The organism is Pseudacidovorax sp. (genome assembly GCF_017991995.1).
GTDB lineage: Bacteria > Pseudomonadota > Gammaproteobacteria > Burkholderiales > Burkholderiaceae_C > Xenophilus.
The window spans coordinates 1-55,300 of sequence record NZ_JAGOPN010000001.1 but is presented as its reverse complement, the minus strand read 5'-3'; the positions used below and the strand labels follow the sequence as shown (position 1 = coordinate 55,300).

Genomic DNA, 55,300 nt, shown 5'->3' with positions numbered 1-55,300 from the left:
CGGCTGCTGCCGGTCAAGGCCACCCCCTGGCTCGAGCCCGTTCGGCAGGAACGCGCCACCACGGCCGAGGCACTCCGGCGGCAGCTCGACGCCACGGTGCGGGCTGGCGGCGAAGGACTGATGCTGCATCGGGGCAGTTCGCTCTATGGCGCAGGCCGCAGCGCGGACCTGCTCAAGGTCAAGCCCTACGATGATGCCGAGGCGGTGGTGCTCGCGCACCTGCCGGGCCAGGGCCGGCATGCGGGCCGGATGGGCGCGCTGCAGGTGCGAACGCCCGAAGGCCTGGTCTTCAAGCTGGGCGGTGGCTTCACCGATGCACAGCGCGACGATCCGCCGCCGGTGGGCAGCACGGTGACCTACCGCTACAACGGGCTCACGGCACAGGGCGTTCCACGCTTCGCGCGATTCATGCGCGTGCGCACGGACCGCTGAAGCCCGTGGAGCCCAATCCGCCGCCCTCGCCGCCACGGCAGTACGAGGCGCCGCGCCATCTGCGTGGCCCGGCGCGCTGGCTGATGATGGCGCTGGCCGTGGTGGCGTTGGCCCTGGCCGTGGCCGGTGTCGTCCTGCCGGGCCTGCCGACCACGCCCTTCGTGCTGCTGGCCGCCTGGGCGGCCGCCCGCAGTTCGCCGCGGCTCGCGGGCTGGCTCGAAAGGCATCCGCTGTTTGGGCCGCTGATCTTGAACTGGCGCGCCGGCGGCCGCGTCAGCCGACGGGCCAAGCGCAGCGCGGCGGCGGCCATGGTCGTGTGCGCCGTCGTGCTGATCTGGCTGTCGCCCTCCCGCTGGGGGGCCGCCGCAGGGATCGGCGCCATGGCCTGCGTGCTGATCTGGCTCTGGCGGCGGCCGGAGCCTTGAGACTCGGATCGTGTCAGCGGCCGGGGGCATCGACGTGGATGGCCGCCTCGGCGGCACGCCAGGCTCGCGTCGCGCGCCGACAGGGGTTCAGGCCGACGGCCGTTCGCCGCGCGCCATCCGCGCGTCGATGTCGTCCAGCAGCGGCATCAGTTCCGCCACGCTGTCGATCACGTAGTGCGCCCCGGCGCTCTTCAGCTCCGCCGTCGCACGGGTGCGCACTGCTGTCTGGCCTGCGGCATCGAGCGCCTGCCACTCGGCCAGCGTCAGGCCCGCCGCATTGCCGCTGATCGCCAGCCCCACTGCCCAGGCGCCGGCATTCAGGCCCTCCTGCACGCCCACGCCGGTGTCGTCGACCTTCACCACCGTATGGGCCGGCCACACGCCGAGGTCGGCGAAGCAGCGGTACATCATCAAGGGCGAAGGCCGGCCGGCCGCCAGGTCGCCCGCGCACACGAGGTTGTCCGGCACATAGCCGGCTTTCGCGGCGATGGGCGTCACCACCTCCATGATCGGCCGGTTGTAGCCGGTGGTGGAGCCGATGCGCAGGCCACGCGCACGCACGGCGGCCACGGTGTCGAGCGCGCCCGGGATGAAGTCGCAGAAGTCGGGCACCACGGCCGCGTTCATGGGCGTGAACACCTCGTAGAGCTCGTCGATGTCGGCCCGCGTGAAGCCGCGGCCGAAGCGCGCCTCCCACTGGGCCGCCACGCTTGGCAGTTGGCTGAGCGCATGAATGTGGTCCCACTTGGCCACGCCCATGGGGCCGCGCGCCTCGGCGATGCTGAGGTCGATGCCGTAGCGCTCGAACAAGCGCACGAAGGCGCCCATGGGCGCGCAGGAGCCGAAGTCGATGATGGTGCCGGCCCAGTCGAAGACGACGGCCTGGAGTTTTTGCTGGTCAGTCATGGGATATGCGGAGGTCCGGCCTACCAAGCGGCGAAGACTTCTTCGGCGATGCCGAAGGCCGTGCTGGCGCCGGTGCCGCTGGTGACGATCACCAGCCGGGTGGCGTCGTCCGGCGCGTCGATCAGGCAGTCAGTGTCGGGCGACGAGGGATAGGTGCCCACCCAGCGTTGGGTGACGGTGTAGTCGGGCAGGTGCAGCGCCTCCTGCATGTGACGCAGCATCAACGCGTCTACCTGCGTGTCGGCGAAGGGTTCAAGCACCGGGCCGTAGTGGTGGGAGTCCCCCACCACCAGCGAGCCGTCGGCGCTCTGCACCACGATCAGGTGGATGCCATGAGCCAGCGACCCGCCCTCCTCCGCCTCCAGCTGGGCCCGCAGCGCCTGCGCCGCCGGCAGCTTGCTGTAGCCGTGGTAGCGCACCAGGCTCAGGTCGGCCATGACCGAGCCGGGCAGCTTGAACCCCTTGGGTGGCTGAACACGCAGCATGTGCAACTGACACAGCTGCAGGCGATGCGGCGCCAGCCGCTCGGCAAACAGGCCGTTCAGTTCGATGTTGGTGCAGACGACCACGCGCTCCGCATGCAGCGTGGCGCGGGCGGTGCGCACGCGCGGCGTCGCCACCTCCAGCACCTGTTCGCTGAAGCGGAAGACCACGCCATGCGCCTCGGCCAGCCAGGCCGCCAGCAGGCCGATGGCGGTGCGCGACTCCACACGCGCCTCGTGCGGGCTGTAGAGGACCGCACGGGCCGGGCCTTCGGGCCCGTCCAACCGCAACGTCGGTGCGCGCTGCGCGGCCTCGGCCACGTCCAGCAGTTCGCAGCCTTCGGCCATCTCGGTGTCCATGAACTGCTCCAGCACCGCCAGCGCCTTGTCGCGGAAGGCCGTGAGGTACAGGCCCTGGTGGACCACCTCGACGCCAGCCTGCGGCGCCACCTCGCCCCACACCTCGCGTGCGCGTCGGGCGCGGCGCCAGGTGTCGCCGGCGCCCTGTCCGGTCACGGTCACGAAGCCGAAGTTGCGGATGGACGCACCGACGCAGGCGGCGTCCTTCTCGATCACGCAGACATTGAGGCCGCGCCGCGCGGCGGTGTACGCATGGGCCAGGCCGACGATGCCGGCACCGACCACGATCAGGTCGAAATGGGTGTTGCTCATTCGTGGGAATCCCTTTGGCTCATCGCAGCCGCCAGCGCTGGGTGCGGCGGTCCACCCAACGGCCGAGCAGCAGGTACAGCACGTTCACGATCGCCGAGGTCCCGGCGATCAATACCGCCATGGCGGCGGCAGCGCCGATCTCGCCCGCCTCGTCGAGGTTGAGGATGGCGACCGAGGCCAGGCGCGTCTCGGGCGAGTACAGGAAGACGACCGCCGAGATGGTGGTCATCGCGTTGATGAAGAAGTAGCGCGACACGTCCAGCAGCACGGGCAGGCAGATCGGCAGCGTGACGCGGCGCACGGTGGTGAACACCGGCACCTTGAGTGAGGCGGCGACGGCCTCGAACTCGCCGTCGATGGCCTTCAGGGCCGTCACCATGGTCAGGTGACCCGTCGTGTAGAAGTGCACCACCGTGCACAACACCAGCAGGCCCATGGTCTGGTACAGGCCATTGAGCGGGTTCCACGGCGCGTTGAAGAAGAATATGTAGCCCAGGCCGAGGACCAATCCCGGCACCGCCATGGGCAGCATGGCCATCAGCCGGATCAGGGGACGCAGCACATCCAGGCCGCGCGTCTTCTCCAGCAGGTAGGCGCCGCAGAACACCACGGCTGTGCCGACCACGGACGTACAGGCTGCCAGCAGCAGGCTGTTGAGCACCGCGCCGCCCAGTTCGGCATCGACGATGCCGGCGACGTAATGGTCGAGGCTGGGCGTGAGGTTGTAGGGCCACAGCTTGGCAAAGGAAGCGAACACCGCCATGCCGAACATCGCCACCATCAGTGCGCACACGAGCAGGCAATAGGCAGTCATGGCAGCATCGAAGCCCTTTGCAGGCCGGGGCGCCAGCGCCACGGCGCGCGCCGTGAGCATGGCCGTCTGCTTGCGCTGCACCAGGTGATCGACCGCGAAGGTCAGCAGCGCGGGCGCCAGCAGCAGCAGGGCGACGACGGCGCCACGCTGGAAGTCCTGCTGGCCGATCACCAGCTTGAACACGTCGGTCGCCAGCACGTTGAAGTTGCCGCCGACCACCTTGGGGATGCCGAAGTCGGTGATGACCAGCGTGAACACCACCAAGGCGGCGGAGATCAGCCCGTACTTCGCGCCCGGGAGCGTGATGGTGAAGAAACGCCGCAGGGTGCGCGTGCCCATCGCGTCGGCGGCTTCATAGAGCCGTGCGTCGGCCAGCGACAGCGCCGTCACCAGAATCATCAGCGCATGCGGAAAGGTGGCGAAGCATTCCGCCAGCACGATGCCCGGCGCGCCATAGATGCTCTCGAAGCCCAGCGCCTGCCACAGCCCCTTGGCCGCGCCCTGGTTGCCGAACCAGTAGATCAGCGAGATGGCCGACAGCAGCGAAGGCGCAAGCAGGGGCAGCAGCGTGATGCTGCGCAGCAGGCCCTTGGCGGGCATGCAGCTGCGCGTGAGCGCATAGGCGAAGCCGAAGGCCAGCGGGATGACGAGCGCCGTCACCAGCGCGGACACCCACAGGCTGTTCCAGAGGCTGCCCAGCAAGGCGGGCGATGCGAGGTAGGCACGGAAGTGGCCCCAGCCCGAGCGCTCCTCGGTCTGCTGCAATGCCTGCGACAGGATGGCGCCCAAGGGCAACAGCAGGCCGATGACCAGCAACAGCGCCACGGCCACCAGCAGCAAGTGCGCCACACGGTCGCTCCAGTGCACATACAGCCGGACGGCCGGCAGGCGGATCGCGGTCTGCATGCTCAGGCCTCCGCCGCGGGGAAGGCCCGCAGCCGGTCCAGCCGCAGCGCGAAGCGCAACCGACGGCCCTGCTGCACGCCGAACTCGTCCATCTGGTTGAGCGAGAACTGCAGCTGCAGCGGCCCCGGCAGCCCCTCCACCACCAGCTCGGCCAGGCAATTGCCGCCGAGGAACTCGATGTGCGCCACCGTGCCGATGCACAGGCCCGGATGGTCCGCGTCGAAGCCGGTCATCGCCCGGTCTTCCGGACGCAGGTAGAGCATCACTTCCCGGCCCGGTCGGTAGTCGGCGCCGTGGCCAGCCTCGACCTGCCAGCGCCGGTCGCCGCACCGGAACCAGCGCCCGCCCTCGGCCACGGCGGGCAGCCGGTTGACCTTGCCGACGAACTCGGCCACGAAGGGCGTCGCGGGCTCGCGATAGACCTGCAACGGCGTGCCCACCTGCTCGATCACGCCATGGTTCATCACCACGATGCGGTCGGCGATGGACAGGGCCTCTTCCTGGTCGTGCGTCACCATGATGGTGGTGACGCCCAGCCGGCGCTGCAGCGCACGGATCTCGTTGCGCAGGTGCACCCGCACGATGGCGTCGAGCGCCGAAAGGGGCTCGTCCAGCAGCAGCAGGCCTGGCGAGGCGGCCAGTGCGCGCGCCAGCGCTACCCGCTGCTGCTGGCCGCCGGACATCTGCGCCGGGTACTTGCCGCCGCTGCCGGGCAGGCCCACGAGCTGCAGCAGTTCGTCGACACGCGCGGCGATGTCCTTGCGCGGGCGCCGCTGGTTGACCAGCCCATACGCCACGTTGTCCGCAATGCTCAGGTTGGGAAAGAGCGCATAGGACTGGAAGACGATGCCGTAGTCGCGCTGTGCAGGCGGCAGGCGCGAGATGTCGGTACCGCCCTGCCAGAGCTGGCCGCCCGTCTGCACTTCCAGCCCCGCGATGATGCGCAGCAAGGTGGTCTTGCCACAGCCCGAGGGGCCGAGGAAACACACCAGCTCGCCCTGCGGAATGGTCAAGTCGATGGACTCCAGCGCCGTGAAGGCGCCGAAGCGCTTGTGCACGCCCTGCAGCCGCAGGTAGTCGGCCTGGGGCACGCTTTCAACCAGGGACAGCGGCGCCGGCGCAGCACCCATGCTGCGGTCGGCCGCATGGACATGCGCCGGCGCGTTCATCACTTCTTCGCCTCGCTCTTGGCGTCGTAGCGGCGCGTCCACTCGGCCAGGGTGCGCTCGCGGTTGGTGGCGGACTTCTCGAAGTCCATCTTGATCAGGCGGGCCTCGTAGTCGCCGGGGATGCCCGCCAGCTTGGGGGCCACGCCCGGCTGGGCAGTCACGGCGAAGTTCTTGCCGTAGAGCAGCATGGCGTCCTTCGACGTCGCCCAGTTCGCCAGCTTCTTCGCGGCGTCCAGCTTCTTGGTGCCTTTGTAGATGCCGACGGCCTCCAGGTCCCAGCCCAGGCCCTCCTTGGGGAACACCAGCTCGATGGGCGCGCCCTTGGCCTTGTTGGTGTAGCCGCGGTACTCGAAGGAGATGCCCGCCACGTATTCGCCGGAGGCCGCCATGTTGCAGGGCTTGGAGCCGGAGTGCGTGTACTGCGCGATGTTCTCGTGCAGCGCATCCATGTACTTCCAGCCGCCGCCCTTGCCGGCGTCGTCGCCCCACAGTTGCAGCCAGGCCGCGACGTCGAAGTAGCCGGTGCCCGACGAGGCGGGGTTGGGCATCACCACCTGGCCCTTGTACTCGGGTTTGGTGAGGTCCTTCCAGGTGGTGGGGACGGGGATGTTCTTCTTCTTGGCTTCGACCGTGTTGAAGCACACGACGGCACCGAACACGTCCATGCCGACCCAGGCGGGCGGGTTCTTCTTGTCGCGGTACTGCGGCATCACCGCGTCCAGGTTCAGTGGCGCATAGGGCTCGAGCATGCCCTGCTTGTCGAACAGCGCCATGCTGGAGGCGGCCACACCCCACACCACATCGGCCTGCGGATTGGCCTTCTCGGCCAGCAGCTTGGCAGTGATCACACCGGTGGAGTCGCGCACCCACTTGATCTCGATGTCGGGCTCGACCTTGTTGAAGGCACTCTGGTAGGCCTTGAGCTGGTCGGTCTCCAGCGCGGTGTAGACCGTCAGCTGGGTCTTCTGCGCGAAGGCCGCGCCGGTAGCGGCCAGGCCGATGAGGGCGGTCGCGATGGTCTTGACGGAAAAGTGCATGGGCAGGCTCCTCGATGAAATGACCGGGCGAATGTGCCGCCGCGAAACGACATCTTCGTGACACGGTCGCCAAGCAAAATCGGGGCCTGCTCCACCTCTTTGTCTATTGTTCTTTGTAGATCGTAGACAATCTACGCTCTCGAACCTACCATCGCGCCATGCCTGCCGCCCCTGCCAAGAAGGTCTCTTCCCATCCCGTCATCGCACAGCTTCAGTGCCATTCGCTGGCGAATGTGGTGCAGGCAGAAATCGAACGCATGATCCTGGACGGCGAGCTCGGCCCCGGCGCCAAGCTCACCGAGGCCACGCTGGCCGACCAGTTGGGCGTCTCGCGCGGGCCGGTGCGCGAGGCCTTCCGCATGCTGGAGGAAGGCGGCCTGGTACGCACCGAAAAGAACCGCGGCGTCTTCGTGCGCGATGTGCCCATCGAGGAAGCGCTGGAGATCTTCGAGGTGCGTGCCGTGATGGACCTGTATGTGGGCCGCAAGCTGGCCGAGACAGCCGCCCCGGCCCAGGTGCGCGAACTGCGGCAGCTGGTCGAGGCCATGGACCAGGCGGTGAAAGCGGGCGACGCCAAGGACTACCACCGCTTCAACCTCGCCTTCCATGACCGCCTGCTGGAGCTGGCCGGCAACGCCAAGCTGGTCGCCACCTATCGCAAGCTGGTGAACGAGCTGTCGCTGTTCCGCCGGCAAAACCTCACCGACGAATCGATGGCCGTCTACTCGCGCGAGCATCGCGCCATCCTCAAGGCCATCGCCTCCGGTGACCCGGATGCCGCGGGCCAGGCCATGTACCAACATGTGATGAACAGCCGCGAGCGCACGCGCCTCAACTGGGAGAAACAGCGCGGCTCGACCACGGGCAGCGGCGGTGCCTCGCTCGCCGCGTCCTGAGGCCCGCCATGTTGACCCTTCACGACATCGAGAACCTCTTCGCGCGCCGCGGCGCCGAGCAGTACAGCGGCGAACCCGTGACCCAGTTGGAACATGCGCTGCAGAGTGCCTACCTGGCCGAGCAGGAAGATGCCGACGACGCGCTCGTCACGGCCGCCCTGCTTCACGACATCGGCCACCTGCTCAACGACCAGGGCGAGACGCCCACGCTGCGCGGCATCGACGACCGGCACCAGTTCCATGCCCTGCCCTTCCTCCGCGGGCTCTTTCCGGATCGGGTCCTCGACGCCATTGCCTGGCACGTCGACGCCAAGCGCTACCTGTGCGCGACCCGTCCGGACTACTGGGCCGCCCTCTCGGACGACTCCAAGCGCAGCCTGGTTCTACAGGGCGGCGTATTCAGCGACGAAGAAGCCATGCGCTTCATGCAGCGCCCGCATGCGCAGGAGGCGGTCCGCCTGCGGCTGTGGGACGACACGGCCAAGCAGGCCGACCTCGCCACCCCCGACCTGCCGCACTACCTGGCGCGCGCGCGTCGCTGCATGCTGGCCCCAGGCGCATGACGCTGACGGGCCCTGTCGCGCTGGCCGTGCTGTTCGGCGCGGTGCTCCATGCCAGCTGGAATGCACTCATCAAGTCGGCGTCGGACAAGTCGCTGGACACGGCACTGATCCACAGCCTCGGACTGTTCATCGCGCTACCCATCCTGGCCTTCACCGGCCTGCCGGCCACCGCTTCGTGGCCTTATCTGGCCGCCTCGGTCGTGATCCATGTGGGCTACTACGTGGCCCTGGCCGGCGCGTACAAGCACGGTGACCTGGGGCTGGCCTACCCGGTGATGCGCGGCAGCGCGCCACTGCTGGTGGCCCTTAGCAGCCTCACGGTGATGGGCGAGCGCCTCTCGGGGCTCGCATGGTTCGGTGTGGCCGGCATCTGTGCTGGCGTACTCACGCTCGGTCTTTCACCCGGTCATCTGCACACGTCAGGGCACCGCGGCAAGGCCCTGGGCTTCGCGCTGGCCAACGCCTGCATCATCGCGCTCTATACGGTCGTGGACGGCCTCGGCGTGCGGGCCAGCGGCAACGCCGCCGCATACGTCGCCCTGCTCTTCGTCTTCGACGGCCTGCCATTCATGCTGCTGGTGCTGTGGCGGCGCGGTCCGCAGGGGCGGCGTGATGCTCTCGCCTACATGCGTGGCCGCCTGGGTGTGGCGTGGCTGGGCACGGCGGCCTCGCTGGCCAGCTATGGCATCGCGCTCTGGGCCATGACGCGGGCGCCCGTGGCGGTGGTGGCGGCACTGCGCGAGACCTCGGTGCTTTTCGCCGCGCTCATCGGCACGCTGTGCCTGCGGGAGCGCTTCGGGCTGCAGCGCGCCCTCGGTACCGCCGTGGTGGTCGGCGGCGTGATGGCACTGCGGTTCGGATGACACGGGCGCGCAGCGCACAAAAGGCGGCGCCCCGTCGAGCACAGGGTCAGCGCTTGACGCAATCCGCGTAGTAGCGCTTCTTGCCCTTCTCGTCCACGCGGGCCACCAGGCCGTGGATGTCGGTCTCGAACCCCGGGCACTCCAGGTTGAACTGGCGCGCGAACTTCAGGTAGTCCACGATCTTCTTGTTGAAGACCTCGCCCGGGATCAGCAGCGGAATGCCGGGCGGATACGGCGTGATCAGGCTGGTGGTGATGCGGCCTTCGAGGTGGTCGATCTCCACGCGCTCGGTCTTGCGGTGCGCGATGTGGGCGAAGGCCTCGCTGGGCTTCATAGCCGGCTCCAGGTCCGACAGGTACATCTCGGTGGTCAGCCGGGCGATGCCGTACTTGGCATACAGCTCGTGCACGCGCTGGCACAGGTCGCGCAGGCCCATGCGCTCGTAGATGGGATGCTGCTGGCAGAACTCCGGCAGGATGCGCCACATGGGCTGGTTGCGGGCATAGTCGTCCTTGAACTGCTGCAGCGCCGTCAGCAGCGTGTTCCAGCGGCCCTTGGTGATGCCGATGGTGAACATGATGAAGAAGCTGTACAGGCCCGTCTTCTCCACGATCACACCATGCTCGGCCAGGAACTTGGTGACGATGCTCGCCGGGATGCCGGTGGGCGCGAACTTGCCGTCGAGGTCCAGGCCGGGCGTCACGATGGTCGACTTGATCGGGTCGAGCATGTTGAAGCCGTCGGCCAACTTGCCGAAGCCGTGCCAGTTGCGCGCGCCGTTCTTCTTGCCGCCGTTGCCGGCGCGGGTCTCGCCCTTGATGATCCAGTCGTCGGCGCGACCGATGCCTTCCTCGACCAGGTGCTCCGGGCCCCAGACCTTGAACCACCATTCGTCCTTGCCGAACTCCTCCTCCACCTTGCGCATGGCGCGACGGAAGTCCAGGGCCTCGAGGATGCTCTCTTCCACCAGCGCGGTGCCGCCGGGCGGCTCCATCATGGCGGCCGCCACGTCGCAACTGGCGATGATGGCGTACTGCGGGCTGGTGGACGAATGCATCAGGTAGGCCTCGTTGAAGAGGTCCCGGTCCAGCTGGCGGTTCTGCGAGTCCTGCACCAGCACATGGCTGGCCTGGCTGATGCCGGCCAGCAGCTTGTGCGTGGACTGGGTGGCGAACACCAGCGATTCCTTGGGCCGCGCACGGCGCTTGCCCATGGCGTGGTACGGCCCGTAGAAGGGATGGAAGGCCGCATGCGGCAGCCAGGCCTCGTCGAAGTGCAGCGTGTCGACGTAGCCGTCGAGCATCGTCTTGATGGTCTCGGTGTTGTAGATCACGCCGTCGTAGGTGGACTGCGTGAGCGTCAGCACGCGCGGCTTGACGGTGTCGGCGTCGACGTCCTTGAGCAGCGGGTTGGCGCGGATCTTGGCCTTGATGGCCTCGGGCTCGAACTCGCTCTTGGGGATCGGGCCGATGATGCCGTAGTGGTTGCGCGTGGGCTTCATGAACACCGGGATGGCGCCGGTCATGATGATCGCGTGCAGGATCGACTTGTGGCAGTTGCGGTCCACCACCACCACATCGCCGGGCGCCACCGTGTGGTGCCACACCATCTTGTTGGACGTGGACGTGCCGTTGGTGACGAAGAAGCAATGGTCGGCGTTGAAGATGCGTGCCGCATTGCGCTCGCTGGCGGCCACCGGACCGGTGTGGTCCAGCAGCTGGCCCAGTTCCTCCACCGCATTGCAGACGTCCGCACGCAGCATGTTCTCGCCGAAGAACTGATGGAACATCTGGCCGACGGGGCTCTTGAGGAAGGCCACGCCACCAGAGTGGCCCGGGCAGTGCCACGAATAGGAGCCATCTTCCGCGTAGTCGATCAGTGCCTTGAAGAACGGCGGCTGCACCGTCTCGAGGTAGCTCTTGGCCTCGCGGATGATGTGCTTGGCCACGAACTCCGGCGTGTCCTCGAACATGTGGATGAAGCCATGCAGTTCGCGCAGGATGTCGTTGGGCAGGTGCCGGCTGGTCTTGGTCTCGCCGTAGATGTAGATCGGCACGTCGGTGTTCTTGCGTCGCACCTCGCCGATGAAGGTGCGAAGGTTCAGCACGGCCGGGTCGAGGTCTGGGCCGATGGTGAATTCCTCGTCGTCGATCGACAGGATGAAGGCGCTCGCCCGGCTCTGCTGCTGCGCGAACTGCGACAGGTCTCCGTAGCTGGTCACGCCCAGCACCTCGAAGCCCTCGCTTTCGATGGCCTGGGCCAGGGCGCGGATGCCCAGTCCGGAGGTGTTCTCGGAGCGGAAGTCCTCGTCGATGATGACGATGGGAAAGCGGAATTTCATGGGCTGTCGGGCTCCGGCTTTTGGGGGGTGCGCAAAGAAGGCGCGAAGTGTAAGGAATCCAGATGACGGCCGCGTCATGCGACGTGCCCCAGAATGTGGGGCTTCCCGCCACCTCTTTGCTGTAGGAACTCGTCCATGGCTCAATCGACGCTCTGGTGGCTGCTGGCCGGTGCAGCCGTCGCGCTGGAACTGGTCTCCGGCACCATCTACCTTCTGCTGACGGCCGTAGCCTTCGCGGCCGCGGCCGTCGCAGCGCATCTGGGTGCCGCGCTGCCCGTCCAACTGGTCGTGGCCGCCGTGGTCGGCGTGGGCACGGTGGGCGCCTGGTATCTCAAGCAGCGCGCGCGCCCCGCTGGACCGCCGCCGCAGGCCAGCCCCGACATGAACCTCGACATCGGCGAACGCGTGCACGTCGACGCCTGGCTCGCGGATGGCACGGCGCTCGTGCGTCACCGGGGTGCGCAATGGACGGCCGTGCTCCGCGCTAGCGGCCGCGGCCAGCCGGGAGCGCACCGCGTCGTCGAGTTGCAGGGCAACCGTCTTGTGCTGGAGCCTCTCTGATCATTCGGGACTGCGCCGAGCTCGCGGAACCTTTCAATCTCACTTCATCGAACTGCCATGGAAATCGCCCTCGTCATCCTGGTCATCGCCGTCATCTTCATCTGGCAGTCCATCAAGTTCGTGCCCCAGCAGAACGCCTGGGTCCGTGAACGGCTGGGCAAGTACCACAGCACGATGACGCCGGGGCCCAACTTCCTCATCCCCTTCATCGACCGCGTGGCCTACAAGCACAGCCTGAAGGAGATCCCGCTCGATGTGCCCAGCCAGATCTGCATCACGCGTGACAACACGCAGCTGCAGGTGGACGGCATCCTCTACTTCCAGGTGACCGATCCGATGCGGGCGAGCTACGGCTCCTCCAACTACATCGTGGCCGTCACCCAGCTGGCGCAGACCTCGCTGCGCAGCGTGATCGGCAAGCTGGAACTGGACAAGACCTTCGAGGAGCGCGACATCATCAACGCCCAGGTCGTGGCCGCCATCGACGAGGCCGCGCTCAACTGGGGCGTGAAGGTGCTGCGCTATGAGATCAAGGACCTGACGCCGCCCGCCGAGATCCTGCGCGCCATGCAGGCGCAGATCACGGCAGAGCGCGAGAAGCGGGCGCTGATTGCCGCCTCCGAGGGCCGGCGCCAGGAGCAGATCAACATCGCCACTGGCGAACGCGAGGCCTACATCGCCCGCTCCGAGGGCGAGAAGCAGGCGGCCATCAACAACGCACAGGGCGAGGCCGCCTCCATCACCGCAGTGGCCGAGGCCACGGCGCTCGCGATCGAGCGCATCGCGGCCGCCATCCGGCAGCCAGGGGGCGATCAAGCCGTGCAGCTGAAGGTCGCCGAGCGCGCCGTCGATGCCTACAGCAAGGTCGCGGCGGACGCCAAGACCACCCTGATCGTGCCCAGCAACATGACCGACACCGCCGGATTGATCGCCTCGGCGATGCAGATGGTTCGCGCGGGCCGCAGCGGCTCAAATCCGGGTTAGAATCATGGGCTCCACGGAGCGGTGGATGAGTGGTTTAAGTCGCACGCCTGGAAAGCGTGTGTGGGTTAATAGCCCACCGCGGGTTCGAATCCCGCCTGCTCCGCCAAATACGAAACCCGTTGCATGCGCAACGGGTTTTTTTTATGTCTGCAGCGCTGCCATCTGCTCCCCAGAGATGCTCCACTTTTGCGCAATTGTCGACTGTCTTAATTTTTGCGCACACTTTTGTTTACAGCGCAACGAGGGCGAGTTCACAATCGCGAAACAGCACGTAAGGAGCGCAACAGCATGGACAGCAGGTCAAACAGCGGCGCGGGTGATGGGGGTTCGGATCCGCGCGGGGGATCCACGGAATCCGGAGGAGGCGATCTCCGGCACCTTTTCCAATCCAAGATGTCCGAGGGTGCCAAGCGCAACTATCTGCTGAAGTTGCGAAACGCCGCGTTCGGACGTCTGCGCGAGCGCTCCGCCCGCAAACGCCAAGTCTGATCCGCCTCGCGCCAGAGTGCGCAGGCTGCCCTGACAGTCGCCCCGCCAGGCCTCCTGCGCTGCCAGACACGACCCGGCACGCACAGCCGTCCAGGATCGTTCGCGGTGAGGCACCGGTACTCACTCGCGAATCCGCGCCGGCGTATTGATTCCTCGCACCGCCGCAACCCGAAGGCATGGCGCCACCACGCGCTGAGCCACTCCTGCAGACGCCCTGCCCCGCCTGTTGAAACGCCCGTGGTGCGTGGGGCAAGAACTGCCCGAAAGAATGGCCGCCCCGTAACTCCGAGGCAACGGCCAAGGCATGACCAATGACGAACTCGCAGCCAAGCTCAACACGCTGCGCAACGAAGTACTGACGATGCGACTTGAACGACGGGGCCTGCTCTTCGCCCTCATGGCCATCATTTCCACCCACCCCCGGCACGAAGACTGCCAGTTCCTGCTCGACCACTACCTGAACGGCCACCTGGAAAAGTCCGAGACGGGGCGATCGCTGCCGGATGGCGCCAGGGAACATCTGCGGGCCTACGTGCGCTCCCTCCAGGACGCCGCGTCGCCCCATACCCCGGAGGCCGTCCAGGCCCTGCGCTCCAAGCTCTTCCCGTGGGAAAGCGATCCGCCGTGACCTGGAGGCCCCCGCTGCCGCACGACCGGCACACCTGCCGATAGGATGGCGGGCCGGCACGCCACGGACGCCTTACTCGGCTCGCCGCTGGCCCGTGCTCCCCCGCCACCTCAACCCGTTGACCGACTGGGATCAACGTCACCTCATGAAAATCGCCACCTGGAACGTCAACTCTCTCACGGCCCGCCTGCAGCATGTGCTGGATTGGCTGATCGCCAACCCCGTCGATCTCCTGTGCCTGCAGGAGCTCAAGATGACCGACGACAAGTTTCCGCTGGAGGTGCTCAAGTCCGCCGGCTACGAGGCCGCGAGCTTCGGCCAGAAGACCTACAACGGCGTCGCGCTGCTGAGCCTGTCGCCGCTGCGCGAGGTCCAGCGCAACATCGGCGGCTTCGAGGACGAGCATTCGCGCGTGATCAGCGCGACCGTCGACACGCCCACCGGCCCGCTGCGCGTGGTCAACGGCTACTTCGTCAACGGCCAGGCGCCGGGCTCCGACAAGTTCGCCTACAAGATGCGCTGGCTGGACGCACTGCGCGACTGGCTGCGCGCCGAGATGGCCGCACATCCGCGGCTGGTGCTCCTGGGCGACTTCAACATCACGCCGGAGGACCGTGACAGCTACGACCCGGTGGGCCTCAAGGAGACGATCCACCACACGACCGAAGAGCGTCAGCATTTCCAGGCGCTGCTGCAACTGGGCCTGGTCGACGGCTTCCGCCTGTTCGAGCAGCCCGAGAAAAGCTTCTCGTGGTGGGACTACCGCATGCTCGGCTACCAGAAGAACCGTGGCCTGCGCATCGACCACATTCTGGTCAGCGAGCCGCTGGTTCCCGAGGTGCGTTCATGCACCATCGACCGTGTGCCGCGCAAATGGGAGAAGCCCAGCGACCATGCCCCCGTGGTGATGGAGTTGGGCGGCTGAGCTTGTACCGCGGGCCGGCAGTGCCGGACGCGATCAGGCGTCGTCCTGATCCAGTCCGAGTTCGGCGATCTTTCGCGTGATGGTGTTGCGGCCGATGCCGAGCTTCTGCGCCGCCTCGATGCGGCGGCCACGCGTGAAGGACAGTGCGGTCAGGATGAGATGCGATTCGAAGCGCCGCGAGAGGGCATCCCAGACGTCCGGCTGACCGGCCGCCAGCATCGCCTGCGCTTCCGCGTCGAGCCCCTGCTCCCAACTGGCCGTCGCAGCCGCGGCCACCGTCGCCATGGGCGTCGCCGCTGGAGCCGCTGCGACCATTGGCATGGACACCGGCATTGCCGCGGCAGCGCCAGCGGCAGGCTCGAAGGCGGCCGTCTCCACCGGCGTCGTGACGGACGGCACGCCCGCCTGGAGCGGCGCGCCTGTGCCGAGGCCCGCCTCCGACGCCGCGTTCGACAGCACCTCGGGCGGCAGGTCCTTCGGCTCGATCAACTGGGCTGGCGCCATCACCGTGAGCCAGTGGCAGATGTTTTCCAGCTGCCGCACGTTGCCCGGGAAGTTGAAGGCCGACAGCTGCGACAGGGCCGCATCGGAGATGCGCTTGGGCTCCACGCCCAGTTGCTTGGCACTTTGCTGCAGGAAGTGGCGCGTGAGCGAAGGCACGTCCTCCTTGCGCTCGCGCAAGGCCGGCAGCCGCAGGCGGATGACGTTGAGGCGGTGGAACAAGTCCTCGCGGAACACACCCTGCTTCACCCGCTGCTCGAGGTCCTGGTGGGTGGCCGCGATCACGCGCACATTGGCCTTGACCGCGTTGTGCCCGCCGACCCGGTAGAAGTGCCCGTCCGACAGCACGCGCAGCAGGCGGGTCTGCAGGTCGAAGGGCATGTCGCCGATTTCGTCGAGGAACAGCGTGCCGCCGTCGGCCTGCTCGAAGCGGCCGCGGCGCATGGTCTGTGCGCCCGTGAAGGCGCCGCGCTCATGGCCGAAGAGCTCGCTCTCCAGCAGGTCCTTGGGGATCGCCGCCGTATTGATGGCCACGAAGGGCCCGTTGGACCGAGGCGAATGCTTGTGCAGCGCGCGCGCCACCAGTTCCTTGCCCGAGCCCGATTCGCCGGTGATCAGCACCGTCACATTGCTCTGCGACAGGCGGCCGATGGCGCGGAACACGTCCTGCATCGCAGGCGCCTGGCCGAGCATCTCGGGCGTGGCCTGCATGCGCTCCTCGGCCACCTCCTCGCGCTGGCTCTCGTCCACCGCGCGGCGGATGAGCTCGACCGCACGCGGCAGGTCGAAGGGCTTGGGCAGGTACTCGAAGGCGCCCCCCTGGAAGGCCGACACGGCGCTGTCCAGGTCGGAGAAGGCCGTCATGATGATGACCGGCAGGCCGGGATGCTTCTGCTTGATCTTGTCCAGCAGGTCCAGGCCCGAACCACCCGGCATGCGGATGTCGCTGACCAGCACCTGCGGTCCCTGCATCTCGTCGTCGTTGGCGGCTTCGAGCGCGGCGAGGACTTCGCGGGTATTGGTGAAGCTGCGCGTCGGCAGGTCCTCTCGCAACAGCGCCTTTTCAAGCACGAAGCGTATCGATTGGTCGTCGTCCACTATCCAGATCGGCTTCATGCAGCTCCTTGTTGTCCTTTCCTGCTACGGCAGCGGTATCAATATCGTGAAGTCGGTACGGCCGGGCACGCTGTCGCATTCGATGACCCCATGGTGCTGTTGCACGAAGGTCTGCGCCAGCGTCAGGCCCAATCCGGTTCCGCCTTCACGGCCCGAGACGAGCGGATAGAAGATGCGGTCCTTGATCGAGTCCGGGACGCCCGGGCCGTTGTCGATGACATGCAATTCCAGTGCCAGTCGCCACCACTGCTTGTTGAGGATGACCTGGCGGGCGATGCGCGTGCGGAAGGTGATGCGTGCATCGCCGGCCGCACGGCGCTCGGCCAGCGCCTGCGCCGCGTTGTGCGCGATGTTGAGCGTGGCCTGGATCAGCTGTTCGCGATCCCCGCGGAACTCGGGAATGGACGGATCGAAGTCGCGCTCGACCTCCAGGTCATGCGGAAACTCCGCCAGCAGCACCGAGCGCACGCGCTCGCAGACCTCGTGGATATTGACGTCGCCCACCACATGAGGCCTGCGGTGCGGGGCCAGGAGGCGATCCACCAGCGATTGCAGGCGGTCGGCTTCATGGATGATGACCTGCGTGTACTCGATCAGGTCGCGCGACTCGATCTCCATCTGCAGCAGTTGCGCCGCGCCGCGGATGCCGCCCAGCGGGTTCTTGATCTCGTGCGCGAGGTTGCGGATCAGCTCCTTGTTGGCCTGGGCCTGGTCGAGCAGCCGCACCTCGCGATCCTGCCGCACCTGCTGCTCCTGCGGCGACATCTCCAGCAGCAGTTCGGCCTTGCGGTCCGTCTGGGCCAGCGTGACCTGCACGGGCAGCGGCTCCTGCGTACCACGGCGCAGCTGTGCTTCGTAGCGCAACGTGGCGAAGTCGTTGGTGCGGGCGCCATCGATGGCCGTGCGCAAGGTCCCGGCATCGACGAAGAAGTTGCCCAGGGCTGCGCCTTCGAGCGTGCGACGCGATGTGCCCAGCGCATCCTCCAGGGCCGAATTGGCGAAGACGATGGTGCCGTCGTGGCGGATCACCACCACCAGGGTGGCAAGCAGATCGAAGGCCTGGAAGCGCTTGCTGGCGCGCGCAACCGTACCGAAGGCCATCAGCGCGACGCCGGCAGGCGGTCCAGTTCACGGCGCAGACTGGCCAAGTCGGCCTCGTTGCGCGCAATCTCGGCCTTCATCTCGGCCACGCGGTCCAGGTACTTCTGGTAGTTTCGCGCCTCGCTGCCCTGCTTCTCCGGCTCGCCGTTGTTGTAGTCCTTCATCAGTTCGGACTGGCGCGCCTCCAGCCGGCGCAGTTCGCCTTCAAGCACGCGACGGGCGTCGCTGTCGCGCGCCCGCTGCTCCGGCGAATCGACGCGAGGGCCGCTGCCGGCGGGCCGCGGGGAGGCGGTGGACGAAGGGGTGGACGCGCCGGCGGGCCGCGTCCCTTGCACGACGGTCACATTGCCGCCTTCGACGACCTTGCAGCCACGGCGTTGCGCATCGGCGGCGTTGTTGGTGTATTCGTTGCCGCAGCGCCAGATGCGCTCCTGCGCCTGCACGCCAAGAGAGCCGCCGAGGCCGAGCAACACAAGAAGAGGCAGGTAGGGTTTCATCATCGCGACCGGAGAGAAAGAGCTTGGCGCGCCATGGGCGATGCCACGCAACATTGTCTTGCAATTGGAAGACAGGCCGGCAGGCCGGTTCCCGCACCAAAGAAAAAGGACGGCCCGGGGGCCGTCCTTGTGCGCGATACCGCCGGGCGCCGAAGCGCCCGTGGCCATCACAGCGAGTAGTACATGTCGAACTCGACCGGGTGCGGAGCCATGCGGAAGCGCGTGACTTCGCCCATCTTCAGGTCGATGTAGGCGTCGATCATGGAGTCGGTGAACACGCCGCCCTTGGTCAGGAAGGCACGGTCCTTGTCGAGGTACTCGAGGGCTTGGTCCAGGCTGTGGCAGACGGTCGGCACCAGCGCGTCTTCTTCGGGCGGCAGATGGTACAGATCCTTGGTGGCGGCTTCGCCCGGGTGGATCTTGTTCTCGATGCCGTCCAGACCAGCCATCAGCAGGGCCGAGAAGCACAGGTACGGGTTGGCCGAGGGATCGGGGAAGCGCGCTTCGATGCGGCGACCCTTCGGGTTGGCGACGAAGGGGATGCGGATCGAGGCCGAGCGGTTCTTGGCCGAGTAGGCCAGCTTCACCGGCGCTTCGAAGCCAGGGACCAGCCGCTTGTAGCTGTTGGTGCCGGGGTTGGTGATGGCGTTCAGTGCACGGGCGTGCTTGATGATGCCGCCGATGTAGTACAGGGCGGTGTCCGACAGGCCGGCATAGCCGTCGCCGGCGAACAGGTTTTTGCCGTCCTTCCAGATGGACTGGTGCACGTGCATGCCGGAGCCGTTGTCACCGGCGTACGGCTTGGGCATGAAGGTGGCGGTCTTGCCGTAGCTGTTCGCCACGTTCCAGACCACGTACTTCAGGACCTGCGTCCAGTCGGCGCGCTCGACGAGTGTCGAGAACTTGGTGCCGATCTCGTTCTGGCCAGCGCCAGCCACTTCGTGGTGGAACACTTCGACCGGGATGCCCAGGCTTTCCAGCACCAGCACCATCTCGGCGCGCATGTCCTGGGTGCTGTCGACCGGCGGAACGGGGAAGTAGCCGCCCTTGGTGGTGGGACGGTGGCCGCGGTTGCCGCCTTCCATCTTCGCGCCGCTGTTCCAGGGGGCTTCGTATTCGTCGATCTCGCTGAACACGCGGCCGGCCTCATTGCTCCAGCGCACGCTGTCGAAGATGAAGAACTCCGGCTCGGGACCGAAGTAGGCGGTGTCGCCCAGGCCGGTGGACTTCAGATAGGCCTCGGCCTTCTTGGCGACCGAGCGGGGGTCGCGGTCGTAGGGCTTGCCGTCGGCGGGCTCGAGGACGTCGCACTGCAGGAACAGCGTCGTCTCTTCGTAGAAGGGGTCGATGTTGGCCGTGCTCGGGTCGGGCATCAGCTGCATGTCGGAGGCTTCGATGCCCTTCCAGCCGGCGATCGAGGAACCATCGAAGGCATGACCCGCGGTGAACTTGTCTTCATCAAAGGCCGAAACCGGCACGGTGACGTGCTGCTCCTTGCCGCGGGTGTCGGTGAATCGGAAGTCGACGAACTTGACCTCGTTTTCCTTGACGAGTTTCATGACGTCGGCGACGGTCTTTGCCATCAGGTTCTCCTGGGGGATTGGAAGGGTTGACGAAATTTGCGAGCAGGACGAACGCAGGTTCTATGCCATTTTCATTCGTTGTCCTACGCGGCACGTACGGCAGCGTTTGACGCTGGCGGTAGTAGCGTATGCACCGATATGATGCATCACAACTCAGCGCACCAATTCTGCGCCTATTGATGCACCAAAGTCGGACACACCTTGTTTCAGGCGTGCATATGCCGGTTCAAGTTGGCGCGTCTCGCCCTTGACGCCGAGTTCGATGTGGCGGCCGTACTTCGGGTGATCCACACTGGGCAGGCTGAATACCTTGATGCCCGAGAACTCGCGCTCGACCGCCTCCATGAGGGGCGTGAGGCTGGCTTCCATCGCACCGAAAACGATCAGCGAACGCTCGGCGATCGCCACCTCACGGTGCAGGGGCGCGTAGCGTTGGTCCAGCACCCACTCGACCATGGGCCACGCCATGACAGGGAAGCCCGGCACGAAATGCACATCGCGGACGCTGAAGCCGGGGATCTTGTTGTACGGGTTGGGGATGATTGAGGCCCCCTGCGGAAACACGCCCATATTTAGGCGATGCACGTTGTCGGCGCGGTCGGGCTCGTAGGGCACCCCCTGCTCGCGTGCGGTGTCCTGCATACGCTCGCGAATCAATTCGGCGGCCTCGGGGTGGAGCGCGAGGGGCACGCCGAGCGCCGCGGCTGCGCACTGGCGGGTGTGGTCGTCGGGTGTGGCCCCGATGCCGCCGGTTGAGAAGACGATGTCGGACCCGGCGAACGCCCGTCGCAGGGCCGCCGTGATGCGCGCGGGATCGTCGCCAACGTATTCGGCCCACGACAGCGACAGCCCCCGCGCACCGAGCAATTCGATGACGCGGGCCATGTGTTTGTCGGTGCGCTTGCCCGAGAGGATCTCGTCGCCGACGATGATCAGGCCGAAGGCGGGGCGTTCAGTGGAACTCATGGTGCGGGGGGATCGGAGGAAGGCAGGGCCGGCGGGGCGACGTCAGGCGGCGATCCCGCGGACGGAAGCAGTGTGGATGGCCCAGCGCCCGCCGCCTCCCGCCGCAGCTGCGACAGCGCCTCCAGCGCGTAATGGGCGAACCAAAGGGCGGAGAAGGCGAACACCAGCGTGTAGATCCACATCGCCACGGGAATCAGGATGAAGAAGGCCGCCGCGAACACCAAGCCGGAGGCCCAGACGATGCTCGGCGCCGCGCCGAGATAGCCGCACAGGATGCCGATGGTGAGCAGGCGCAGTCGATGGCGGCGCACGATGATGCGCCGCTCGTCTGCACTGGCATGCTCGGCCAGGGCGTCGAAACTCATCACGCGGCAGGTGAGCCAACCCCAGATCAGCGGTGGCAGCACGAGCACCAGCGGCGGCACCAGCCACAGCGGCATCGACACGAGCAGGGCCACCACAGCTGCCACCGTCAGCGCCACCGAGCGCACCACGCTGGCAACCATGCCTGCACCGTGCTTCTTTTCCAGGGTCGGAAAGCGCCGTTCGGCCACGAGACGCGTCAGTGCGGGCGCCATGAAGGCCGCCACGACGACCAGCGACACAATCGCCAGCACCGGGGTTGCGGCCAGCAGCACGATCAGGGGCGCCAGCAGGTTGCGGACATCGCCGACGAAAAGACGTTGGAGCCAGTTCCAGAAGCCGGCCAGCAGGGGCCAGGCATCCAGCGCGCCGCGCATCCAGCCGACCGCAGGCTCCCAGTAGAAGTAGGACAGGCCCACCGAGACCGCCACCATCAGCGCCAGCGGCACGAGCGACAGCAGGATGACACGCGGATGCAGGCAGTAGGCGGCCGCGCGCCAGCAGGAATCAGCGAGAAGACGCATCGGCGCGCAGCATAACCGCTGCCCGTGCGCCCTCGATGGAGCCGGGTGCGTCAGGCACGTCCCACAAGCCGTCGCAAGCCGAGCCACTGCTGCGACCAGAAGCCCCTGCCGTAGTCGCGCAGGCGGCCCTGGGCATCGGGCTCCACCTGGTCGCGGACGCCCGTGGGCAGATACCGCAGATCGAAGTTGGCGGTGCGCAGCAGCATGTCCCACCATGGCAGGAGCACGCCGAAATTGCAGCCCCCCAGCACGCCGGGGCGGCCCACCTCCTCATGGCCCACGCCGATCGCATGATGCAGCCGATGGAAGCGCGGGCTGACCCACAACCGCTCGCCCACTCGACCGAAGTGCAGCCGAAGATTGGCATGTTGCAGGCTCTGGCTGAGTTGGGTCAGCGCCACCAGGACGACGAACTGTCCAGGCGGCACACCGATGAGCTGGGCGACCACGACGACGATGGTGCTGTGGATGATGTCGTCCAGCAGGTGATTGCGGGCGTCGCTCCACATCGTCATCTGCCGCTGCGAATGATGCAGCGCATGCAGCCGCCACCACCAGTCGATGGTGTGCTGCCCGCGGTGGATCAGGTACTCGACGAAATCCAGCACGACCAGGTACAGCAGGAAGGTGACCCATGGCCGATCGGTCACACCGGGCCATAGCGCGTCGAGCTGCATCGTGCCCCAGCCAGCGGCACGCACGTGGCCGAGCGCCATGTCGAACAGCGGCTGCAGCACGAAGAAGATCCCCACCCGAAACAGGCCCAGCCGGTGGATCAGTGTGTAGATCACATCCACACGCACGGCCCGGCGGTCCCGCAACGGCTCCACCGGACGCCAGCGCTGGAGCGGCGCGAAGATCGCCAGCATCACGGCGATCTCGAGCAGGCCCACCAGCAGCCAGCCGGTGGCATCGAAGCCATCCTCCAGCAGGTTGCCCATGCCCGCCGCGAACATCACCGGCTGGACCACGGTTTCGAACAGCCACTGTTGCATCAGGCCGAACGGGTCGGTCAGCCAGGCATGCCAGTCCATCGGAAGCTCTCCGTCCTTGTTCGTGACTCAGGGGTGCGCCGCAATCCAGGCGCGGTAGTCAGGATGATCGCGCAGTGTGCGGAAGCAGAAGCCGCGTTGCTGCAGGCCCGCAACCAGCGGCTCGAGCACGGCTGGCGCCCACGGATCCTGGCGCGACCAGATGCCCAGATGGGCCAGCAGGATGTCGCCGGGGCGGATGCGCTCCAGCGCCTGGGCCAGCAGCTTCTGGTTCGGATACTTGTCGCTGGGCAACTCGTCGCCCAGAAAGCCCGCAGGCGACCAACCCACGTACATGTAGCCGCACGCGCGTGCGGCCTCCAGAAGCTTGGGCGAGGTCTTGCCGCCCGGCGCGCGATACAAGGGCAGCGGCGTCTTGCCGGTGATCTGCGCCAGGCGCTCGCTGGACTTGCGGATGTTTTGGCAATACTGCGCCTGCGTCCAGGTCAGGCGCTGACCCGATTGCGGTCCAGCCGACGGCTGGATGATGAAGCGCTTCTGGCCGTTCTCGTCAGGCAGGTCGGCGCGCCAGTAGGCGTGGTCGTAGGTGTGCGAAGCGAACTCGTCGCCGTCGGCTGCCCTCGCCTTCCACCACGGTGCCCAATGGTCGTCCAGGCTGTCGCCCCCGTCCTTGGTGCGCTCGGCGGCGGCAAAGAAGGTCACATGCACATCGTGGCGTTTGAGCACATCGGCCACCAGCGGCGCCACGCCCATGTGGCCCGTGTCGAACGTCAGGTAGACCGGCTTGCTGCAATCGGCCGCAGCCGCAGCGACGACGGATGCGCCGCCCGCGGCAGCCACCACCGCGACAGCCACGCGGCGGGCGGCGCGGCCCAGGCGTTCAACGCGCATGGTCGAGGGTCCAGACACCGTGCGGCGACTTGCCGACGGGTACCTGCTTCATGAGCTGGCCGGTCTGCAGGTCCACCACGCTGAGCTTCTTGGCCCAACGCGAGGTCACGTAGAGGCGCTTGCCGTCGGCGGAGACATCCATGCAGTCGGGGCCGCCGGGCACGGCGTAATTGGCCACCACCTTGAGGGTGGCGAAATCGATGCGGCTGATGGTGTTGGCCACACGGTTGCTGACGAACACCGTCTTGCCATCGCCCGCCGCCCGGAAGGCGTGCGCGCCCTTGCCCGTCGGCAGGATGCTCACGGCCTTCGGCTCGCGGCCTGCCACGTCGAACACCTGTACGCCCTCGCCGCCGGTCAGGCCGACCAGCAGCGTCTTGTCGTCATGGACGCCGAAGATGTCGGCAGGCATCGGCCCGGTGGCGACGCGCCAGCGAATGGTCTGGGTGGGGATGTCGACGGCGATCAACTCGTCGCTGTCCTGCATCGAGACATAGGCCGTGGTGCTCTTGGAATCGATCCAGATGTGGCTGGGTGTCTTGCCGGTGACGAGGCGCTTGGCCAGTTGCAGGTTACTGCCATCCCAGCGGTAGATGTCGACATGGTTCAGCCGGTTCGCGGCGGTGACGAACCACTTCATGTCGGGGGAAAAGCGCAACTGGTAGGGGTCGATGATGCCGTTGACGGTGCGCTGGATCTCGCCCGTCTTCGGGTCGAAGAAGGTCAGCGAGTCGCCAGCCGAGTTGGCCACGATGACCGAGCGCTGGTCCGGCGTCAGGTAGATGTGGTGAGGCTCCTTGCCCACCGAGACCCTGCGCATCTCGGTCCAGGAGGTGGGATCGATCAGGCTCACGGTCGCATCCAGCGAATTGAGCACGAAGATGGGCGGGGGAGCCGCCGCCGCGAGGCCCGGCAGACAACTGCAGGCCAGGGACAGCAAAACGGCCGCGAGGCGGCCGGCACGAAGGGAATGAGCGCGCAAGATTCAACCTGTGGAGGCGGGACGAAAAATACTAACGGTCAGCCCCCAGCAGAGGATGACTTCGTGGTCAGCTTCTTGACCTGGAACAGCGATTCGACCTCTGCGGCGGTGAGCCAGCGCCACTCGCCCGGCGCGAGCTCCGGGGGCAATTGCAGTTGCCCGACACGCGCCCGGTGCAGCGCCTCGACGCGATTGCCTGCTGCCGCCACCATGCGCTTGACCTGGTGGTACTTGCCCTCGTCGAGCGTCAACTGCAGCAGTCGCTCCTCCAGCCGCTCGGCGGCCAGCGCCCGCACCGGCCTGGGATCGTCATCGAGCACCACGCCTTCGCACAGCCGCGCCAGTTGCGCCTCATCCAGCGGGTGCTTCAACGCGGCCTCGTACACCTTGGGAACATGGTGACGCGGCGAAGCCATGCGGTGCAGGAACTTGCCGTCGTCCGACAACAGCAGCAAGCCGGTCGTGTCCTGGTCGAGCCTTCCAACGGCCTGAACCCCGTCCACACCGCCCTTGACCGGCCGCTGGCGCAACGGATCCGGCAGCAGCGTGTAGACCGAAGGCCAGGTCGAAGGCTTTTGCGAGCACTCCGTCCCCGCCGGCTTGTTCAGGACCACGTAGGCCTTGGCGTGGTATTCCCACGGCTTGCCCTGAACCGTGTAGCGAAGACCTTCCTGGGCGTCGACATCGAAGGCAGCGTCGGTGACGGCCTGTCCGTCGAGCGTGACGTGGCCATGCTGGATCAGGCCGGCGCACACGCGCCGCGTTCCGAACCCCTGGCTGAAAAGCAGTTCTTGCAGTTGCATGGTGGGCGCGGATGTTAGTCGACGCCCATCCGCGTGCTGGACCACAATCCGGCGCAGCACGCCCCGGGTCGGCCGGGAACGCGCCCTACTTCACCGCATCGAAGCAGCCATGCTCCATCATCTTCTCCGCTCCCTTGCGGCAGCCGCGCTCGCCGGGACCGCCGCCCTCGCCTTCGCGCAGCCGCAACTCGATCTGCCCCGCGTGCCCCTCACGGCCGGCATGTACCGGATCGATGCGCAAGTGGCCGCCACGCCGCAGCAGCGGCAGACGGGCCTGATGTTCCGCGAGAACCTGCCCCAGCAGGAAGGCATGCTCTTCGTGTTCGAGGAGCCCGCCGTGCAGTGCTTCTGGATGAAGAACACGCTCGTGCCGCTGACGGCCGCCTTCGTGGCCGACGACGGCCGCATCGTGAACCTGGCCGACATGCAGCCGCAGACCACCGACAGCCACTGCTCCGAGGCGCCGGTGCGCTACGTGCTCGAAATGAATCAGGGCTGGTTCGCCAAGAAGGGGCTGCGCAAAGGTGCCAAGCTGGCGGGAGCGCCGTTCGCGGCCGGTCGCTGATCGCCGCCCATGCGCCCCGGCTCGCGCGCCTGGACGCTGACAGCCTCGCGCGCCTTCCTACTACGCGAGGGCGTCGAGCACCACCTACATCGATGCCATCCAGGCCCAACGATCCTTCAGACCAGACCCCGGCGGCAATGTGGCAGCCGGGCCCCTGGCAACACTCAAAGGATCTTTCGATGTTCGAACAAGCACAAGGCGCTTTCCAACGCGTGGCAGGCAAGGCCCAGGATGCGCTGGGCGAAGTGACCAACGACTCGGGCATGCAGGCCGAGGGCAAGATGCGCGAGGCACAAGGCGTTGTTCAGCAGAGCTATGGGCAGGCGCTGGACGAAATCCGCGAAATGGCCGTGAAGCACCCTCTGGGACTCGTCGGCGGCGTCGCCGCTGCGGCGTTCCTGATGGGAATGATCTGCGCCCGCCGCTGACGCGCTTCAGTCCGTAGACCGAAAGAACGCCTCGGCTGCAGCGCTCGCTGGAGTGCTGTGGCCAGGCCTACTCATCTCCTGGGCGGCAGGTTCACGCCTTGCCGCTCTTTGGCGTTTGACCGCGTACATCGCCGCGTCCGCATGGCCGAGCAACTCCTCCGCATCCTTCCCATCGGCCGGGAAGCGCGCGGCCCCGATGCTCGGCCGTACCACCAAGGTCGCATCGCCCACCACAAAGGGCTGGATGAAGGCTTGCTCGATGCGGCTGCTCAACAGGTAGGCGCCGCGGCCGCCGACGTCCTGCTCCAGCAGCACCACGAATTCGTCGCCGCCAAGCCGCGCCAACACATCGGCGCTCCTAACCGTTGCACCCAGCCGGTCAGCCACGGACTGCAGCAGGTGGTCGCCCATCGCGTGGCCCATGCTGTCGTTCACCCGCTTGAATTCGTCCAGATCGAGGAAGAGCAACGACAGCTCCAAATCGCGCTCCTGCGCCGCGCGTACCGCGGCGGACAGGCGCTCGACAAAGGAGCGGCGGTTGAGCAATTGGGTCAACTGGTCTCGCTGGGCGAGGGTCTGCAGACCCACATGGAGCCGCTTGCGTTCGATCGCGGTCGCCACCTGGGATGCGATGAAATGCAGCAGTTCGGCGTCGGCGGCCCCATAGCCCTTCTCGTGATCCTCGCTGCGCAGCACCAGTGCGCCGATCGGCCCGTCCTGCGTGGGCAGCGCGGCAGCCAGCAGCCCCGGTGGCGACTCGCAATCCCCCTCCTCGGTTGACGCCTGGCCAAGCAGACGCGCCAGCCAGGGCGCATCTGCCGGGCTCACCGGCCCAGGCGCCCTGCCCATCACGTCGACCTGGTAGGCAGGGTGCAGCAACTGCCTTGCGTCATCGAAGAGCAGTACCGCGAAGTTCCTCGCGTCGAGCAAAGTGCCGACGATGCCGTGCACGCTTTCGAACAAGGAGAACAGGTCCTGAGCCGTATGCGCAGCTTCGGAGATGGCGTAGAGCGCCGCCTGCAAGGCGCGACTCTGATGCAGCTCGGTGATGTCGTGCGCGACGGCCACGCGCAGGCCGGCACTCTCCACCCACTGTGCCGTCCACCGGACGTGGACGACGCCCCCATCCTTGCGGATGTAGCGGTTCTCGAAGTGGAGTTGCAGATGTCCCTGCATCACCCGACGGGCGGCCTCCAGGGTGGGCGCCCGATCATCCGGATGCACGAACTCCATCATGTTCCGACCCACGACCTCTTGCGTGCCGTAGCCGAAGATTCGCTCGAACGCCGCGTTCACGAAAACGAAGTCACCCGACGGCGTGACCGCACAGACGGCATCGAGCAACAGGTCCAGGAAGTTTTCGGAAACGAATCGGCGCATGGGCATGGGAAGCCGGGCTTGAAACCCAGAGGCCCATTGTCCCGCCATTCGCCCCCAAAGGAGGGCTTGAGCGTGTCACGCCCCGCCGATGGAGACACACCACCGCAGTGATACGGACGAAAAAAACGCCACCGGATGGTGGCGTTTTCTTGGAATGGTGGTGGGCGGTGAGGGCTTTGAACCCCCGACCCCAGCAGTGTGAATGCTGTGCTCTACCCCTGAGCTAACCGCCCGAGGAGAAAGACTTTCGTCTTTTCCTTCAGTTTCGTGCAGTGCTGCGCGAAGCCTTAGATTATGCCATGCTTTTTTGATCTTGCAACCGAAAGATGGTTTTTCCGCCGCTGGCCTTGTCCAGGTCGAGCAACGCCTGCTCATGCGAAGCGAGTTCGTCCACGGTCGCGGCCAGCACAGGCAGGCTGAACTGGCGCAGATCCACATCGACGACGATGCCCTGCTCCTCGCTTTCGCCCGTGTCGATGTCGATCAGCAGCGCGTCCTGGCCGCGCGTGAGATTGATGTAGACGTCGGCCAGCAACTGCGCGTCGAGCTTGGCGCCATGGAAGGTCCGGTTCGACCGGTCCACGCCGAAGCGATCGCACAACGCATCGAGCGAGTTGCGCTTGCCGGGGAAGAGTTGCTTGGCCATGACCAGGGTGTCGGTCACCTCGGCCACGTAGTCGCGCAACGGTTGCAGGCCCGCCCGCTCGAATTCCTTGTTGAGGAAGCCAACGTCGAAGGCCGCGTTATGGATGATCAGTTCGGCCCCGCGCAGGTACTCCACCACGTCGCGCGCCATGGTGGCGAACTTGGGCTTGTCGCGCAGGAACTCGGTGGTCAACCCGTGGACCCGGAGCGCATCCTCGTGGCTCTCGCGTTCCGGGTTGAAGTACAGATGCAGGTCGTTGCCGGTCAGCTTGCGGTTGACCAGTTCGACGCAACCCAGCTCGATCACCCGGTCGCCGTTCTCCGCCGACAGGCCGGTGGTCTCCGTGTCGAGGACGATCAGGCGCGACATGCACTCTCCTTGCAGGGCATCCCGGGGTTGGAAGACGCCGCCATAGTCAGTGGTTTTCCTTGGCGTGGTTGATCGTGTACTTGGGAATCTCCACGACCAGATCCTTCTGCGCCAGGATCGCCTGACACGACAGGCGCGACTGCGGCGTCAGGCCCCAGGCACGGTCGAGCAGGTCTTCCTCTTCTTCCTCGGCCTCGTTCAGAGAAGCGAGGCCTTCTCGCACGATCACATGGCACGTCGTGCAGGCGCAGCTCATCTCGCAGGCATGCTCGATCTCGATGCCGTTTTCGAGCAGCGCTTCGCAGATGGAGGTGCCTGCCGGCGCCTGGATCTCGGTGCCCTGCGGACAGTACTCGGCGTGGGGAAGGATCTTGATGATGGGCATGGGTATCAAACGGATTCGATGCTGCGGCCCGCCAGCGCCTGGGCGATGCCCTTGTTCATGCGTTGCGCGGCGAAGGCCTCAGTGCCATGGGCCAGCGCCTCGGTGGCCTCGGTGATGGCCGACTTGTCGTCGCCATCACGCACGGCAGCCAAGGCGTCCAGCAACTGATCGATGGTCTGACGCTCCGGCGCGCTCAGAAGCGCGCCGTCGGCTGCCAGTGCGGTGCGGGTCGCCTGCAACATGCGGTCGGCCTCGACGCGCGCCTCGATCAACGCGCGCTGCTGCATGTCGGCTTGCGCGGTCGCAAAGCCCTCCTGCAGCATGGTGGCGATCTGGTCGTCCGACAGGCCATAGGAAGGCTTGACGGTGACGCTGGCCTCGACGCCGCTGCTCTGCTCCTTGGCGGAAACGGAAAGCAGGCCGTCGGCATCCACGGTGAAGGTCACGCGGATGCGCGCGGCGCCGGCCGCCATCGGCGGAATGCCACGCAGCGTGAAGCGCGCCAGGCTGCGGCAGTCGGCAACCAGATCGCGCTCGCCCTGCACCACATGCAGCGCCAGCGCAGTCTGGCCGTCCTGGTAGGTGGTGAAGTCCTGCGCCATCGCGGTGGGGATGGTTGTGTTGCGCGGCACGATGCGCTCCACCAGTCCGCCCATGGTCTCGAGGCCGAGCGACAGCGGGATCACGTCCAGCAACAGCAGGTTGCCCGCGCCATCGTTGCCAGCCAGTTGATTGGCCTGGATCGCCGCGCCGAGCGCCACGACCTCGTCCGGGTTGAGGTTGGTGAGCGGCGGACGCCCAAAGAAATCGCCCACGGCCTGCCGGATCTGCGGCATGCGCGTGGCGCCACCCACCAGCACGATGCCCTGCAATTCGTTCGGCGCCAGCCGTGCATCGCGCAGCGCCTTGCGCACGGCCGCGAGGGTACGCTGCGTCAGGGGCTGCGTGGCGGCGTCGAAGTCGGTGCGCGTGATGGTCAGCTCATGTGTCGCACCTGCCAGTTCGACCGTGAGCGGCGCCGTGTCGGCACCGGTCAAGGCCTCCTTGCAGTGACGCGCGGCAACCAGCATCCGTGCCCGCTCCTCGTCGTTGCCCGGAACCCGTCCCAGGCGCTGGCTCACCAGGTCTGCCAGCGCATGGTCGTAGTCGTCGCCGCCCAGGGCCGAGTCACCGCCGGTGGCAATGACCTCGAACACGCCCTGCGTCAGCCGCAGCACCGAGATGTCGAAGGTGCCCCCACCCAGGTCGTAGACGGCATAGACACCCTCGCTGCCGTTGTCGAGCCCATAGGCGATGGCAGCGGCGGTGGGCTCGCTGATCAGGCGCAGCACATTGAGCCCTGCCAGTTGCGCGGCATCCTTGGTGGCCTGTCGCTGGCCCTCGTCGAAATAGGCCGGCACGGTGATGACCGCGCCGTACAGGTCGCCGTCGAAGGTGTCTTCTGCGCGGTAGCGCAGCGTGGCCAGGATCTCCGCGCTCACCTCCACGGGCGACTTGGGGCCGGCGACGGTCTGCACCTTCACCATGCCGCCCTCATCGAGGAGCGTGTAGGGCATGGCAGACCGGTTGGCGATGTCGCCCAGCCCGCGGCCCATGAGCCGCTTGGCCGAAGTGACGGTATTGGCCGGATCCGAAGCGCGCGCATCCAGGGCCGCAAAGCCGATCTGCCGCCGCTGCGCATCCAGGTAGCGCACCGCCGATGGAAGGATCACCCTGCCCTGCTCGTCGGGCAGGCATTCGGCGACGCCGTTGCGCACCGAGGCAACCAACGAATGGGTGGTGCCCAGGTCGATGCCGACCGCGATGCGCCGCTGATGCGGGTCCGGCGCCTGGCCGGGTTCGGAGATCTGAAGAAGTGCCATGGAGAAAACTATTGTCCCAGCCGGTCGAGCCGCTCATCGAGTTCTGTCGAAAAGCGTTCGATGAACATGAGGGCTCTGACCTGCTGCGCTGCGGCGGGGTAGTCGCCCTTCTCGTCGATCAGCCAGTCCAGGCTGGAGAGGGCGCGAGCGCGGGCGGACTGCACCTGCTGCTGCAAGGCATCGAGCGCCGACGCGTCGCCTGCTTCTTCCAACTCCTCGCGCCAGCTCATCTGCTGCATGAGGAAGTCCGCCGGCATGGCCGTGTTGTTCTCGGCCTGCACAGGCGCGCCGTTCATTTCGCACAGGTAGGCCGCACGGCTCAACGGATCCTTCAGTCGCTGATAGGCCTCATTGATGCGCACGGACCATTGCATGGCCAGTCGCTGCGCCGCCGTGCCCTGCGCCGCGAAGCGATCAGGATGCGCCTCGCGCTGCAATTCCTTCCAGCGCGCATCCAATGCACCCCGGTCCTGCCCGAACGTGGGCCGCACCGCGAACAGCGTGAAGTCATCGTCGGTCAATTGCATGGGCCATTCCTCGTGCTGCCAAGAAAAAGCCGCCAAGCCCTTTCGGGTGGCGGCCCCGCTCCTTCCGAGTCGCAATCAGACGCGGAAGCTCTCACCGCAACCACAACGGTCGCGCTCGTTCGGGTTGTTGAAGCGAAAGCCTTCGTTCAGCCCTTCGCGCACGAAATCCAGCTCCGTGCCATCGATGTAGGCCAGACTCTTGGGATCCACCAGCACCTTGACGCCATGCTCCTCGAAGATGACATCCTCCGGCGCCGACTCGTCCACGTACTCCAGCTTGTAGGCAAGACCGGAGCAGCCCGTGGTCTTGACCCCCAGTCGCACGCCGATGCCCTTGCCACGCTTGCTCAGGTAGCGGGAGACATGGCGCGCCGCAGCTTCGGTCAGCGTGATCGCCATTGCGGTTGAAGCTCCAGTCACGAGGCGAGGGCTTCGGCGCCGGTCTTCGCGCCAACTTTGGCGCGATAGTCGTTCACGGCGGCCTTGATGGCATCTTCCGCCAGGATCGAGCAGTGGATCTTGACCGGCGGCAGCGCCAGCTCTTCGGCGATCTGCGCGTTCTTGAGCGAGGCGGCCTCGTCGAGCGTCTTGCCCTTCACCCACTCCGTGACAAGCGACGACGATGCGATGGCAGAGCCGCAGCCATAGGTCTTGAAGCGCGCGTCCTCGATGACGCCGGTGTGCGGATTCACCTTGATCTGCAGCTTCATCACATCGCCGCAGGCGGGCGCACCCACCATGCCGGTGCCGACGGTGTCGTCGCCCTTGTCGAAGGAGCCGACGTTGCGGGGGTTTTCGTAGTGGTCGATGACCTTGTCCGAATAAGCCATGGGGTCCTCTTCTTTCTTGGTGGATTCAGTGGGCCGACCACTGGATCGTGCTCAGGTCGACGCCATCCTTGTACATCTCCCACAGCGGGCTCAACTCGCGCAGCTTGGCGACGTTGTGGCGGATGGACGCGATGGCGACGTCGATTTCTTCCTCGGTCGTGAAGCGGCCGATGGTCATGCGCAGGCTGCTGTGGGCCAGCTCGTCGCTGCGACCCAGGGCGCGCAACACGTAGCTCGGCTCCAGGCTGGCCGAGGTGCAGGCCGAACCCGACGACACCGCAAGGCCTTTGATGCCCATGATCAGCGACTCGCCTTCGACGAAGTTGAAGCTGATGTTCAGGTTGTGCGGCACCCGGCGCTCCAGGTCGCCGTTGATGAACACCTGCTCGATGTCGGACAGGCCGTCGATCAGCCGCTTCTGCAGCGCGCGGGCCTTGGCCAGGTCCTGCGCCATCTCTTCCTTGGCGATGCGGAAGGCCTCGCCCATGCCCACGATCTGGTGGGTGGGCAGCGTGCCCGACCGCATGCCGCGCTCGTGGCCGCCGCCGTGCATCTGCGCCTCCAGGCGCACGCGCGGCTTGCGGCGAACGTAGAGCGCCCCGATGCCCTTGGGGCCATAGGTCTTGTGCGAAGCCAGGCTCATCAGGTCGATGGGCAGCTGGGTGACGTCGATCTCGACCTTGCCGGTGGCTTGCGCCGCATCGACGTGGAAGATCACGCCCTTCTCGCGGCAGGCGTTGCCCAGCGCGACCATGTCCTGCACCACGCCGATCTCGTTGTTGACGAACATCACGCTCGCCAGGATGGTGTCGGGGCGGATGGCGGCCTTGAACTTGTCCAGGTCGAGCAAGCCGTTTTCCTCGACGTCGAGGTAGGTCACCTCGAAGCCCTGGCGCTCCAGCTCGCGCATGGTGTCCAGCACCGCCTTGTGCTCGGTCTTGACGGTGATGAGGTGCTTGCCCTTTTCCTTGTAGAAGTGGGCTGCGCCCTTCAGCGCCAGGTTGTCGGACTCGGTGGCACCGGAGGTCCAGATGATCTCGCGCGGATCAGCATTGATCAGGGCGGCGACGTCGCCGCGGGCCTTTTCCACCGCCTCTTCCGCCTCCCAGCCCCACGCATGGCTGCGCGAAGCGGGGTTGCCGAAATGCTCACGCAGCCAGGGGATCATGGCGTCGACCACGCGCGGGTCGACCGGCGTGGTTGCGCCGTAATCAAGATAGATCGGGAAATGAGGAGTGACGTCCATGGCTCGCTCGTGCTGGCGTGGATACGGAAACAATCACGAACGGAGGAGCCGGCAGCGACAGGCCGCCGCGGCTCGCCCGCCGTGCATCAGGACTTGGCGAAGGCGTTGCCGAGGGCGAACACCGAGTTGGGCGCATTCACCCGGATCGGCTTGACCACCGGCTGGCTCGAGATCGCCCGCTTGACGGCCGGCTTGTTCTCGACCTGCACGCCCTTGGCGATCTGGTCGTCCACCAGCTTCTGCAGCGTGACAGAATCCAGGAACTCGACCATCTTCTGGTTGAGCGAGGCCCACAGCTCATGCGTCATACAGCGGCCGGCTTCGCCCATGCAATTTTCCTTGCCGGCGCAGTGGGTGGCGTCGATCGGTTCGTCCACCGATACGATGATGTCGGCGACGGTGATGTCGGCCGCCTTGCGACCCAGCGAATAACCGCCGCCGGGGCCGCGGGTGGATTCCACCAGCTCATGGCGACGGAGCTTGCCGAACAGCTGTTCCAGATAGGACAGCGAAATCTGCTGCCGCTGGCTGATTGCGGCCAGCGTGACCGGACCGGAGTTCTGGCGCAATGCCAGGTCGATCATGGCGGTGACCGCAAAACGGCCTTTGGTAGTGAGACGCATCGCAAGCTCCTTCAGTTGGCTTACCGTTAAACAACACCTGGGATCCACAGGATCCGGTGGCGCCCGTCTCCGCCCTGCCCGGCATCCCACCCATCGAAAGGTAGGAGCCGGCCCTTCATCGCGAAGTTCTTTGTTCTTGAGTGTTTCGCTCAAGTATAACAGAAACCCCGAGCCGTGCTCGGGATAACTCGGGTTTTTCCTCTTACTTGCGTCCGCCAACCGGAAGCACCGCGATGTTGTCGCTTCCGGCGGCGCCGAACGCCTGCTCGCGCAGCAGCGCCAACTGGTCGCGCACCCGGGCCGCCTTCTCGAACTCGAGGTTGCGGGCGTGCTCGAGCATCTGCTTTTCCAGCCGCTTGATTTCCTTCGCCACGTCGCGCTCGCTCATGTCCTCGACGCGGGCGCGTTCGACCTCGCGCTTGCCCGCCTCCTTGGCCGACTTCTCGCCGTAGACGCCGTCGATCAGCTCGCGCACCTGCTTGACGATGCTGCGCGGCACGATGCCATTGGCTTCGTTGAAGGCGATCTGCCGCTCGCGGCGGCGCTGCGTCTCGCCGATCGCCTTGTTCATCGACGCCGTGATGATGTCGGCATACAGGATGGCCTTGCCGTGCAGATTGCGCGCGGCGCGGCCGATGGTCTGGATCAGGCTGCGCTCGGCGCGCAGGAAGCCTTCCTTGTCCGCATCGAGGATGGCAACGAGCGACACCTCGGGAATGTCCAGGCCCTCGCGCAGCAGGTTGATGCCCACCAGCACGTCGAAGCTGCCCAGGCGCAGGTCGCGGATGATCTCCACCCGCTCCACGGTGTCCACGTCACTGTGCAGATAGCGAACCTTCACGCCGTTGTCGCTCAGGTACTCGGTGAGCTGCTCCGCCATGCGCTTGGTCAGCGTGGTGATCAGCACGCGCTCGTTCTTCTCGACGCGGATGCGGATCTCGCCCAGCACGTCGTCCACCTGGTGGGTGGCGGGGCGCACCTCGACCTCGGGATCGATCAGGCCGGTCGGCCGCACCAGTTGCTCGACCACCTGACCGGCATGCTCCTGCTCGTAGGCAGCGGGCGTGGCCGAGACGAAGATGCACTGGCGCATGCGGCGCTCGAATTCCTCGAACTTGAGCGGCCGGTTGTCCAGCGCCGATGGCAGCCGAAAGCCGTATTCCACCAGCGTGGTCTTGCGCGCCCGGTCGCCGTTGTACATGGCGGCGAGCTGGCCGATCATCTGGTGGCTTTCGTCCAGGAACATCAGTGCGTCCTTGGGCAGGTAGTCCGTCAGCGTGGCCGGCGGGTCGCCGGGCGCGGCGCCGGACAGGTGGCGCGTGTAGTTCTCGATGCCCTTGCAGTGGCCGATCTCGGCCAGCATCTCCAGGTCGAAGCGAGTGCGCTGCTCCAGGCGCTGCGCCTCCACCAGCTTGCCGGCGCCGACGAGTTCCTTCACGCGGTCGGCCAGCTCCAGCTTGATGGTGTCGACCGCGCGCAATGTCTTGTCGCGCGGCGTGACGTAGTGGCTGGACGGGTAGATGGTGAAGCGCGGAATCTTCTGCCGCACACGGCCGGTGAGCGGGTCGAACAGCGACAGGCTCTCGATCTCGTCGTCGAACAGCTCGATGCGGATGGCCAGCTCGCTGTGCTCGGCCGGGAACACGTCGATGGTGTCGCCGCGCACCCGAAAGGCGCCGCGCGAGAAGTCCTGCTCGTTGCGCGTGTACTGCATGCGGATGAGCCGGCCGATCACGTCGCGTTGGCCGATCTTGTCGCCCACGCGCATGATGAAGCGCATCTCGGTGTAGTCCTCCGGGGCGCCGATGCCGTAGATGGCGCTCACCGTCGCCACGATCACCACGTCCCGCCTCTCCAACACGCTCTTGGTGGCCGACAGGCGCATCTGCTCGATGTGCTCGTTGATCGACGAGTCCTTTTCGATGAACAGGTCGCGCTGCGGCACATAGGCCTCGGGCTGGTAGTAGTCGTAGTAGCTGACGAAGTACTCCACCGCGTTCTTCGGGAAGAACTCGCGGAACTCGCTGTACAGCTGCGCCGCGAGCGTCTTGTTGGGTGCGAATACGATGGCCGGCCGGCCCAGGCGCGCGATGACGTTGGCCATGGTGTAGGTCTTGCCCGAGCCCGTCACGCCCAGCAGCGTCTGGAAGACCTCGCCGTCCTGAATGCCCTCGACCAACTGCTCGATGGCCTTGGGCTGATCGCCAGCGGGCGGATAGGGCTGGAACAGCTCGAAGGGCGAATCGGGGTAGCGGACGAATTCGCCCTGGCGCGGCGCGGCGGCATCGTCGGCGGTCTGAAGGTCTGCGGTCATGGTGATGAGGCTCCGGGGCAGCAGTCCAACTGTGGGGCGGCCGGTAAAATTCCAAGCGAACCGGCAAGGCTACCCCAAAGGCGATGCCCGGTTCTGCACCCAGCCTCGCCGGCCGCGAGGCTCGCCCCAGCATCCAAAGGACTTTCTCCATGTCTCTCTTCTCCGCCGTCGAGATGGCGCCGCGCGACCCCATCCTGGGTCTGAACGAACAATTCGCCGCCGACACCAACCCCAACAAGGTCAACCTGGGCGTGGGCGTGTACTACGACGACAACGGCAAGCTGCCGCTGCTGGAATGCGTCAAGAAGGCCGAGGCCGACATGATGAAGGCCCCCTCGGCCCGCGGCTACCTGCCCATCGACGGCATCGCCGCCTACGACAACGCCGTCAAGGCCCTGGTGTTCGGCGCCGACAGCGAGCCAGTCAACTCCGGCCGCGTGGCGACCATCCAGGCCCTGGGCGGCACGGGCGGCCTGAAGGTCGGCGCCGACTTCCTCAAGAAGCTTTCGCCGTCGGCCAAAGTGCTGATCAGCGACCCGAGCTGGGAAAACCACCGCGCGCTATTCACTCAGGCCGGCTTCGAGGTCGGCACCTACGCCTACTACGACGCCGCCAAGCGCGGTATCGACTTCGACGGCATGCTGGCCGCCCTGCAAGGCGCGGCCGCCGGCACCGTCGTCGTGCTGCATGCCTGCTGCCACAACCCGACCGGCTACGACCTCACGCCCGCGCAGTGGGACCAGGTGGTCGAGGTGGTCAAGGCCCGCCAGCTGACGCCCTTCCTGGACATGGCCTACCAAGGTTTCGGCTACGGCATTGCCGAGGACGGCGCCGTGATCGGCAAGTTCGTGGCCGCCGGCCTGACCTTCTTCGTCTCGACCTCCTTCTCCAAGAGCTTCAGCCTGTACGGCGAGCGCGTGGGCGCCCTGTCGGTGCTGTGCGAGAACAAGGAAGAAGCAGCGCGCGTGCTGTCGCAGCTGAAGATCATGATCCGCACCAACTACAGCAACCCGCCGACGCACGGTGGCGCCGTCGTGGCGGCTGTGCTGGGCAACCCCGAGCTGCGCGCCCTGTGGGAGAAGGAGCTGGGCGAGATGCGCGTGCGCATCAAGGCCATGCGCCAGAAGCTGGTGGACGGCCTGAAGGCCACCGGCGTGGAGCAGGACATGAGCTTCATCACCAGTCAGATCGGCATGTTCAGCTACTCGGGCCTGACCAAGGACCAGATGGTGCGCCTGCGCAACGAGTTCGGCGTCTACGGCACCGACACGGGCCGCATGTGCGTGGCCGCACTCAACAGCAAGAACATCGACCACGTCTGCGCGAGCATCGCCAAGGTGGTCTGAGGCGTTGCGGCCGCTGCCTCCTCTCGGAGGTGGCCGCGCACCAAAGAAAAAGGCAGCACGGGGATCCATGCTGCCTTTTTCTTTGCAGCCCGCCAGCATAGGACCGGCGGGCCGTCCTCACCCGACGATCAGGCGAAGTTCTTTTCGGCGAATTCCCAGTTGACCAGCTTGGCCAGGAAGGTCTCGACGAACTTGGGACGCAGATTGCGGTAGTCGATGTAGTAGGCGTGCTCCCAGACGTCGACGGTCAGCAGCGCCTTGTCTTCGGTCGTCAGGGGCGTACCGGCGGCGCCCGTGTTGACGATGTCGACGGAGCCGTCGGCCTTCTTCACCAGCCAGGTCCAGCCCGAGCCGAAGTTGCCGACGGCGGACTTGACGAAGGCTTCCTTGAAGGCGTCGTAGCTGCCCCATTTGGCCTCGATGGCCTTGGCCAGCGCGCCAGAAGGGGCGCCGCCGCCTTGCGGCTTCATGCAGTTCCAGAAGAAGGTGTGGTTCCAGATCTGCGCGGCGTTGTTGTAGATGCCGCCGCTGGACTTCTTCACGATTTCTTCGAGCGTCATGCTCTCGAATTCGGTGCCCTTCTGCAGGTTGTTCAGGTTCACCACATAGGCGTTGTGGTGCTTGCCGTAGTGGTACTCCAGCGTTTCCTTGGAGTACTCGGGGGCCAGCGCGTCCATCGCGTACGGCAGGGGAGGCAGAACATGTTCCATGTGAAGCTCGTTCGTGGGTTGGTTGACAGAAACCGTGGGATTCTAGGAAGGATTGCCGCTGCCTGCGTCGGACGACGTCCCTTGCTGGAGGGTGATGACCTGCAGGTTGGCCGTGCCATCCGCCAGTGTGGCGTTCACGGATTCGCCCGGACGCAGTTGGGCCACGCGGGTCACGGTGCGTCCCTTGGCATCCGTCAGCCAGGCATAGCCCCGCTGGAGCACCACCGCAGGGTCGAGCATCTGGAGACGCAACGCAGCACGCTCCAGCCGATCAGAACGGTTGCGCAAGCTGGCCCGACCCGCGGCGGGCCATCGCCCTTCAGCGGCATCGAGCCGACGCTGCGCCTGATGCAGCCACGCGGTGGTGGCGCGATGCAGACGCTGGTCCCACTGCGCCAGCACCGCCTGCTGCCGCGCCGCGAGCCCGGAGGGTCGGCCAAGCCGGGAGGCAGCCTGGTCGAGCCGCTGCGACAGCCGGTCCAGCCGGCCTTGCAAAGCATCTCGCAGATCGTCTTCGAGCGCATCCAGCCCCTGGAGCCAGCCATCGCGCGAAGGCGCGACGAGTTCGGCGGCGGCGGTCGGCGTGGGTGCGCGCAGGTCGGCGCAGAAGTCGGCGATGGTGAAGTCCGTCTCATGTCCCACGCCGACGACCACAGGCACAAAGCTGGCCACGATGGCGCGCGCCAGTTGCTCGTCGTTGAATGCCCACAGGTCTTCCAGCGAGCCGCCGCCCCGCACCAGCAGGATGGCATCGGGCCGCGGTTCGATCTCCTGCAAGGCCGACAGGGCAGCGACCAGTTCGCCCGGCGCCTGGCCGCCCTGCACGGCCGCTGGCGCCACCACCACCTCCACATGCGGGGCGCGTCGGCGCAGCGCAGTCACCACATCGTGCAAGGCCGCCGCACCGAGGGAAGTGACCAGCCCGATGCGGGCGGGAAACATCGGCAACCGTCGCTTGCGCAAGGGTTCGAACAGCCCCTCGGCCTCCAGCTTCGCCTTGCGCTGCACGAACTGCTCGAACAACGTGCCCTGGCCCGCCCTGCGCAGGCTCTCCACCACCAGTTGCAGGTCGCCGCGGGCTTCGTACACCGTCAGCCGTCCGCGCAACTCGACAAGATCGCCATTGCGCACATCGAAGTCGACCAACGATGCTGCACGGCGGAACATGGCGCAGCGCACCTGCCCCTGGCCATCCTTCAGCGAGAAATAGCAATGGCCGCTGGTGGCGCGAGAAAAGCCGCTCACCTCTCCCTGCACCGCCACCGGGTTGAAGCGCGCATCGAGCGCGTCCGCCGCGGCCCGGCACAGCGCCCCCACAGCCCACACGCGCGGCTGGATGCCCAAGCCTTCAGCCATGGCCCGCCGCCTTGCGTCTTCCACAAGTACCGCGGGCACTGACGCGCGTGCGGCGCATGCCACTGGAGAGCCACGGTTTGTGGTGCAAGTGCTTGATGGAGAAAGAAAAACGACTGCTCAAAATCTGATCGTCCTGACGCCGGGCCCGTCAATGCTGGGCGCGCCAACGTTGCCCGCAGGGTTAGCCACAAAGTTATCCACAGAAAATGTGGGCGGCTGCAGCGCAGACGCCCCGGGTCGCGAGAAACATTCGGTCATAATTTTCGGCTGTTGGGCAGCGCTTCGCGACCACGCAGGAGGAACCTTGTTTTCGATCTTAGTCGCCGCAGGCTGGCCCATCGTGCCGCTGCTTTTGTGCTCGATCATCGCCACTGCGCTCGTCATCGAGCGCTCCGTCAGCCTCAAGGCGGCCAAGGTGCTTCCACCGCAGTTGCTCAACGAGGCCATCGCCGTTTCCCAGGACGGCATTCCTCCCGCCGACGTGATCGCCAAGCTGGAAAGGAATTCGGCGCTGGGCGAGATGCTCGCCAGCGGCTTCCGTGCCGCCCAGGCCGGCGCGGGCCATCCGGCGGATGAAGCGCGCACGGCCATGGAGACCTCGGGCCGGGCGATCGCCCACCGGCTCGAACGCTATCTGCCGGCGCTCGCCACCATTGCCTCGGCGGCGCCACTGCTCGGCCTGCTGGGCACCGTCATCGGCATGATCGAGATCTTCGGCTCGCAGGCACCGGGAACCGGCGCGGCCGGCAATCCGGCGCAACTGGCGCACGGCATCTCCATCGCGCTCTACAACACGGCCTTCGGCCTGATCGTGGCGGTGCCCACGCTGATCTTCTGGCGCTACTTCCGCAGCCGCGTCGACGGCTATCTGCTGCACCTCGAACTGGCCGGCGAGCGCTTCGCCCAACACTTGGCCGGGTTGCGGGCGGCCCCCCGCCCATGAGCGCGCCCCTGCCGGGGGGCGCCCGCCCCGCCTCCGCGCCGGGGAGTCGCCGCAGCGGACGGATTCAACTGCGGGCCGCGTCACGCGACGAGCCGGAGATCAACCTGATCCCCTTCATCGACGTGCTGCTGGTGATCCTGATCTTTCTGATGCTGTCGACCACCTACAACCGGTTCACCGAGATGGAAGTCCGACTGCCCACGGCCGACGCCGAGACGGCCACCACCCGCCCGCGCGAGATCGTGGTGGCGGTGGCGGCGGACGGCCGGTATGCCGTCGACCGGCAGGCACTGCCGGACCGCAGCGTGGAGGCCCTGGCCAGCGCCCTCGCGCCGCTCGCCAAGGTCGACGCCGGCGCTCCGGCGCCGATCCTCATCATCAGCGCAGATGCCGCCGCCGCCCATCAGTCGGTCATCACCGTGATGGAGGCGGCGCGGCGTGCGGGGCTGATGCAGATCACCTTTGCGACGCAGACCTCGGGCAAGGCGGCCCGCTGACGTGCTGACGGCCGACGTCTGGGAGCGCCGCGGCGCACGGGCCTGGATGCTCCGGCCGCTGGCGTGGCTCTTCGGCCTGCTTGCAGCCGTTCGGCGGCAGGCGTATGCCCGTGGCTGGCGTACGGTGCACCGGCTGCCCGTGCCCGTTGTCGTGGTCGGCAACGTGGTGGCAGGCGGCGCAGGCAAGACACCCGTGGTGGTGTCGCTGGTCCGGCATGCGCAGGCCCAGGGCTGGTCGGTTGGCGTCATCTCCCGAGGACATGGGCGGCGCACGCGGGAGGGGCAGGTCGTCCACGCCGACAGCGATCCGCGCGACGTGGGGGACGAACCTCTGCTGATTCATCGCGCGACTGGCGCGCCCGTGGTGGTCGATGCCGACCGGGTGGCCGCCGGGCGCCGGCTCCTGGCGCTGCACCCGGACACCCGCCTCATCGTCGCCGACGATGGTCTGCAGCACCTGCCGCTGGCCCGCGATGTGGAGATCTGCGTGTTCGACGACCGCGGCGTCGGCAACGGCTGGCTGCTGCCGGCAGGCCCGCTGCGCGAGCCCTGGCCGCGCCAGTGCGATCTGGTGCTGCACACCGGCGAGCAACCGGCCTTCGCGGGCTTCCGCGGACATCGGGCGCTGGCAGCGCACGCGCTTGACCAGCGGAAGCAGCCCGTGCTCCTGCCCGAACTGGCGGCGCGGGACGATCTGGTGGCAGTCGCGGGCATCGCCCAGCCCCAGCGTTTCTTCGACATGCTGCGGGCGCAGGGCCTGCGACTGCAGCGCTGCATCGCGCTGCCGGATCACCATGACTACACGGACTGGGCACCGCCCGAGGGCGTGCAGCTGCTCTGCACGGAAAAGGATGCGGCCAAACTCTGGACACGCGCGCCCTCGGCGCTGGCCGTGCCGCTGGAGTTCTCCATCGAGCCGGCCTTCTTCGAGGCCCTCGACGCGCGGCTATCATCCCTCGATGGATCCGAAGCTGCTTGAACTGCTGGTCTGCCCGGTCACCAAGGGACCGCTGCAATGGGACGCCGCGCGTCAGGAACTGTGGTCGCGCAGTGCACGCCTCGCCTACCCGGTGCGCGATGGCATTCCTGTGATGCTCGAAAACGAGGCGCGCCCGCTCACGGACGAAGAACTCGGCCTGTGAGCTTCACCGTCCTGATTCCGGCGCGCATGAAGTCGACGCGCCTGCCCGATAAACCCCTGGCGGATATCGGCGGCCTCCCGATGGTGGTGCGAGTGGCGCAGCAAGCCGCACGTTCGGGCGCCAGCACCGTGTGCGTGGCCTGCGACGATCCGCGCATCGTACAGGCCTGCGAGGCAGCTGGTGTGCAGGCCCTGCTCACCCGCGCCGACCATCCCAGCGGCAGTGACCGCCTGGCCGAGGCCTGCACCCTGCTCGGGTTGGCCGACGACACCATCGTGGTCAATGTCCAGGGCGACGAGCCGCTCATCGACCAGACCCTGATCGACGCCGTCGCCCAGTCGCTGGCCGCCCGCCCGGACACGCCCATGGGCACGGCGGCGCACGCCATCGAGGACGAGGCCGACTTCGTCAACCCCAACGTCGTGAAGGTGGTGCTCGACGCGGCAGGGCAGGCGCTCTACTTCAGCCGTTCTCCCCTGCCTTTCTGGCGCGACGGCGGGTTGCCGCCCAGGCTTTCCGCGGACCACCCGGCGCTTCGCCACATCGGCATCTACGCCTACCGCGCCGGCTTCCTGCGCAGCTTCCCGGGCTTGGCAGCTTCACCGCTGGAGCGCGTCGAATCGCTCGAACAGCTTCGGGTGCTGTGGCATGGCCATCGCATCGCCGTGCACGTGACCCCGCACGCACCGGGCACGGGTGTCGACACGCCCGAGGATCTGGCCCGCGTGCGCCTGCATTTCTGAAGGGGTGGCGGACGCCCATCGGTGCGGGGGGCGCATGCTATCCTCGCCGGGATGGCGCGCCCGGAGGAGCCGGCACTGCTCGCCCACACGATTTCCATAAAAAGCTTCCGAGGACACCATGAGACTCATCCTGTTGGGCGCGCCGGGCGCCGGCAAAGGCACACAGGCCACCTTCATCTGCCAGAAGTTCGGCATTCCCCAGATCTCCACCGGTGACATGCTGCGCGCCGCCGTGAAGGCGGGCACGCCGCTCGGACTCCAGGCCAAGGCCGTGATGGACGCCGGGGCGCTGGTGAGCGATGACCTCATCATCAACCTCGTCAAGGAACGTATCGCACTGCCCGACTGCGCAAATGGCTTCCTGTTCGATGGCTTTCCGCGCACCATTCCCCAGGCCGATGCGATGAAGGCGGCCGGCGTCAAGCTGGACTATGTGCTGGAGATCGACGTCCCCTTCTCCGACATCATCGAACGCATGAGCGGTCGGCGCTCGCACCCGGCCTCCGGCCGTACCTATCACGTGCGCTTCAACCCGCCGAAGGTCGAAGGCAAAGACGACGTGAGCGGCGAAGACCTGATCCAGCGCGAGGACGACAAGGAAGAGACGGTGCGCAAGCGTCTCGACGTCTACAGCCAGCAGACGCGCCCGCTGGTGGACTACTACGCGAAGTGGGCCGAGCAGGACCCCGTCAACGCGCCCAAGTACCGCGCGATCAGCGGCGTGGGCACGGTCGACGAGATCACACGCCGCGCGATGGCTGCGCTCGAGGGCTGACCCTCACGCCCCGGGGCTTACGCCCTCGGCATTCCCACGCCAAAGGCCGGCCGCAAGGCCCGGCCTTTTTGCTTCATGCAGGTCGATGGCGGCTGTCCATCAGATGGAGCATGAGCGAGATGCGCGCCTTCACCGGGGACAGGTCGAAGGCATGGGGACAACGATCCTCGCCACTCGACAGCACCGCCCCGTCCGCACAGCGGGTGGCACGTACCACGGCGATTCCCGCAGCCTGCGCCTTCGCGAGCGCCTCCTGGAGGCTCTCGTGGACTGTGCCATTGCCAGTCGCCGCCACCACGATGCCATCCACGCCGCCGGCCTGGACAAGCGCATCGACCAATGCCGTGTCGGCCCCTGCATGACTGGTGATGATCTGCACCGAAGGCCAGAGATCGGCGGCAGGCAGCCGCTGTGCGGAAAGCCTCGGGGCCAGCACCTCGGGCCACGGACAGACGCGCCGAATGCGCCCCTCCTCCACGAAGCCGACCGGTCCGCTTTCACCCGAGGAAAAGGCATCGAGCCGATAGGTGTGCACCTTGCGCGCCTGCCGGGCGCGATGGATGGTGCCGGCGCAGACCGCAAGCACACCCCGCGCGCGTTCGGCCACCGCCACGGCCAAGGCGTCTCGCAGGTTCTGCGGGCCATCCGGGGCGGCGGAGCTCGCCGGCCTCATGGCGCAGGTGAGCACCACAGGCTTGTGCGCCATCAGCACCTCGCCGAGGAAGAACGCCGTCTCTTCCAGCGTGTCCGTGCCATGGGTGATGACGATGCCGCGCACGCCTGGGTCATCTAGCAGTTGCTGGCACCGGGAGGCCAGCGCCCGCCAGTGCGCATGCGACATGTCCTTGCTGTCGAGGTTGCACACCTGTTCGGCGGCCCAGGTGATGCCTTCAGGAATCGGCACGTCCGCAAGGAGTTCGCCGACCTCCACCTGTCCGGCCACGTAGCCGAGGTTGTCGCCAGCAATCGCCGCACGTCCGGCAATCGTGCCTCCGGTGCCGAGCACCACGACGCGGGAGAGATGGGCGGGGGTGAGATGAGGACTTGTCAACGGTTTGAAAACTGGTTAAAAATACAGACACTGGATATGCACACAGTATGTGCATCAACCGCTGGAGCCGCAGACACATGCTCAAAGTGCCCACTCCCACCGCGTCGGTCAAGCTTACCGCCCGACAGCAGCAGATTCTCGAGTTGATCCGCGCCACCATGGCTCGCACGGGCGCGCCACCGACACGCGCCGAGATTGCTGCCGAGTTGGGCTTCAAGTCCGCCAATGCTGCCGAAGAGCACCTGCAGGCCCTCGCGCGAAAGGGCGTCATCGAGCTGGTGAGCGGCACCTCGCGTGGCATCCGGCTCAAGAGCGAGGCGCTGCGCAACCTGCAGGAGAGCCGCACGCCGCAGTTCTCTCTGCCCATTCCTGGACTGTCGCAGCTGTCCCTCCCGCTCATCGGCCGCGTCGCCGCTGGTGCTCCCATCCTGGCGCAGGAACATGTCGACCAGACCTATTACGTCGAAAGCACGCTGTTCCAGCATCGCCCCGACTACCTGCTCAAGGTGCGCGGCATGTCGATGCGCGACGCCGGCATCATGGACGGCGACCTGCTTGCAGTGCAAAGCACCCGCGAGGCACGCAACGGCCAGATCGTGGTGGCCCGGCTGGGCGACGAGGTCACCGTCAAGCGGCTCAAGCGGCTCAAGGACGTGGTCGAACTTCATGCCGAGAACCCCGACTACCCCACCATCATCGTCCAGCCCGGCGAGCCGTTCGAGATCGAAGGCCTGGCCGTCGGCCTGATCCGCAACACGATGCTGATGTAGCCCCCACCGTCATTTGCTGCTGCCGCGCCAGGTGGCGGGCGTATGGCCGGATGGCCATCACCCTGGTGCGTCGGCTTCGCTTCTCAATCCTGCCTGTGTCCAAACCCCTTCCGATCCTCAGGAGTTCAACATGGGAACCGCTCTGCTCGCCTTGTCCAGTCTTTTCGCCCCGATCCAGTCCTGGGTTGCCCGCCACTCCGATGCCCGCCGCAGCAGTGGACTCAATGCAACGGAGCTGCATTATGTGAATGTCCGCCCTCGCCCCGGCCGGGAGATGCGGCATGCCGCAAGCAGCCGGCGCGATGCAGCCGAGCGCCCCCCGCTGCGCGTCGTGCGGGTGGTGGAGCCGGGAGAGCAGCGCTCCCACGGTTCGAGACTGGTGATTGCCGGCCGCATGGCCGACGTCTGCGCCGAGCTCGACCGCCTCGTCGAGAGGGAATTGCGCGAAGCCGCCCGGCCATCTGGCAGCACGCTGCACTGACGTCGCGCGACAGACGCTCGTCCTTTCGAGGACGAGCGGAAGACCGCCGGAGCCGGAGGCAAAATGGGCGGCCATGAACATCGTGATCCTCGACGACTACCAGGACGCCGTACGCAAGCTGCGCTGCGCCTCCAAGCTGGACGCCTACACCGCCAAGGTCTACACCAACACGGTCAAGGGCATCGGGCAGTTGTCGGTCAGGCTGCGGGACGCGGACGTGATCGTGCTGATCCGCGAGCGCACCCAGATCTCCCGCCAGCTCGTCGAGAAGCTGCCACGCCTCAAGCTGATCTCGCAGACGGGCCGCGTGGGTGGTCATGTGGACGTGAATGCATGTACCGAGTACGGCGTGGCCGTGGCCGAAGGCACCGGCTCTCCCCTGGCACCGGCCGAACTCACATGGGCACTGATCATGGCGGCCACGCGCCGCCTGCCGCAATACATCAGCAACCTCAAGCACGGCGCGTGGCAGCAGTCCGGGCTCAAGTCCGCGTCGATGCCGCCCAATTTCGGCCTGGGCTCCGTGCTCAAGGGTAAGACGCTCGGCATCTGGGGCTATGGCCGCATCGGCCAATTGGTGGCGCGGTACGGACAGGCCTTTGGCATGCAGGTTGTGATCTGGGGCCGTGACGCGAGCTGCGAGCGCGCACGCAACGACGGCTTCCAGACGGCGCCCAGCCGCGAGGCGCTCTTCGAGATGGCGGATGTGCTCACCCTGCACCTTCGGCTGAATGACGACACGCGCGGTCTGGTGAGGCTGGAGGATCTGTCCCGCATGAAGCCGACGTCGCTGTTCGTCAACACCAGCCGGGCTGAACTCGTCGAGTCCGACGCCCTGCTCGCTGCACTCAACCGTGGACGGCCGGGCATGGCGGCCATCGACGTCTTCGAGAGTGAACCGCCCCTTCAAGGCCATGCGCTGCTGCGCCTCGAGAACTGCATCTGCACGCCGCACATCGGCTACGTCGAGCAGGAGAGCTATGAGCTCTACTTCGGCCAGGCCTTCGACAACGTCGTGAGCTTCATCCGCGGCAATCCCACGAACATCGTCAATCCCGGGGCGCTGCAGGTGCGCCGGTGAGGCGCGAGGCGCCCTGGCCTGGGGCGCTGTGGGCCTTGCTCTTCGGCAATTTCGCCATCGGCACGGGCGTGATGGTGGTGCCGGGCACGCTGCCCGAGTTGGCCGCTTCGTTTTCGACCTCCATCGCCGCGGTGGGGCAGTTGATTACCGCCGGCGCATTGGTGGTGTGTGTCGGCGCCCCGCTGCTGGCCGGCCTGGTGGCGGGCTGGGACAGACGCCGTCTCCTCGCCGTCTCGCTGGCCTGGTTTGCCCTTGGACACCTGGCGTCTGCGCTGATGCCGACGCTGGGCGCCCTGCTACCTGTCCGCATGGCCACGCTGGTCGCGCCCGCGGTCTTCACCCCCCAGGCGGCCGCTTGCGTAGGCATGCTGGTGCCACCGCACAGGCGCGCAGCGGCCGTGGCCTTCATCTTCCTGGGATGGTCCCTGGCCTCGGTGCTCGGATTGCCGATGGCCGCCTACCTCGGCGGGCATTGGGGCTGGCGCGCGGCCTTCGGCGTCATCGCCGCCCTGACGGCGATTGGCGCCCTGTGGGTCTGGCGCACCATGCCGGCCGGGGTCAAGCCTGCCCCGCTTTCGCGCGAAGGCTGGTTGCAGGTGCTGCGCCATCCGATCCTGGTGCCCGTCGTGGGCATCACGCTGCTTCAGGCAGCGGGGCAGTTCGTGCTCTTCAGCTATTTCGGGCCGCTGCTCGTCCAGCGACTGCACGCGGGCCCAGGCGAACTCAGCCTGATCTGGTTATGGATTGGCCTGTGCGGCGTGGTGGGCAATCTGCTGGCCACGCGCTACATGGACCGGTTGGGCAGTGCCGGGATGGCGATGCTCGCGATGGCGCTGATCAGCGTCAGCCTGCTGTTGTGGCCTTTGGGCCTGGCCTTGGGCTGGACGGCGCTGACGGCCGTCCTGCTGCCCTGGGGCCTGGGCTGCTTCGCCGCCAACTCGTCGCAGCAGGCCAGGCTGGTGGGGCTGGCGCCCACGCTGGCCTCTGCGTCCATCGCGCTCAACAGTTCCGCGATGTACATGGGTCAGGCGGCAGGCGCAGGGCTGGGGGGCTGGCTGCTCGCCCGCGGCACGTCTTCGTGGATGAACTGGTGCGGCTTGGCGTGCCTGGTGGCCGCCATGCTGCTGAGCCTGAATCTGGGCCGACGCGGCCGCGCTACCGCCTGAGACACGGCGGGCGGGCGACCGGCCGACCCAGCCGACCCAGGCTCAAGGTGTCGGCGGCTTCTTGATGGACGCGCCCGGCCGGATGCTGTCCTCGAGTTCCGGATCGAAGAGCTGGAAGTCCGGCGGCACCGGGTCGAAATCGTTCGGCACGGTCAGCGCCGGATCGGCTTCGTGTGCGGCGGGTGGCGCCGGCTCGGCGGGGAGCGTGCGACCCTTCAGCGCCTTGGGGATGGTGTCGATGGACGACGCTTCCAGGTCTGAAAGGTCGAAGTCGATCGTGCCGGGAGGCGGCCCTGACACGACAGGAGTCGCCGCGCCCCCGCCTGTCCCCGCCGCCAGCGGCAGCGGCGCGGTCGGCGGCTGCGAGACGGCCATCGGCGCCAGCAACCCCATCGCCGAGGTCGTCCCGGCATCGCTGGCCATCATCATGCTGCCGTTCGCGATGCGCTCCTGGGCAGCGCCATACAGGGCCAGCAGCTCACGATACGCGGGCAGGTCGAAGGGCGAGCGGCCCTGCGAGTCCACGGCCTGGAACAGGAAGCCTTCGATGACGCCCAACACCTCCCGGCGCGGCCACGCCTTCTCGATGCGCTCGACCGCCTCGGGATAGGCCGCCAGCGAACGACCTTCGTCCTGGAAGTCGTCATAGGCCGGCAACTCGAGCCCCAGCGCCTTGCGGCATTCGCGCCGTGTGGTGTCGTAATCGGCCTTGCGCCCCTGGGAATGCAACAGCCGCAGCAGTTCCATGTACATGAGCGGGCTGGTGACGCCGTACTCGTCCAGGTGATCGGCCAGCACGCCGACGGCCTGATCGAACTGCCCGAGCGACAGGCAGAACTCGGCCTGCTGCTGCACGTCGAGCAGCCTGTCGGCGCTCACCGGCTCGGGCCCATCCGGGGGAAGCGTGGAAATGGTGTCCGGCCCCGGGTCGGCCGCCACCGCCACGGGGGCAGGCGTGGCACCGGCGCCCGCGATATCGCCGGCAGCGGCGACGGCTGCCAGGCCAGCGGGCTTGATTGGCGGATCCGCAGGCAGATCGGCATCCGGCTCCACCTCGCTGGGCTGCCACCAGGATGCCTCCGCCGCCTGGCGCCTGGCACGGCGCCACAGCACGCCGGCCACGGCGAGCAGCACGGCCAGCAACAGCAGCAACGGCCAGAGCCACCACGGCCTTTCCGAGGCGGCCTCGCGGGCCTGCGCCAGCTCGGTCCTGAGGCTTTCGATGGTGCGGTCGCGCTGGGCCATCTGTGCGCGCAGCGCCGCGCTCTGGCGGTCGGCGGACTGCGCGTCCTGGGGGGCGCTCGCCGCAGCGGCCGGCGTGGCGGCGGCATCGCTCGCACCACCCTGAGGCAGTGGCGCAACGGCACCGGCCTCGATGTTCCTCAGCCGGGTGGCGATCTTGAGCCAGGCGGGCGGCAATGTGTAGTCGTCTGCAGCGCCGGACGCGGCAGCGACGCCGGCAGCACCGGCGGCCGCAGCCGCTGCGCGGGGGTCGAGCGCATCTACACGCAGCCGTCCGCCGGTGGTGACCGCGGGGGTCCGCGGTGCGGCCCGGACCGCACCACCGGCACGCGGCGCCGGTGCGGTGTCGCGCGTGCGCGCGCCGGTGGAGGCACTGCGCCCCTCGGTGCTGCGCGCCCCGGAGCGCGGCGGCTGAGCACCCATGGGCGGCAGCGACGCGCCCAACGCTCGCTCGGCGCGGTCGGCATCGATGGCCGAAACCGGGGGCGGGTCGGCCAGCAGCGCGAACTCACGCACCATCGTGGCGCCGCAACCCACACGCACATTCACTGTGACGACCGGCTCGTCGATCGGCCGGGTGGTGCGGATGCGCAGCCAGGGCGCTTCCGGCGAACGCCCCGGCTCCACGGTGGTGCCGAAGTCGCGGTCGGAGAGCGTGGCATCGCCCAGCTTCACACCGACCGAGGGACACGCACCGCCGCTGCCCTCCAGTTGCACGGGCACGCGCAGATCGAGCGGCTTGCCGATCCACACCGCCCCTTCCGGCCGGCCGATCGTCAACGCCGAGGCGGCAACGGGAAGCACAAGCCCCAGTCCGAGTACAAACGAAGCAGTCGATGCAGGTTTCGGAGGCACAGCGGGGCGTCGAGGGGAAGTAAAAGGTTTAAATATTTTCACACCACCCTGACGTTTATGAACAAACAAGATGCATATTTCTAACAGGGCTGGCGCCTCCGCCCCGCATCCCGACGCAATTGGCCTCGCCTCGACGCCATTTCCCCCGCATTGCGACACCCTCCCGACGATGACAATCGCCGGGTTTTTTGTATTTCTGGAGACAACTGCCATGCCTCTTTCGCCCCGGCCCGACGCTGCCACGGAGCCTTCCCGATGAGCGCGGAATTGAAGAGCACCACGCAGGGCCGCACGATGGTGCTGACCCTGTCCAATCCTGCCCAGCGCAACGCGCTCGGCCCCGAGATGTATGCCGCCGGCGTCGAGGCCCTGTACGGCGCTGGCAGCAATGCCGAAATACGCTGCGTGGTGCTGGTCGGCGAAGGCCGCTGGTTTTGCGCAGGCGGGTCACTGCAGCGGCTGCAATCCAACCGGGAGCGCGATCCCAGCGTGCAGGCCGAAAGCATCGACGCACTGCACAACTGGATCGAGGCCATCCGCAGTTTTCCGAAGCCGGTGATCGCCGCCGTGGAAGGTGCCGCCGCCGGCGCGGGGTTCTCGTTGGCCATGGCGTGCGATCTGGTGATCTCGGCGCGCGATGCCGTGTTCGCGGCGTCATACAGCAACGTTGCCCTGTCCCCCGATGGTGGCCTCAGCTGGCATCTGGCGCAGTGGCTGCCGCGACAACTGGCCACCGAATGGCTGATGAACGGTGAGCGCATCACCGCATCGCGCCTGCACGAACTCGGCCTGGTCAACACGCTGACCGAGACCGGCAATGCGCTGGACGAAGCGATGGCCCTTGCCCAGAAGCTGGAGGCCCGTGCTCCCAATGCGCTGGCCAGCATCAAGGAGCTTCTGGGCGAGGCCCGGGGCCGCACGCTCGGCGAGCAGTTGGGCCAGGAGCGCGAACACTTCGTGCGCAACCTCCACCATGCCAACGCCGGCATCGGCATCGGCGCTTTCCTCGGCAAGACCACGCCGAACTACCAATGAGCATGCTGGTCGCCCCTGCGACAAGCCCGCAAGATCCAGTCACGCAAACGACACGCCATGGATGACCCCATTCTTACCATCGAAGAACGAGAAGCCATCAACAGTGGCCGCTGGTTCACTTCACTCTCCCCTTCGCTCCGTCACGACATCCTCCGATGTGCCTTCGTCAAACGCTACAAGGACGGCGACCTGATCGCCGCACGGGGCGATCCGCCAGACCAGTGGATCGCCTGTGCGAAGGGCGCGGTGCGTGTGAGTTCGACGGCGGTCTCGGGCAAGCAAGTGACGCTGACGTACGTCGAGCCGGGCATCTGGTTCGGGGACGTCGCGATGTTCGATGGCGACCGGCGCACGCACGACGCCTATGCGCATGGCGACACGACCATCCTGTGCGTGGCACGTGCGGACTTCAACAAGATCCTCACCGCCCACGTGGAGTTGTACGAGGCGCTGATGCGCCTGCAGGCGCGACGCATCCGCACGCTCTTTGGCCTGGTGGAAGACCTGAACACCCTGCCCCTTCGGGCGCGGCTGGCCAAGCAGCTGGTGCATCTGGTGCGCAGCTACGGCGTCCCCAATCTGGCCGACGGAAGCCAGACGCGCATCGGCCTGCAGCTGGCACAGGAAGAGTTGGCGCAATTGCTGGGTGCCTCGCGTCAGCGCGTCAACCAGGAACTCAAGACGATGGAGCGCGAGGGCGCGATCCGCATCGAGCCGGCGGGGCTGGTGGTGCTGGACCGCGACGCGCTCACCCGCATCTCGCAGGCGGACAGCTGAGCGCGCCGTGCGGGGCGCGACAGGGCCGCCCCGCTCCCTTTCAAGAACAAAGAAAAAGCCAAGAGACATGAGCCAGGACTTCAGCACCTTCGTCGGCACCCGCGCGGTGTCCTCCCAGCATGCGGTCGACGTGCAGGCTCTCGAAGCCTGGCTCACCACGCACGTGGAAGACTTCAAGGGCCCATTGAGCATCGAGATGTTCAAGGGCGGCCAGTCCAATCCCACGTACAAGCTGCTGACGCCCGGCCGTCAGTACGTGATGCGCGCCAAGCCAGGCCCGGTGGCCAAGCTGCTGCCCTCGGCCCATGCCGTGGAGCGCGAATACAAGGTGATGCATGGCCTGGCAGGCTCCGATGTGCCCGTGCCGAAGATGCTGGCCCTGTGCGAGGACGAATCGGTGATCGGCCGCGCCTTCTACGTCATGGAGTGCATGCAGGGCCGCGTACTGTGGGACCAGACGCTGCCCGGCATGTCCAATGCCGAGCGCACCGCGATCTACGACGAGATGAACCGCGTCATGGCGGCGCTGCATACGGTCGACTTCGCCTCTCGCGGCCTGGGCGACTACGGCAAGCCCGGCAACTACTTCGAGCGCCAGATCGGCCGCTGGAGCAAGCAGTACAAGGCCTCCACCGATGGCGCCGGCGAGTTGTCGCAGCCCATCGACGAGATGGAGCGCCTGCTCGAGTGGCTGCCGGCCAACATTCCGGCCAGCGCACTCGATGCATCGAAGGTGTCGATCGTCCACGGCGACTACCGCCTCGACAACATCATGTTCGCGGCCGATCAGCCGCGCGTCATCGCGGTGCTGGACTGGGAGTTGTCCACGCTGGGCCATCCGCTGGCCGATTTCAGCTACCACTGCATGTCCTGGCACATCCCGGCAGGCACCTTCCGCGGCATCGGCGGGGTGGACTTGGCGCCTCTCGGCATTCCGTCCGAGAAGGACTACGTGCGCCGCTACTGCGAGCGCACAGGGCTCACCACCCCCGAGGCGCTGGCGCAGGACTGGAACTTCTACCTCGCCTACAACCTGTTCCGTATCGCCGCCATCCTGCAAGGCATCGCCAAGCGGGTGGAAGCCGGCACCGCCTCCAGCGAGCAGGCGGTCAATTCCGCCAAGGGCGCCCGTCCCATGGCGCAGTTGGCCTGGCAATTCGCCCAGCGCGCCTGAGGACAGCGCCGCTTTTCACGACCCGACACCCACCACCGGAGACAGCATGGAGTTCGATTTTTCCCCCAAGGTCAAGGACCTGCAGAAGCGCGTCAGCGACTTCATGGACGAGTACATCTTTCCGGCCGAGGCGGAGTATGCGCAGGAGATGGAAGCCAATACGGCCGCCGGCAAGCGCTGGACGCCGCTGCAGGTGATCGAGCGCCTGAAAGACAAGGCCCGCGCCCAGGACCTGTGGAACCTGTTCCTGCCCAACGACACCGCAGAACTGGCCAAGAAGAAGGGCGGTGGCCTCACCAACATGGAGTACGCGCCGTTGGCTGAGTTGATGGGCCGTGTGCCATGGGCATCCGAGGTCTTCAACTGCTCGGCGCCCGACACCGGCAACATGGAGACCATCGCACGCTACGGTTCCGATGCGCATCGCGAGCAATGGCTGACGCCGCTGCTCGACGGCAAGATCCGCTCGGCCTTCGCCATGACCGAACCGGCGGTGGCCTCCAGCGATGCCACCAACATCGAAACCCGCATCGAACGCCAGGGCGACGAGTACGTCATCAACGGCCGCAAGTGGTGGATCTCGGGCGCCGGCGACCCGCGCTGCAAGGTCTTCATCACCATGGGCAAGTCCGACCCGGAGGCGCCCAAGCATTCGCAGCAGAGCATGGTGCTGGTGCCCGAGGGCACGCCCGGCATCAAGATCCTGCGTCCGCTCAACGTGATGGGCTACGACGACGCGCCCCATGGCCACATGGAGATGGTGTTCGAGAACGTGCGCGTGCCGGCCAGCAACATCCTGCTGGGTGAAGGCCGAGGCTTCGAGATCGCCCAGGGCCGCCTGGGCCCAGGCCGCATCCACCACTGCATGCGCCTGATCGGCCTGGCCGAACGTGCGCTGGAGCTCATGTGCCGCCGCGCGTCTTCCCGCGTTGCCTTCGGCAAGGCCGTGGCCGCGCAGACGGTGACGCAGGAGCGCATTGCCGAAGCACGCTGCCGCATCGACATGGCCCGCCTGCTGACGCTCAAGGCCGCCTGGCTGATGGACGTCGCCGGCAACAAGGTCGCCAAGACGGACATCGCCATGATCAAGGTGGTGGCGCCCAGCATGGCCTGCCAGGTGATCGACTGGGCAATGCAGGTGCATGGCGGCGGTGGCATGAGCGATGACTTCCCGCTGGCCTATGCTTACGCCAATGCCCGCACGCTGCGCTTCGCCGACGGCCCGGACGAAGTGCACCGCAATGCCATTGCGAAGTGGGAACTGGGCAAGTACGCAGCGGACAAGACGCCGATCGAGCCGCCCGTCACGCGCTTCTGAGTTCAGGGCCGCACAGAGACAAGAGCCGCTGCAGCCTCGACGGGCTGCAGCGGCTTTTTGCTTGCAGGGTCGCGTCACTGCCGATCGAGCGCGATCACGCGCGGACGACAGCAGGCGAGCTAGATGTCATGTCTCAATAGGTTGTTCACCCGGAAGGGTCTGGGAGACTGGAGTTACCACGCTTCAGTCACCAGAGGGACCTTCCGAGTGAACAGCCATAAGAATGCCAGATTGACCTTCGAAGGGCGCAA

Annotated in this window: 56 protein-coding genes and 2 tRNA genes (1 of these 58 cut by a window edge); 27 read left to right on the top strand and 31 right to left on the bottom strand. The window is 66.8% G+C overall.

Going from position 1 to position 55,300, the window contains the following annotated elements; translation table 11 throughout:
- Both KBC94_RS00290 and KBC94_RS00285 read left to right on the top strand, forming a co-directional pair.
- A protein-coding gene (locus KBC94_RS00290; RefSeq protein ID WP_294365927.1) for a DNA ligase crosses the window boundary here: on the top strand, positions 1-432 show its 3' portion. The gene continues 405 nt to the left of window position 1, outside the view; 432 of the gene's 837 nt are visible here — the last part of the coding sequence; its start codon lies beyond the left edge, outside the window; the stop codon is at positions 430-432.
- A gap of 5 nt (positions 433-437) precedes the next feature.
- Positions 438-857 (top strand): YbaN family protein, encoded by a 420-nt coding sequence (locus tag KBC94_RS00285; protein ID WP_294364998.1) that lies wholly within the window; start codon positions 438-440, stop codon positions 855-857.
- Positions 858-944: 87 nt separating this feature from the next.
- Here the strand turns inward: KBC94_RS00285 and phnX are convergent, their stop codons facing one another.
- From phnX to KBC94_RS00260, 5 genes are read right to left on the bottom strand one after another with little or no spacing between them, the layout of a single operon-like run.
- On the bottom strand, positions 945-1,763 hold the full coding sequence (phnX, locus tag KBC94_RS00280) for a phosphonoacetaldehyde hydrolase (RefSeq protein ID WP_294364997.1): 819 nt from the start codon (positions 1,761-1,763) through the stop codon (positions 945-947).
- Between the two features lie 20 nt (positions 1,764-1,783).
- Complete coding sequence (locus KBC94_RS00275) at positions 1,784-2,917, bottom strand: TIGR03364 family FAD-dependent oxidoreductase (protein ID WP_294364996.1); 1,134 nt, start codon at positions 2,915-2,917, stop codon at positions 1,784-1,786.
- A gap of 19 nt (positions 2,918-2,936) precedes the next feature.
- Positions 2,937-4,637, bottom strand: coding sequence for a putative 2-aminoethylphosphonate ABC transporter permease subunit (locus KBC94_RS00270; protein ID WP_294364994.1), 1,701 nt, complete (start codon positions 4,635-4,637; stop codon positions 2,937-2,939).
- 2 nt (positions 4,638-4,639) lie between these two features.
- Complete coding sequence (locus tag KBC94_RS00265) at positions 4,640-5,767, bottom strand: putative 2-aminoethylphosphonate ABC transporter ATP-binding protein (protein WP_294365925.1); 1,128 nt, start codon at positions 5,765-5,767, stop codon at positions 4,640-4,642.
- Between the two features lie 38 nt (positions 5,768-5,805).
- Positions 5,806-6,843 (bottom strand): putative 2-aminoethylphosphonate ABC transporter substrate-binding protein, encoded by a 1,038-nt coding sequence (locus KBC94_RS00260; RefSeq protein ID WP_294364991.1) that lies wholly within the window; start codon positions 6,841-6,843, stop codon positions 5,806-5,808.
- A 158-nt stretch (positions 6,844-7,001) separates the two neighbouring features.
- On the opposite strand from KBC94_RS00260, the gene KBC94_RS00255 reads away from it, so the two are divergent.
- The 3 genes from KBC94_RS00255 to KBC94_RS00245 are packed head-to-tail and all read left to right on the top strand — an operon-like array spanning position 7,002 to position 9,165.
- Entirely contained in the window at positions 7,002-7,739 is a 738-nt protein-coding gene (locus KBC94_RS00255; protein ID WP_294364988.1) for a phosphonate utilization associated transcriptional regulator, read from the top strand.
- A gap of 8 nt (positions 7,740-7,747) precedes the next feature.
- Positions 7,748-8,302 carry a phosphonate degradation HD-domain oxygenase gene (locus tag KBC94_RS00250; protein ID WP_294364985.1) on the top strand — a complete coding sequence of 185 codons (555 nt, stop codon included), beginning with the start codon at positions 7,748-7,750 and terminating at the stop codon, positions 8,300-8,302.
- Positions 8,299-9,165: an EamA family transporter gene (locus KBC94_RS00245; RefSeq protein WP_294364984.1), complete on the top strand. Its 867-nt coding sequence runs from the start codon at positions 8,299-8,301 to the stop codon at positions 9,163-9,165. The genes KBC94_RS00250 and KBC94_RS00245 overlap by 4 nt, the downstream gene beginning before the upstream one ends.
- 46 nt (positions 9,166-9,211) lie before the next feature.
- On the opposite strand, the gene KBC94_RS00240 is transcribed toward KBC94_RS00245, so the two are convergent.
- Positions 9,212-11,506 carry an arginine/lysine/ornithine decarboxylase gene (locus tag KBC94_RS00240; protein ID WP_294364981.1) on the bottom strand — a complete coding sequence of 765 codons (2,295 nt, stop codon included), beginning with the start codon at positions 11,504-11,506 and terminating at the stop codon, positions 9,212-9,214.
- A gap of 135 nt (positions 11,507-11,641) precedes the next feature.
- Between KBC94_RS00240 and KBC94_RS00235 the strand changes: the two genes are divergently transcribed.
- The 5 genes from KBC94_RS00235 to xth all read left to right on the top strand — a co-directional run bounded on the left by KBC94_RS00235 (position 11,642) and on the right by xth (position 15,093).
- A complete protein-coding gene (locus KBC94_RS00235; RefSeq protein WP_294364979.1) occupies positions 11,642-12,067 on the top strand; it encodes an NfeD family protein in 426 nt (141 codons plus the stop codon).
- 57 nt (positions 12,068-12,124) lie between these two features.
- Entirely contained in the window at positions 12,125-13,051 is a 927-nt protein-coding gene (locus KBC94_RS00230) for a stomatin-like protein (RefSeq protein WP_294364976.1), read from the top strand.
- A gap of 15 nt (positions 13,052-13,066) precedes the next feature.
- Positions 13,067-13,157: transfer RNA gene (locus tag KBC94_RS00225), tRNA-Ser, on the top strand.
- A 687-nt stretch (positions 13,158-13,844) separates the two neighbouring features.
- On the top strand, positions 13,845-14,168 hold the full coding sequence (locus KBC94_RS00220) for a hypothetical protein (RefSeq protein WP_234194213.1): 324 nt from the start codon (positions 13,845-13,847) through the stop codon (positions 14,166-14,168).
- A gap of 145 nt (positions 14,169-14,313) precedes the next feature.
- The gene (gene xth / locus KBC94_RS00215; protein WP_294364973.1) at positions 14,314-15,093 is read left to right on the top strand and encodes an exodeoxyribonuclease III; all 780 of its coding nucleotides are present in this window, start codon (positions 14,314-14,316) and stop codon (positions 15,091-15,093) included.
- 33 nt (positions 15,094-15,126) lie between these two features.
- Here xth and ntrC read toward each other — a convergent pair whose 3' ends face one another.
- The 10 genes from ntrC to KBC94_RS00165 form a co-directional block, all read right to left on the bottom strand.
- Positions 15,127-16,710, bottom strand: a complete 1,584-nt coding sequence (gene ntrC / locus KBC94_RS00210) for a nitrogen regulation protein NR(I) (RefSeq protein ID WP_294364972.1) — start codon at positions 16,708-16,710, stop codon at positions 15,127-15,129.
- 24 nt (positions 16,711-16,734) lie between these two features.
- The gene (gene glnL / locus KBC94_RS00205) at positions 16,735-17,811 is read right to left on the bottom strand and encodes a nitrogen regulation protein NR(II) (protein ID WP_114804115.1); all 1,077 of its coding nucleotides are present in this window, start codon (positions 17,809-17,811) and stop codon (positions 16,735-16,737) included.
- Positions 17,811-18,308 carry a hypothetical protein gene (locus tag KBC94_RS00200; protein ID WP_294365923.1) on the bottom strand — a complete coding sequence of 166 codons (498 nt, stop codon included), beginning with the start codon at positions 18,306-18,308 and terminating at the stop codon, positions 17,811-17,813. Before KBC94_RS00200 ends, glnL begins: the two co-directional genes overlap by 1 nt.
- Positions 18,309-18,475: 167 nt before the next feature.
- A complete protein-coding gene (gene glnA, locus KBC94_RS00195) occupies positions 18,476-19,891 on the bottom strand; it encodes a type I glutamate--ammonia ligase (RefSeq protein ID WP_234194210.1) in 1,416 nt (471 codons plus the stop codon).
- Between the two features lie 153 nt (positions 19,892-20,044).
- On the bottom strand, positions 20,045-20,857 hold the full coding sequence (locus tag KBC94_RS00190) for a molybdopterin-binding protein (RefSeq protein WP_294364964.1): 813 nt from the start codon (positions 20,855-20,857) through the stop codon (positions 20,045-20,047).
- The gene (locus KBC94_RS00185; RefSeq protein WP_294364961.1) at positions 20,854-21,744 is read right to left on the bottom strand and encodes an EI24 domain-containing protein; all 891 of its coding nucleotides are present in this window, start codon (positions 21,742-21,744) and stop codon (positions 20,854-20,856) included. The genes KBC94_RS00190 and KBC94_RS00185 overlap by 4 nt, the downstream gene beginning before the upstream one ends.
- A 50-nt stretch (positions 21,745-21,794) precedes the next feature.
- Positions 21,795-22,778: a sterol desaturase family protein gene (locus tag KBC94_RS00180; protein WP_294364958.1), complete on the bottom strand. Its 984-nt coding sequence runs from the start codon at positions 22,776-22,778 to the stop codon at positions 21,795-21,797.
- A 27-nt stretch (positions 22,779-22,805) separates the two neighbouring features.
- Positions 22,806-23,627, bottom strand: coding sequence for a polysaccharide deacetylase family protein (locus KBC94_RS00175; protein ID WP_294364955.1), 822 nt, complete (start codon positions 23,625-23,627; stop codon positions 22,806-22,808).
- The gene (locus KBC94_RS00170; RefSeq protein ID WP_294365921.1) at positions 23,617-24,567 is read right to left on the bottom strand and encodes a beta-propeller fold lactonase family protein; all 951 of its coding nucleotides are present in this window, start codon (positions 24,565-24,567) and stop codon (positions 23,617-23,619) included. The genes KBC94_RS00175 and KBC94_RS00170 overlap by 11 nt, the downstream gene beginning before the upstream one ends.
- A gap of 80 nt (positions 24,568-24,647) precedes the next feature.
- Positions 24,648-25,412, bottom strand: coding sequence for a 16S rRNA pseudouridine(516) synthase (locus KBC94_RS00165; RefSeq protein ID WP_294364952.1), 765 nt, complete (start codon positions 25,410-25,412; stop codon positions 24,648-24,650).
- A gap of 109 nt (positions 25,413-25,521) precedes the next feature.
- On the opposite strand from KBC94_RS00165, the gene KBC94_RS00160 reads away from it, so the two are divergent.
- The gene (locus tag KBC94_RS00160; RefSeq protein WP_294364945.1) at positions 25,522-25,977 is read left to right on the top strand and encodes a DUF192 domain-containing protein; all 456 of its coding nucleotides are present in this window, start codon (positions 25,522-25,524) and stop codon (positions 25,975-25,977) included.
- Between the two features lie 179 nt (positions 25,978-26,156).
- Positions 26,157-26,405 carry a CsbD family protein gene (locus tag KBC94_RS00155; RefSeq protein ID WP_234194202.1) on the top strand — a complete coding sequence of 83 codons (249 nt, stop codon included), beginning with the start codon at positions 26,157-26,159 and terminating at the stop codon, positions 26,403-26,405.
- A 6-nt stretch (positions 26,406-26,411) separates the two neighbouring features.
- Here the strand turns inward: KBC94_RS00155 and KBC94_RS00150 are convergent, their stop codons facing one another.
- The 11 genes from KBC94_RS00150 to uvrB form a co-directional block, all read right to left on the bottom strand.
- Positions 26,412-27,791, bottom strand: a complete 1,380-nt coding sequence (locus tag KBC94_RS00150; RefSeq protein ID WP_294364936.1) for a diguanylate cyclase — start codon at positions 27,789-27,791, stop codon at positions 26,412-26,414.
- A 152-nt stretch (positions 27,792-27,943) separates the two neighbouring features.
- A tRNA-Val gene (locus KBC94_RS00145) sits at positions 27,944-28,018 on the bottom strand.
- A 59-nt stretch (positions 28,019-28,077) separates the two neighbouring features.
- Positions 28,078-28,800, bottom strand: a complete 723-nt coding sequence (dnaQ, locus tag KBC94_RS00140) for a DNA polymerase III subunit epsilon (protein WP_294364935.1) — start codon at positions 28,798-28,800, stop codon at positions 28,078-28,080.
- A gap of 46 nt (positions 28,801-28,846) precedes the next feature.
- Positions 28,847-29,185 carry an ISC system 2Fe-2S type ferredoxin gene (fdx, locus tag KBC94_RS00135; RefSeq protein ID WP_017756979.1) on the bottom strand — a complete coding sequence of 113 codons (339 nt, stop codon included), beginning with the start codon at positions 29,183-29,185 and terminating at the stop codon, positions 28,847-28,849.
- Positions 29,186-29,190: 5 nt separating this feature from the next.
- A complete protein-coding gene (gene hscA, locus KBC94_RS00130) occupies positions 29,191-31,047 on the bottom strand; it encodes a Fe-S protein assembly chaperone HscA (RefSeq protein ID WP_294364929.1) in 1,857 nt (618 codons plus the stop codon).
- Positions 31,048-31,055: 8 nt separating this feature from the next.
- Positions 31,056-31,574 (bottom strand): Fe-S protein assembly co-chaperone HscB, encoded by a 519-nt coding sequence (gene hscB, locus KBC94_RS00125; protein WP_294364926.1) that lies wholly within the window; start codon positions 31,572-31,574, stop codon positions 31,056-31,058.
- Between the two features lie 75 nt (positions 31,575-31,649).
- Positions 31,650-31,973, bottom strand: coding sequence for an iron-sulfur cluster assembly protein IscA (iscA, locus tag KBC94_RS00120; RefSeq protein WP_017756982.1), 324 nt, complete (start codon positions 31,971-31,973; stop codon positions 31,650-31,652).
- A 17-nt stretch (positions 31,974-31,990) separates the two neighbouring features.
- On the bottom strand, positions 31,991-32,404 hold the full coding sequence (gene iscU, locus KBC94_RS00115; protein ID WP_294364922.1) for a Fe-S cluster assembly scaffold IscU: 414 nt from the start codon (positions 32,402-32,404) through the stop codon (positions 31,991-31,993).
- Between the two features lie 25 nt (positions 32,405-32,429).
- Positions 32,430-33,650, bottom strand: coding sequence for an IscS subfamily cysteine desulfurase (locus KBC94_RS00110; protein ID WP_294364919.1), 1,221 nt, complete (start codon positions 33,648-33,650; stop codon positions 32,430-32,432).
- Between the two features lie 86 nt (positions 33,651-33,736).
- Positions 33,737-34,273, bottom strand: coding sequence for a Fe-S cluster assembly transcriptional regulator IscR (iscR, locus tag KBC94_RS00105; protein WP_017756985.1), 537 nt, complete (start codon positions 34,271-34,273; stop codon positions 33,737-33,739).
- A 202-nt stretch (positions 34,274-34,475) separates the two neighbouring features.
- Positions 34,476-36,587, bottom strand: a complete 2,112-nt coding sequence (uvrB, locus tag KBC94_RS00100; protein ID WP_294364913.1) for an excinuclease ABC subunit UvrB — start codon at positions 36,585-36,587, stop codon at positions 34,476-34,478.
- A 149-nt stretch (positions 36,588-36,736) separates the two neighbouring features.
- Between uvrB and KBC94_RS00095 the strand changes: the two genes are divergently transcribed.
- The gene (locus KBC94_RS00095) at positions 36,737-37,933 is read left to right on the top strand and encodes an amino acid aminotransferase (RefSeq protein ID WP_294364911.1); all 1,197 of its coding nucleotides are present in this window, start codon (positions 36,737-36,739) and stop codon (positions 37,931-37,933) included.
- A gap of 128 nt (positions 37,934-38,061) precedes the next feature.
- Here KBC94_RS00095 and KBC94_RS00090 read toward each other — a convergent pair whose 3' ends face one another.
- Together KBC94_RS00090 and xseA are read right to left on the bottom strand one after the other, a co-directional pair.
- A complete protein-coding gene (locus KBC94_RS00090) occupies positions 38,062-38,643 on the bottom strand; it encodes a Fe-Mn family superoxide dismutase (protein ID WP_114804109.1) in 582 nt (193 codons plus the stop codon).
- Between the two features lie 42 nt (positions 38,644-38,685).
- Positions 38,686-39,999: an exodeoxyribonuclease VII large subunit gene (xseA, locus tag KBC94_RS00085; RefSeq protein WP_294364902.1), complete on the bottom strand. Its 1,314-nt coding sequence runs from the start codon at positions 39,997-39,999 to the stop codon at positions 38,686-38,688.
- 304 nt (positions 40,000-40,303) lie between these two features.
- Between xseA and KBC94_RS00080 the strand changes: the two genes are divergently transcribed.
- From KBC94_RS00080 to adk, 6 genes are all read left to right on the top strand, one after another.
- Entirely contained in the window at positions 40,304-40,942 is a 639-nt protein-coding gene (locus KBC94_RS00080) for a MotA/TolQ/ExbB proton channel family protein (protein ID WP_294364898.1), read from the top strand.
- Positions 40,939-41,439, top strand: coding sequence for a biopolymer transporter ExbD (locus KBC94_RS00075; protein WP_294364895.1), 501 nt, complete (start codon positions 40,939-40,941; stop codon positions 41,437-41,439). The genes KBC94_RS00080 and KBC94_RS00075 overlap by 4 nt, the downstream gene beginning before the upstream one ends.
- 46 nt (positions 41,440-41,485) lie before the next feature.
- Positions 41,486-42,418, top strand: a complete 933-nt coding sequence (gene lpxK / locus KBC94_RS00070) for a tetraacyldisaccharide 4'-kinase (RefSeq protein ID WP_294365920.1) — start codon at positions 41,486-41,488, stop codon at positions 42,416-42,418.
- On the top strand, positions 42,399-42,581 hold the full coding sequence (locus KBC94_RS00065; RefSeq protein ID WP_017756993.1) for a Trm112 family protein: 183 nt from the start codon (positions 42,399-42,401) through the stop codon (positions 42,579-42,581). The genes lpxK and KBC94_RS00065 overlap by 20 nt, the downstream gene beginning before the upstream one ends.
- Positions 42,578-43,324 carry a 3-deoxy-manno-octulosonate cytidylyltransferase gene (kdsB, locus tag KBC94_RS00060; protein WP_294364888.1) on the top strand — a complete coding sequence of 249 codons (747 nt, stop codon included), beginning with the start codon at positions 42,578-42,580 and terminating at the stop codon, positions 43,322-43,324. Before KBC94_RS00065 ends, kdsB begins: the two co-directional genes overlap by 4 nt.
- 118 nt (positions 43,325-43,442) lie before the next feature.
- Positions 43,443-44,099, top strand: a complete 657-nt coding sequence (gene adk / locus KBC94_RS00055) for an adenylate kinase (protein WP_043116162.1) — start codon at positions 43,443-43,445, stop codon at positions 44,097-44,099.
- Between the two features lie 73 nt (positions 44,100-44,172).
- On the opposite strand, the gene KBC94_RS00050 is transcribed toward adk, so the two are convergent.
- Entirely contained in the window at positions 44,173-45,108 is a 936-nt protein-coding gene (locus KBC94_RS00050) for an asparaginase (protein WP_294364884.1), read from the bottom strand.
- A 119-nt stretch (positions 45,109-45,227) separates the two neighbouring features.
- Here KBC94_RS00050 and lexA point away from each other — a divergent pair, with 119 nt between their 5' ends.
- The 4 genes from lexA to KBC94_RS00030 all read left to right on the top strand — a co-directional run bounded on the left by lexA (position 45,228) and on the right by KBC94_RS00030 (position 48,648).
- Positions 45,228-45,920, top strand: a complete 693-nt coding sequence (lexA, locus tag KBC94_RS00045) for a transcriptional repressor LexA (RefSeq protein ID WP_043116164.1) — start codon at positions 45,228-45,230, stop codon at positions 45,918-45,920.
- A gap of 130 nt (positions 45,921-46,050) precedes the next feature.
- Positions 46,051-46,401, top strand: a complete 351-nt coding sequence (locus tag KBC94_RS00040; protein ID WP_294364871.1) for a hypothetical protein — start codon at positions 46,051-46,053, stop codon at positions 46,399-46,401.
- 73 nt (positions 46,402-46,474) lie between these two features.
- Positions 46,475-47,482, top strand: a complete 1,008-nt coding sequence (locus tag KBC94_RS00035) for a D-2-hydroxyacid dehydrogenase family protein (protein ID WP_234194186.1) — start codon at positions 46,475-46,477, stop codon at positions 47,480-47,482.
- Entirely contained in the window at positions 47,479-48,648 is a 1,170-nt protein-coding gene (locus tag KBC94_RS00030) for an MFS transporter (protein ID WP_294364862.1), read from the top strand. Before KBC94_RS00035 ends, KBC94_RS00030 begins: the two co-directional genes overlap by 4 nt.
- Positions 48,649-48,690: 42 nt before the next feature.
- Here KBC94_RS00030 and KBC94_RS00025 read toward each other — a convergent pair whose 3' ends face one another.
- Positions 48,691-50,670, bottom strand: coding sequence for a hypothetical protein (locus KBC94_RS00025; RefSeq protein WP_294364859.1), 1,980 nt, complete (start codon positions 50,668-50,670; stop codon positions 48,691-48,693).
- 330 nt (positions 50,671-51,000) lie between these two features.
- Here KBC94_RS00025 and KBC94_RS00020 point away from each other — a divergent pair, with 330 nt between their 5' ends.
- The 4 genes from KBC94_RS00020 (at position 51,001) to KBC94_RS00005 (ending at position 55,049) form a co-directional block, all read left to right on the top strand.
- Positions 51,001-51,780, top strand: coding sequence for an oxepin-CoA hydrolase, alternative type (locus KBC94_RS00020; RefSeq protein ID WP_294364857.1), 780 nt, complete (start codon positions 51,001-51,003; stop codon positions 51,778-51,780).
- 57 nt (positions 51,781-51,837) lie between these two features.
- Complete coding sequence (locus KBC94_RS00015; protein ID WP_017760000.1) at positions 51,838-52,557, top strand: Crp/Fnr family transcriptional regulator; 720 nt, start codon at positions 51,838-51,840, stop codon at positions 52,555-52,557.
- 67 nt (positions 52,558-52,624) lie between these two features.
- The gene (locus KBC94_RS00010) at positions 52,625-53,731 is read left to right on the top strand and encodes a phosphotransferase (protein ID WP_294364850.1); all 1,107 of its coding nucleotides are present in this window, start codon (positions 52,625-52,627) and stop codon (positions 53,729-53,731) included.
- Between the two features lie 46 nt (positions 53,732-53,777).
- The gene (locus KBC94_RS00005; protein ID WP_017759659.1) at positions 53,778-55,049 is read left to right on the top strand and encodes an acyl-CoA dehydrogenase family protein; all 1,272 of its coding nucleotides are present in this window, start codon (positions 53,778-53,780) and stop codon (positions 55,047-55,049) included.
- Positions 55,050-55,300 lie beyond the last annotated feature (251 nt).

Coding starts and splice junctions, on each gene's coding strand:
- iscR (WP_017756985.1), bottom strand. CDS start 34,273: ATGCGTCTCACTACCAAAGGCCGTTTTGCGGTCACCGCCATGATCGAC.
- KBC94_RS00200 (WP_294365923.1), bottom strand. CDS start 18,308: ATGAAACCCTACCTGCCTCTTCTTGTGTTGCTCGGCCTCGGCGGCTCT.
- glnL (WP_114804115.1), bottom strand. CDS start 17,811: ATGGCCTTCGGTACGGTTGCGCGCGCCAGCAAGCGCTTCCAGGCCTTC.
- fdx (WP_017756979.1), bottom strand. CDS start 29,185: ATGCCCATCATCAAGATCCTTCCCCACGCCGAGTACTGTCCGCAGGGC.
- KBC94_RS00255 (WP_294364988.1), top strand. CDS start 7,002: ATGCCTGCCGCCCCTGCCAAGAAGGTCTCTTCCCATCCCGTCATCGCA.
- KBC94_RS00245 (WP_294364984.1), top strand. CDS start 8,299: ATGACGCTGACGGGCCCTGTCGCGCTGGCCGTGCTGTTCGGCGCGGTG.
- KBC94_RS00240 (WP_294364981.1), bottom strand. CDS start 11,506: ATGAAATTCCGCTTTCCCATCGTCATCATCGACGAGGACTTCCGCTCC.
- xseA (WP_294364902.1), bottom strand. CDS start 39,999: ATGGCTGAAGGCTTGGGCATCCAGCCGCGCGTGTGGGCTGTGGGGGCG.
- KBC94_RS00230 (WP_294364976.1), top strand. CDS start 12,125: ATGGAAATCGCCCTCGTCATCCTGGTCATCGCCGTCATCTTCATCTGG.
- KBC94_RS00250 (WP_294364985.1), top strand. CDS start 7,748: ATGTTGACCCTTCACGACATCGAGAACCTCTTCGCGCGCCGCGGCGCC.
- KBC94_RS00180 (WP_294364958.1), bottom strand. CDS start 22,778: ATGGACTGGCATGCCTGGCTGACCGACCCGTTCGGCCTGATGCAACAG.
- KBC94_RS00175 (WP_294364955.1), bottom strand. CDS start 23,627: ATGCGCGTTGAACGCCTGGGCCGCGCCGCCCGCCGCGTGGCTGTCGCG.
- KBC94_RS00185 (WP_294364961.1), bottom strand. CDS start 21,744: ATGCGTCTTCTCGCTGATTCCTGCTGGCGCGCGGCCGCCTACTGCCTG.
- KBC94_RS00035 (WP_234194186.1), top strand. CDS start 46,475: ATGAACATCGTGATCCTCGACGACTACCAGGACGCCGTACGCAAGCTG.
- xth (WP_294364973.1), top strand. CDS start 14,314: ATGAAAATCGCCACCTGGAACGTCAACTCTCTCACGGCCCGCCTGCAG.
- iscA (WP_017756982.1), bottom strand. CDS start 31,973: ATGGCGATCACGCTGACCGAAGCTGCGGCGCGCCATGTCTCCCGCTAC.
- phnX (WP_294364997.1), bottom strand. CDS start 1,763: ATGACTGACCAGCAAAAACTCCAGGCCGTCGTCTTCGACTGGGCCGGC.
- lexA (WP_043116164.1), top strand. CDS start 45,228: ATGCTCAAAGTGCCCACTCCCACCGCGTCGGTCAAGCTTACCGCCCGA.
- KBC94_RS00015 (WP_017760000.1), top strand. CDS start 51,838: ATGGATGACCCCATTCTTACCATCGAAGAACGAGAAGCCATCAACAGT.
- glnA (WP_234194210.1), bottom strand. CDS start 19,891: ATGGCAAAGACCGTCGCCGACGTCATGAAACTCGTCAAGGAAAACGAG.
- KBC94_RS00270 (WP_294364994.1), bottom strand. CDS start 4,637: ATGCAGACCGCGATCCGCCTGCCGGCCGTCCGGCTGTATGTGCACTGG.
- KBC94_RS00065 (WP_017756993.1), top strand. CDS start 42,399: ATGGATCCGAAGCTGCTTGAACTGCTGGTCTGCCCGGTCACCAAGGGA.
- lpxK (WP_294365920.1), top strand. CDS start 41,486: ATGCTCCGGCCGCTGGCGTGGCTCTTCGGCCTGCTTGCAGCCGTTCGG.
- KBC94_RS00110 (WP_294364919.1), bottom strand. CDS start 33,650: ATGGACGTCACTCCTCATTTCCCGATCTATCTTGATTACGGCGCAACC.
- KBC94_RS00075 (WP_294364895.1), top strand. CDS start 40,939: ATGAGCGCGCCCCTGCCGGGGGGCGCCCGCCCCGCCTCCGCGCCGGGG.
- KBC94_RS00090 (WP_114804109.1), bottom strand. CDS start 38,643: ATGGAACATGTTCTGCCTCCCCTGCCGTACGCGATGGACGCGCTGGCC.
- KBC94_RS00275 (WP_294364996.1), bottom strand. CDS start 2,917: ATGAGCAACACCCATTTCGACCTGATCGTGGTCGGTGCCGGCATCGTC.
- iscU (WP_294364922.1), bottom strand. CDS start 32,404: ATGGCTTATTCGGACAAGGTCATCGACCACTACGAAAACCCCCGCAAC.
- KBC94_RS00155 (WP_234194202.1), top strand. CDS start 26,157: ATGTTCGAACAAGCACAAGGCGCTTTCCAACGCGTGGCAGGCAAGGCC.
- KBC94_RS00095 (WP_294364911.1), top strand. CDS start 36,737: ATGTCTCTCTTCTCCGCCGTCGAGATGGCGCCGCGCGACCCCATCCTG.
- KBC94_RS00265 (WP_294365925.1), bottom strand. CDS start 5,767: ATGGGTGCTGCGCCGGCGCCGCTGTCCCTGGTTGAAAGCGTGCCCCAG.
- uvrB (WP_294364913.1), bottom strand. CDS start 36,587: ATGACCGCAGACCTTCAGACCGCCGACGATGCCGCCGCGCCGCGCCAG.
- KBC94_RS00010 (WP_294364850.1), top strand. CDS start 52,625: ATGAGCCAGGACTTCAGCACCTTCGTCGGCACCCGCGCGGTGTCCTCC.
- KBC94_RS00220 (WP_234194213.1), top strand. CDS start 13,845: ATGACCAATGACGAACTCGCAGCCAAGCTCAACACGCTGCGCAACGAA.
- KBC94_RS00165 (WP_294364952.1), bottom strand. CDS start 25,412: ATGCAACTGCAAGAACTGCTTTTCAGCCAGGGGTTCGGAACGCGGCGC.
- dnaQ (WP_294364935.1), bottom strand. CDS start 28,800: ATGTCGCGCCTGATCGTCCTCGACACGGAGACCACCGGCCTGTCGGCG.
- adk (WP_043116162.1), top strand. CDS start 43,443: ATGAGACTCATCCTGTTGGGCGCGCCGGGCGCCGGCAAAGGCACACAG.
- KBC94_RS00190 (WP_294364964.1), bottom strand. CDS start 20,857: ATGAGTTCCACTGAACGCCCCGCCTTCGGCCTGATCATCGTCGGCGAC.
- ntrC (WP_294364972.1), bottom strand. CDS start 16,710: ATGAAGCCGATCTGGATAGTGGACGACGACCAATCGATACGCTTCGTG.
- KBC94_RS00160 (WP_294364945.1), top strand. CDS start 25,522: ATGCTCCATCATCTTCTCCGCTCCCTTGCGGCAGCCGCGCTCGCCGGG.
- KBC94_RS00260 (WP_294364991.1), bottom strand. CDS start 6,843: ATGCACTTTTCCGTCAAGACCATCGCGACCGCCCTCATCGGCCTGGCC.
- KBC94_RS00005 (WP_017759659.1), top strand. CDS start 53,778: ATGGAGTTCGATTTTTCCCCCAAGGTCAAGGACCTGCAGAAGCGCGTC.
- KBC94_RS00020 (WP_294364857.1), top strand. CDS start 51,001: ATGAGCGCGGAATTGAAGAGCACCACGCAGGGCCGCACGATGGTGCTG.
- hscA (WP_294364929.1), bottom strand. CDS start 31,047: ATGGCACTTCTTCAGATCTCCGAACCCGGCCAGGCGCCGGACCCGCAT.
- KBC94_RS00040 (WP_294364871.1), top strand. CDS start 46,051: ATGGGAACCGCTCTGCTCGCCTTGTCCAGTCTTTTCGCCCCGATCCAG.
- hscB (WP_294364926.1), bottom strand. CDS start 31,574: ATGCAATTGACCGACGATGACTTCACGCTGTTCGCGGTGCGGCCCACG.
- KBC94_RS00235 (WP_294364979.1), top strand. CDS start 11,642: ATGGCTCAATCGACGCTCTGGTGGCTGCTGGCCGGTGCAGCCGTCGCG.
- KBC94_RS00150 (WP_294364936.1), bottom strand. CDS start 27,791: ATGCCCATGCGCCGATTCGTTTCCGAAAACTTCCTGGACCTGTTGCTC.